Raw genomic sequence first — 56205 nt, 5'->3', positions numbered from 1 at the left:
GCCACCGCCTGGTCGAGAATGCCGCGCACCACCTGGCGCGGCCTGGACAGCACCAAATCGTCCAGGGCAGCCGCCAGAACGGGATTGTGCATCGCTGCCGTCGCCACCCCGACAATCACCTGGATCGTGCCGTATGCAGCATCGTCGATGTCCGGTACCGCGGCGACCAGCGCCTCTACGTCTCCCCGCAGGCTGCCGGTGTTCGGCGTTTCGACGGGCCCGAGCCGTCGCCGCCAGTGGGCGATCGCCTCGGCCACCACCACCGCTTTCGACGGCCAGCGCCGGTAGATCGCGGCCTTCCCGACCCCGGCGCGCGCCGCGATGTCGTCCATGCTCAGCCGGTCGTATCCCAGTTCGGCCACGCCGGCCAGGGCCGCATCGAGGATGGCCCCGTCCAGGGACCGGTCCAGGCGTCTGGGGCTGCGTGCGCGCGGACGATCGCTTCGAGCGCTGTGGTCGGCCATCGCCACGACCCCCATTCTGCCGATACGATACGGTTCCGTTAAAAGATACTCCAAGCTCTCACGGCACCGAACTCAGAAACTCCTCCGCCACGGCGACAACGCGTTCCCGGTCGCGGGGCACCAGACCGATGCGGGTGCGTCGGTCCAGGATGTCGTCGACATCGAGTGCGCCCTCATGGGTCACCGCGTATTCGAACTCCGCCCGGGTGACGTCGATGCCCTCCGCGACCGGGTCGGTGGGTCGCTCACAACGAGCGGTGCCGATGACGCTGGACGCCTCGGCCCCGTAACGGGCCACCAGCGAAGCCGGTAACCGCGCCCCCGTACCCTCAATCAACCCTGCGGGACCCGGGTTGGCGGGCGCCCCGATCAACGGCAGGTTGCGAGTCCGGCAATCCGCGGCGCGCAGTCCACGCAAGCGGATGGCGCGGTTGAGGACATCCTCCGCCATGTACCGGTATTCGGTCAGCTTGCCGCCGATCACGCTGAGCACACCGGAAGGCGACTCGACCACCGCGTGGTCCCGCGACACGTCGGCGGTGCGACCCTCGCCGGTGTCGATCAGCGGCCGCAGACCCGCATAGGCGCCGATGACATCGCTCATCCCCACCGTCGTGCCCAAGGCGGTGTTCACCGTGTCCAGCAGGAAGGTGATCTCCTGCGAAGACGGCTCTGGCACATCGGGAATGGGACCGGGCGCGTCTTCGTCGGTCAGCCCCAGATACACCCGGCCCAGCTGCTCGGGCATGGCGAAAACGAAGCGGTTCAGCTCCCCCGGGATCGGAATGGTCAGCGCCGCAGTCGGATTCCCCAACACTTCGGCGTCGAACACCAGATGCGTTCCGCGGCTGGGCCGCAACTTCAGCGACGAGTCGATCTCGCCGGCCCACACTCCGGCGGCGTTGATTACGGCACCGGCCGACACGTCGAACGATTCGCCGGTGCGCTGGTCGGTCAACCGTACCGAGGTGCCGGTGGCCTCCGATGCCGCCACGTAGGTGAGGATCCGCGCGCCGTGCTGTGCCGCGGTGCGCGCCACCGCGGTGACCAGGCGGGCGTCGTCGATCAACTGCCCGTCGTAGGCGAGCAATCCACCGGCAAGCCCGTCGCGGCGGACGGTCGGGGCCATCTGCACGACACGCCGCGCCGGGATCCAGCGCGAACGCGGCAATGTCGACGACGGCGTGCCCGCCATGGTGCGCAGCACGTCACCGGCAAGGAATCCGGTGCGCACCAGCGCCCGCTGGACGTGATTCATCGACGGCAGCAACGGAACCAGCTGCGGCAACGCATGCACCAGGTGAGGAGCGTTGCGCGTCATCAGGATTCCGCGTTCGATGGCGCTGCGCCGGGCGATCCCGATGTTGCCGGTGGCCAAGTAGCGCAGACCGCCATGGACCAGCTTGGAGCTCCAGCGGCTGGTGCCGAAGGCCAGGTCGTGCTTTTCCACCAGTGCCACCCGCAGACCCCGCGCCGCGGCGTCCAGCGCGATGCCGGCACCGGTGATGCCGCCGCCGATCACGACGACGTCCACCGGCGCACCGTCGGCAAGCGCCGCCAGGTCCGCGCTGCGGCGTCTGGCGTCAAGAGCGGCAGAGCGGGCCGGGGTGTCGGTGGTCACGACAGGTATCCGTTCAGTGCGTAGGTGAGTTCGGTGGCGAGCGCCTCGGCGTCCAGGGCGGGCGTGACGATGTCGGCCGATTGGATGGTCGACTGGGTGATCAGCAACACCATGGTGGCCAATTGCATGGGGTCGCCGGCGCGGACGCTGCCGTTGTCTTGGGCGACCTTCAGCCGGGCCGCCAGGCCTTCGATGAGGAACTGCTGGCTGGTGCCGAGGCGCTCGGTGATGTACACCCTGGCCAGCTGCGAGTGCATCACCTGCTTGATCAGTTCGTCGCCGCGCAACCGGTCGGCCACCGCGACAGTCTGTTTGACCAGCGCCTCCCGGTCCTCGCCGTCGATCGGCACCTCGCGCACCACCGCGAGCAGATGGCCGGTCAGCAGTGCCGACATGATCGACTGGGTGTCCGGCCAGCGGCGGTAAACGGTCGGGCGGCTCACGCCCGCGCGGCGGGCGATCTCGGCGAGCGTCACCCGGTCGACGCCGAAATGCAGAACACAACTGGCCGCTGCCGCGAGAATGCGGTCCCCGATATCCTCGGCCGCATTACTGATTGACAACATGTGTAATACTGTAACGCATGACGCAACTCGAGGGGCTGCTTCCACCGATGAAATGGAACGCGTGGGGAGATCCAGCCGCCGCCAAGCCGCTTTCCGACGGGATCAAGGCTCTGCTGAAACAGATTGTGGGACTTGACGATTCGAGCGCGCCCGGGCTAGAGCCCGACCAGGTGCAGCTGCGTCCATCCGCCTTGTCGCAAGCCGACCGAGACGAACTGGCCAAGATCGTCGGGGCCGAATACGTGCGCACCGCAGACCGCGACCGGTTGCTGCATGCCGGCGGCAAGTCCACGCCTGACCTGCTGCGGAGAACGAACCGCGGCGTCCAGGACGCGCCCGACGCGGTGCTGCTACCCGACGCCGAAGACACCGTGGCCGCGGTCCTGCGCTATTGCTCCGAGCACGGCATCGCCGTCGTCCCGTTCGGCGGCGGCACCAGCGTCACCGGCGGACTGGATCCTTCCCGAGGCCGGTTCAGCGCGGTGATCTCGCTGGATTTGCGTCGCTTCAACGAGCTGCATTCCCTCGACGAGGTGTCCGGCATCGCCGAATTGGGCGCCGGCGTCACCGGACCGGACGCCGAACGCCTGCTCGGCGAGCGCGGCTTCTCACTCGGGCATTTCCCGCAGAGCTTCGAGTACGCCACCATCGGCGGGTTTGCCGCCACGCGGTCGTCGGGCCAGGACTCCGCGGGTTACGGCCGCTTCAACGACATGATCCTCGGGCTTCGCATGATCACGCCGGTGGGCGTGCTCGACGTGGGGCGGGTAGCGGCCTCGGCGGCGGGTCCGGACCTGCGACAGTTGGCGATCGGCTCGGAAGGCGTGTTCGGGGTCATCACCAAGGTGCGGTTGCGGGTTCACCCGGTGCCGGAGACCACTCGCTATGAGGCGTGGTCCTTTCCCGACTTCGCGACGGGCACCGCGGCGCTGCGCGCCGTCACCCAGATCGGCGCCGGACCCACCGTCGTGCGGCTTTCCGACGAAGCCGAGACCGGAGTCAATCTCGCTACCACCGAGGCGATCGGCGAAAACCAGATCACCGGCGGCTGTTTGGGATTGACGTTGTTCGAGGGCACCAAGGAGCACGCCGAAAGCAGGCATGCCGAGACACGCGCGCTGCTGGAATCCCTCGGCGGCAAATCGCTGGGCGAGGGCCCGGCGCGGGCGTGGGAACGTGGCCGGTTCGCCGCGCCGTACCTGCGCGACTCGCTGCTGGCCGCGGGAGCGCTGTGCGAGACGCTGGAAACCGCTACCGATTGGTCCAACCTGCCGGCCCTGAAAGCCGCTGTCACCGAAGCGCTTACGTCATCGCTTGCCGAGTCGGGCACGCCGGCATTGGTGATGTGCCACATCTCGCACGTCTACCCCACCGGCGCCTCGCTCTACTTCACCGTGCTTGCCGGACAACGCGGCGATCCGCTCGAGCAGTGGATGGACGCCAAGAAAGCCGCCGGCGACGCCATCATGGCCACCGGCGGAACCATCACCCACCATCACGCGGTCGGCGCCGACCACCGTCCCTGGATGCGCGACGAGGTGGGCGATCTCGGCGTGCAGCTGTTGCGTGCGGTCAAGGAGACCCTGGATCCAGCCGGAATCCTCAACCCCGGCAAGCTGATTCCGTGAACCGGCGCGAGATCACCAAGGTCACCGCGCTGACCAATCCCCTGTCCGGACACGGCGCCGCGGTGGCGGCTTCGCAGCTCGCGATCGCCCGGCTCCACCACCGCGGCGTGGAGGTCATCGAGATCGTCGGTGAAAATGCCGACGACGCACGGTACCTGCTCGCGGCGGCCGTCGAAAAGGGAACGGACGCGGTGGTAGTCACCGGCGGTGACGGCGTCATCTCCAACGCGCTGCAAGTGCTGGCCGGTACGGATGTTCCGCTGGGCATCATCCCGGCGGGCACCGGGAATGACCATGCCCGTGAATTCGGCATCCCGACAAAGGATCCCGAGGCCGCCGCGGACGTCGTCGCAGACGGTTGGACGAAACCCGTTGACTTGGGCCGGGTTCGATATGGCGACGGCGTCCACAAATGGTTCGGCACCGTGGCGGCAACCGGCTTCGATTCGCTGGTCACGGATCGGGCCAATCGGATGACGTGGCCACACGGGCGACTGCGCTACTACGTCGCGATGTTCGCCGAACTGTCGCAGCTGCGACTGCTGCCCTTCCGGCTGGTGCTCGACGGAGCACAGGAGATCGAGGCGGAGCTGACGCTGACCGCCTTCGGCAATACCCGTAGCTACGGCGGCGGGATGCTGATCTGCCCGAACGCCGACCCTTCCGATGGCCTGCTCGACATCACCATGGTGGCGTCGGCCTCGCGGACGAGGCTGGTCCGCTTCTTTCCCACCGCGATCAAGGGAACCCACGTCGAGTTGGACGAGGTGACCACCGCGCGGGCCAAGACGGTGCAGGTCGAGTGCCCGGGGATCAACGTGTATGCCGACGGCGACTTTGTTTGCCCGCTACCCGCGGAGATCTCCGCGGTCCCGGCCGCGCTGCACGTTCTGCATCCCCATCGATGACCAATCGGGTGTTGGAAACCTCGCCGCCCAGAACTGGATGGTCCCACCGCGGTAGTGCGGAAGTGACCCCTGTGACTAGCCGACGTGCGTCAGCCGACGCCCCGGCTGAGCCAGGTCACCTCGCCGGCGTCGCCGCCGTCGCGATAGACCTCGAGCGCCTCGTCCCACGCCGTGCCCAGCACCGAGTCGAGTTCGGCGGCGAGTGTGTCGGCGCCCTGCGCCATCAGCGCCCGCAACCGCATCTCCCCGACCATGATGTCGCCGTTGGCGCTCATCGACCCGCTCCACAAGCCGAGCTGCGGGGTGTGGCTGAACCGCACCCCGTCGACACCCGGGCTGGGATCCTCGGTGACCTCGAACCGCAGCACCGACCAGGAGCGCAACGCGTCGGCCAGCCGGGCACCGGTGCCCACCGGCCCCACCCAGTTGGTGACCGCGCGCAGCTGTCCCGGCATGGCCGGCTGCGGAGTCCACACCAGGTTCGCCTTGGACTGCAGGGTCGACGACAACGCCCACTCCACGTGCGGGCAAACCGCCGCGGGCGAGGCATGCACATACACCACGCCAGTCGTCACGTCGGCAAATTGATTCGACGCACGCATCTGTTGCTCCTTCGGTTCCACGAGGGACGTCTTCCCCAACGACCTGGTGGCCCCGATAAGCAGGATGCTTCAGATGTGATTGTGTCTTGCGTGTCTATTGTGCCCTGTGATACCCATGTTGCGCTAGTGTTCAATCCTTATCGGATGTATTGCGATAGGACCGCGTCGGAAAGCTCCGGCCAGATGTCCAGCGCCCACTCGCCGAAATCGCGGTCGGTCAGCACCACCAGCGCCAGGTCCGCATCCGGATCTGCCCAGATGAAGCCCCCTGCCTGGCCGAAATGACCGTACGTGCGCGGCGAGTTCCGCCCACCGGTCCAGTGCGGTGACTTCGCATTCCGGATCTCGAAGCCCAGCCCCCAGTCGTTGGGCCGCTGGGCGCCGTAACCGGGCAGAACACCGTCCAGCCCGGGAAACTGCACGTTCACAGCCTCGGCGTGCATGGGCGCCGAGACCGTCGACGGCCGCAGCAGATCACCGGCAAAAGCCGCCAGGTCAGCCACCGTCGAGGTCGCCCCGAACCCGGCGCAAGACGCGCCGCCGTCCAGCCGGGTCGCAGCCATGGCCAGCGGCTCACACACCGCCTCGGCCAGGTAACGGCCGAACTCGATCCCGGACTCCTGCTGCACCGTCTCGGCCAGCACGGTAAAGCCGGTATTCGAATACACCCGCCGGGTACCGGGCTTGGCGAGCACCTGGTCGGACGTCATCGCCAGGCCCGAGGCGTGCGCCAGCAAATGGCGGACCGTCGAACCCGGCGGGCCGGCGGGAGTGTCCAGGTCGACGACCCCTTCCTCGACGGCGACCTGCACCGCCCGCGCTACCAGCGGTTTGGTGACCGACGCCAACGCGAAAACCCGTCCGGTGTCGCCGTGGGTGGCCAGCACGCCGGTGGGCGCTACCACCGCGGCGGCTGCGGCGGACACCGGCCATTCATCGAGCACGTCGAGAGCGGCCATCAACGGCGGGCGATGTAGTAGTTGTTGATCGGATCCGACTCGACCTCTTTCACCACCACGTCGTCGAACCCCGCGTCGGCAAGCATCGAGGTGGCCAGCTGGCGTCCCCACATGGCGCCCAGCCCGGCGCCGTCCATGGCCAGCGACACCGTCATGCAGTGCATCATCGAGGTGGCGTAGAGGTAGGTGCTCAGCGGGACGCCGACGTTTTCTTCGAGTCGGCTGGACGCCTTGACGTCCGCCATCAGCAGGACTCCGCCCGGGCGCAGGGCGCGATAGATGTTTTCCAGCACGCGGGCCGGCTGGGCCTGATCGTGGATGGCGTCGAACACCGTGATCACGTCATAAGCGGCGAGCTTGTCCAACTCGGCCAGATTGTGTCGTTCGAAGCTTGCGTTGGTCAGGCCCAGCTCGGCGGCCTCCGAGCGGCCGGTGGCAATGGCCTCTTCGGAGAAGTCGATGCCGGTGAATCGGCTGGCCGGGAACGCCCGGGCCATCAGGTTGATCGCATGCCCGCTGCCGCATCCGAAGTCGGCCACGTCGGCCCCGGCCCGCAGGCGCTCGACAAGGCCGTCGACCAACGGCAGCACCACGTCGATCAGCGCGGCATCGAACACCACACCGCTCATCTCCGCCATCAGCGTGTGAAAGCGTGGAAATTCGCTATAGGGCAGTCCGCCGCCGGTCCGCACGCAGCCGATGATCTTCTGTTCTACTTCGCTGAGCAGCGGGATGAAGCTGGCCACGACGGCGAGGTTGTTCGGTCCGGCCGCCCGGGTCAGCACACCCGCACGGTGCGCGGGCAGTGAGTAGGTCGCGGTCTGCGCGTCGTAGTCGACGACGTGGCCGGTGGTCATGCCGCCCAGCCACTCCCGGACGTAGCGCTCGTTGAGGCCAGCAGCGTCAGCGATTTGGGCGCTGGTGGCCGGAGGCAGCCCGGCCATGATGTCCAGCAGCCCGGTCTGGTGTCCGATGCTCAGCAGGATCGCCAGGCTGGCGCTGTCCAGAGCCGCGGTCATCCGCGCGGCGAACTCTTCAGCGGTCTCGCTCATGCCCACGGACGCTACACCCGCATCCCCTCGCGCCGAGTCTGCGTCCAGGGCGCCAGATTCGGCGGAATCGAGTGCCTCAGCGCAGAATCGGCGCCACCACCGCAGGCTCGACGACAAGATGCAAAGTAGGTTGGTGCCCATGAGTCAGACAGTGCGAGGCGTGATTTCACGTAGCAAGGGCAAACCCATCGAATTGGTCGACATTGTCGTCCCCGACCCGGGGCCGGGCGAGGCCGTGGTCGACGTCATCGCCTGCGGGGTCTGCCACACCGATCTGACCTACCGCGACGGCGGCATCAACGACGAATACCCGTTCCTGCTCGGACACGAGGCCGCCGGGACGGTCGAATCGGTCGGGCCCGGGGTGACCGCCGTCGAGCCGGGCGATTTCGTGGTCCTGAACTGGCGCGCGGTCTGCGGACAGTGCCGGGCCTGCAAACGCGGCCGGCCCAGCCTCTGCTTCGACACCTTCAACGCCGAGCAGAAGATGACGCTGACCGACGGCACCGAACTGACACCGGCGCTGGGCATCGGGGCGTTCGCCGACAAGACGCTGGTGCATTCGGGCCAATGCACCAAGGTCGACCCGCAGGCTGACCCGGCCGTCGCCGGATTATTGGGCTGCGGGGTGATGGCCGGCATCGGTGCGGCGATCAACACCGGCGGCGTCACCCGCGACGACACGGTCGCCGTCATCGGCTGCGGTGGGGTGGGCGACGCCGCGATCGCCGGTGCCGCGCTGGTCGGAGCCAAAATGATCATCGCCGTCGACACCGACAACACGAAACTGGACTGGGCGCGCAAGTTCGGAGCAACGCACACCGTCAACGCCCGCGAGCTCGACGTCACCAAGACGATCCAGGACCTCACCGGCGGCTTCGGCGCCGACGTGGTGATCGACGCCGTCGGCCGGCCCGAGACCTGGAAGCAGGCGTTCTACGCGCGTGATCTCGCCGGAACGGTGGTGCTGGTGGGAGTGCCCACGCCCGATATGCGGCTGGACATGCCGCTGGTGGATCTCTTCTCCCACGGCGGGTCGCTGAAGTCCTCGTGGTACGGCGACTGCTTGCCCGAACGCGACTTTCCCACGCTGATCGACCTCTACCTGCAGGGCCGGCTACCGCTGGACAAGTTCGTGTCCGAGCGCATCGGGCTCGGCGACGTCGAGGAGGCATTCCATAAGATGCACGACGGCAAGGTGCTGCGTTCGGTGGTGATCCTGTAATGGTCGCAATCGAGAAGGTCGTCACGCACGGCACGTTCGAACTCGACGGCGGCAGTTGGGAAGTCGACAACAACATTTGGCTGGTCGGCGACAACTCCAACGTCGTGGTCTTCGACGCCGCGCACACCGCGGAACCGATCATCGAGGCCGTCAACGGCCGCCATGTGGTCGCGGTGGTCTGCACACACGGCCACAACGATCACGTCACCGTCGCTCCCGAGCTGGGCGAGACCCTCGACGCACCGGTGCTGCTGCACCCCGCCGATGATGTGCTATGGCGAATGACGCACCCGGACAAGGACTTTCGCGCCATTTCCGATGGGGAGACGCTGGATGTGGCGGGCATGCGATTGCAGGCGATGCACACCCCGGGCCACTCCCCCGGATCGGTGTGCTGGTATGCCTTCGACCTGGGTGTGCTGTTCAGCGGGGATACGCTGTTCTCCGGCGGGCCGGGCGCGACGGGGCGCTCGTACTCCGACTTCCCGACGATTCTGCGGTCGATATCCGAGCGGCTCGGCAAGTTGCCGGGCGAAACCGTCGTGCATACCGGCCACGGCGACGACACCACCATTGGCGACGAGATCATCCACTACGAGGAGTGGGTCGCCCGCGGACACTAGGGCCCCGGCCCCCGCGAGCGTGCGCAAAATGCCAGCCGAACCGGCGTGTCGACGTACAAGCATGCACGCTCGCGGTCAAATCTGCGTGGCCATCACCGCCGACCTCGCCGTGCGCCTGCTGCGGCCCAGCCACATCACCGAAAGCGCCAGGTCGGCCAGGCCCACCACGAACAGCCCCACGAACACCCACACCAAATATCCGTACGAGCTCTGATGGCCGAAGGCCAGCCGCGGGCTGATGTATCCGTTGACCTGGCCGTCGGTCGTGACGTTGTAGGTGCCCTCGGCCGGAACATGGACCATCCACACCCGGACGTGCGCGTCGTTGTTGACAGTCGTTGTGCTACCGATGCTTTCGGTCACGACGGGCTGCGCGACACCCTCCGGCGGAGTGATCGTCACACCGAGCGGCGGCACCGGCTGACCGCCGCCGTTGGGTCCGCCGATCACCACGGTATGCAGACTGGCGGTGACGTCGCCGGCGGGCAAATGCACGCTGCCCGACCCCGGGATGGGCACCTCGCCGTAGGCGTCGTACTTGTCCAGAAAGAATGCGTTGAGGATCAACGTGGTGATGAACCCGCCCACCGACACCACCACCAGCACGATGGCGGCGGCTAGCGAAAACTTGGCGAGCCGTCTGCTGTTCATCCAGGAAGTGTGTCACGCGGCGGGCATCGACGCCGATAGCCAGGACGCGGGCGAGCGGAAGAGGAGCAGACTGGGACGAAAACGGGAAAGGAATGAACGCATGGCCGACGATCTCGTCGCAACAGTGCCCGATCTTTCCGGCAAGCTGGCAGTCGTCACCGGAGCGAACAGCGGTCTGGGGTTCGGGCTGGCCCGACGGCTTTCGGCGGCCGGAGCCGATGTGGTCATGGCGATCCGCAACCGCGCCAAGGGTGAGGAGGCGATCGAGAAAATTCGCGCGACGGTGCCCGACGCCAAGCTGACCATCAAGGCCCTCGACCTGTCGTCGCTGGCGTCGGTCGCCGCCTTGGGCGAACAGCTCAACTCCGAGGGTCGCCCGATCGACATCCTGATCAACAACGCCGGTGTCATGACGCCCCCGGACCGCGACACCACCGCCGACGGATTCGAATTGCAGTTCGGCAGCAACCATCTCGGCCACTTCGCGTTGACCGGTCACGTGCTGCCGCTGTTACGCGCGGCCGGCGGCGCACGAGTGGTCTCGCTGAGCAGTCTGGCCGCCCGGCAAAGTGGCAAGATCCACTTCGACGACCTGCAATTCGAGAAGTCGTATGCCCCGATGGCCGCCTACGGCCAGTCGAAGCTGGCGGTCTTGATGTTCGCCATCGAGCTGGACAAGCGCAGTCGCGCCGGTGGCTGGGGCATCGTCTCCAGCGCGGCACACCCCGGGCTGACCAAGACGAACCTGCAGATCAGCGGACCGTCGCACGGCCGGGAGAAGCCGGCGCTGATGGAGCGGCTGTACAAGACATCGTGGAAGTTCACGCCGTTCCTGTGGCAGGAGATTGACGAGGGAATCCTGCCCGCGTTGTATGCGGCCGCCACACCGCATGCCCAGGGCGGGGCGTTCTACGGGCCCCGCGGCGTCTACGAGCTTGCCGGTGGCGGTGTCAAACTCGCCAAGGTACCCAAACGCGCCCGCAACGACGACGACTGCCGACGCCTCTGGGAGATCTCTGAGGAGCTCACCGGAGTCAGCTACCCGAAGGCCGGCTGACCCCCGACAGGGACCAAATAAATTGCGGCGCAAAGCGATTCGTGGTTGCCGCGACACAACATGCTTTAGCGTGCCCGTCCAGCGACGAACGGTTGCGCCGAACGCCCGAGGCGTCGCCGGCAACCCCAGTTGAAGCTGCCGCGAATTTCGCTCGCGTCAATTGCGCTGGTCAATCACGAAATAATCGCTGTTTCGATACCGCGCTGCAGCGGGTAACCCTGACCGAAGGGTGGTGACCCACCACAACTCCGAAGGGGATACGCATGACAACCCAGGAAAACGTGCCGGCTGACTCTGACGACAAGCCAGAAGCTTCGAAAGACAAAGCTGAGGCTGACCAAGAGGCTAATCAAGAGGAGTCGCGGGACGGCGAGACTCCGTCCGACAAGCAAGAGTCTGACGAGCAGCCCTCGGATACTCCGACCGAGAAGCCGGAGCCGGACGAAGAGGACAAAGAAGAAGCCAAGAAGATGATGACGGCCTACGAAGACCGGCCCACTTTGGTGCTGCCCGGCACCGGCGGCGCAGTTTCCGGCACGGCGGTCAACGACTGGCTGGACGACGAGGGAAACCCCAGCGCAATGGGCGACGAGGACGCCCCGGCGGCCAAGGCCCAGAAGGAGGGTGGCGAATCTTCGGGCGAGGCCGAGTCAAGCGGTGTCAACCCGACCGGCATTGCGACGTCAGACAAGGGCGAGTCTTCGCACGAGGCCCGCTCCGCTGATGACCAGAAGTCATCCGAGGATGAGTCGTCCGACGAGGGGCTCTCCACCGAGGAGCAGATCGAAAAAGACAAAGAGTACAACAAGGCGGTCATCGAGCAGGCCAAGCGCGAAGAGGGCGCCAGCGAGGAAGAACTGGCCCAGTCCGAACAAGAGGAAAAATCCGTCACTCGATAGGTTCAGCGCTCCGTCATTTCCCGGGCATGCTGCGGATCGCGTGCCGCCCGCAGCGCAGCGCCGATGGCAGGCGTCAGGTGCGGACGCGGCGTCGTGATCACCGGGACCTGCAGCCGCGTCGATAGCGTCGTGGTCACCGCGGGTATCTGCGCGGTGCCGCCCACCGCCACCACCGCCGCCAGGCTCGAGATGCTAATCGCATTGTGCGCCAAGGTTTTTTCTATGATCGCCGCGAAGTTTTCCAGCGGACCGCAGATGACGTCGTCGAGTTCGCTGCGAGTGAGCCGGATGCTTTGTGACGACTCCCCGGACAACCCAGACAACACGGTCACCGTGCTCGACGAAAGCTGCTCCTTGGCGACTCGGCAAGCGGCCCGCAGCCGGTTCAACGAGCCGACCGCCGAATCAACGGCCCGGACGAACGGACCCTCGCTCGGCAGGTTGTCCAGGACCGCGGTCAACAACGCCTGGTCGACCAGGCGCCCAGAGAAGTCGTGATGCCGCACGGTCGTGGCTAACGGGTGATACTCAGCGCCGGCGTCGACGAGCGTGATGCTGGTGCCGCTACCCCCGAAGTCGCAGACCGCGACGACCCCGTCGTCGGGCATGCCCGGGCTGGCCCGCACAGCGAGCAACGTCGCCGCCGCGTCCGGGATCAGCGGCAGCGGCTGCGCGCGGTTCGACCATTCGGCCACCCGAGTCAGTGCCGACCTCAGCGCGTCCACGGCCTTGGGTGCCCAGTGCGCGGGATAGGTCACCGCGATTCTTTCCGGTAGGGGCCGCCCGGTCGCCGCGTACGCGAGCGCCCGCAGCCCGTCGGCAACCAGGGCCTCGCTGCGGTGCGCCGAGCCGTCGGTCGCCACGATGCCGGCCGCATCGCCCACGCGGTCCACGAAGTCGCTGATCACCAGCCCGGACTCGTCCAGCCTCGGGTTCTCCGACGGCACCCCGACCTCGGGCGGACGCTGACGATACAGCGTCACCACCGGCCTACGGGTGATGGCGTGGTCGGGGGTTACCGCAGCCAGGTTGGTGGCACCGATCGACAGGCCCAACGCCGGGGTGGCGAGTTCGGCCATGTCCAATGCCCTGGTCAGCGGATCGTTCCGGCGCCGGGGATCAGCGGCAGGTCCAGTGCCGTGACCCAGCCCGGCGAAAGGTCGTTGACCGCCGGAACCGCATTGAGCGCCCGCATCCCGGTGGCCAGACAGCCGGCCGCAGCCGCGTCACGGCCGGAGCCGTCGGTGAACCGGAACGCGGTCTCCTGGAAGATGCTCGGGGTCCCCTCGATGTCCACCCGGTAGACGTCGTTGTCGTGACCCGTCGGCCAGTCGGGGGCGGCGTCCAGGCCGATGCGGTTGACATGTTCCAGCTGTATGCGGGTCTCACCCTGGTAGACGCCGTTGATGGTGAATCGCACGGCGGCGACGTGGCCGGGCTTGATGACGCCCTTCGCGGTGTTGCGCTCGGTGGGTGTTACCCACTTGTCCCAGGTGGTGGTGATCTCGTCGAGCATGATCCCGGCGGCGTGGGCGATCATCGGGACGGTGGCGCCCCACGCGAAGATCAGCACGTCGCGGTTTTCCAGCATCGGACGGTATTCGGGTTCGCGGCCGATACCCATCTCGACTTCGTAGTCGCCCTCGTAGTTCGTGTAGTCCAACAACTCCGAGGCCCGCACTCGCCGTACTTCGGAACACAGGCCCATCAGGGTCATCGGGAACAAGTCGTTGGCGAAGCCCGGGTCGATGCCGGTGGTGAAGCACGACGACTCCCCCAGCTCGCAGGCCTGGGTGATGGGTTCGATCCACTGCGGCGGATTCAGGTGCATCGTCGGCCATACCCACGGCGTCATGGCGGTCGAGCACACGTCGATGCCAGCTCGCAGGAAGCGGGTGATCAGTGAGATGTTCTCCTTGGCCTTGATCGCCGTGGGGCCGTAGTGCACCAACGCGTCGGGCTTCAAGGCGATCAGGGCGTCGACGTCGTCGGTGGCCGTGACGCCCACCGGTTCGGCCAGCCCGCAGATGTCGCCGACGTCGCGGCCGACCTTGTCAGGGTTGCTGACGCCCACGCCGACCAATTCGAACATCGGGTGCTTGACGATCTCGGCGATCACCATCTTGCCCACGAAGCCGGTTCCCCAGATCACCACTCGCTTCTTGTCGCGTAGCGACATTCCCAGCCACCTTCCGCCGATATCCGCTTCACCATAAACATGTCGCGCGATTGCGGCGAACCGGCTGCCGGAAAAGCTCGCGTGCGGTCGCCTGTTTTGACAGCATGGGAAACCATGAAGCATTTTCGTGGCGCCTCGGCCCTGTTCGCTGTCGGCTTCGGATTCGCGACCACGTGCGGTGTGGCGCACGCGGGCGACTTTCCGGAAGTTCGTTACGAAGTCAGTGGCAGCTCCGGCGTCGCCGAGCTGATCAGCTACCAAACCGACACCGGTCAGCAGCGGGCGGTGAATGCGCGGCTGCCCTGGTCGGCGACGTTCACCTCTTTCGGGGGTCAGGTGTTTGTGCTCAGCGCGCAGGCACAAGGCACCGTCACCTGCCGAATCATTGTCGACAACAACGTGGTCCAGGAGGCGAAAGCCACGGGGACGCCTGCACATACCGTGTGCACACATTGAGTTCTGTCGCGAGCAGACGCAAAATGCCCAATTTCCGTGCCGAATTGGGGGATTTTGCGTCTGCTCGCCACCGTTCGCTAGGAGGTTCGACGTGACGAGCGGCATTGCGAATCGGGTAAACGGAACCGCGCCACCGGAGATCCCGCTTGCCGACATCGATCTCGGCTCGCTCGAATTCTGGCAACTCGACGACGACGTCCGCGACGGTGCGTTCGCGACGCTGCGCCGCGAGGCGCCGATTTCGTTCTGGCCCGCGATCGAGTTGGAGGGATTCCCGGCGGGTGAGGGGCATTGGGCGCTGACCAAGCTCGACGATGTCTTCTACGCCAGTCGTCATCCCGATGTTTTCAGCTCGAAGCCCGGCATCACGATCAACGACCAGAACCCAGAAGTGGCCGAGTATTTCGGCTCGATGATCGTGCTCGACGATCCGCGGCATCAGCGGCTGCGCTCGATCGTCAGCAGGGCGTTCACCCCAAAGGTGGTGGCCCGCATCGAGGCGTCGGTGCGCGAGCGGGCCCGCCGCTTGGTCACGTCGATCATCGCCAATCACCCTGACGGACAAGCCGATCTGGTCAGCGAGCTCGCCGGACCGCTGCCGCTGCAGATCATCTGCGACATGATGGGTATCCCCGAGGAAGACCATCAGCGGGTATTCCATTGGACCAACGAGATTTTGGGCGTCGGCGACCCGGATCTGACGGTCGATCCCGAGGAGTTCATCAAAATTTCGATGGACATCGGCGCGTATGCCACTGAGCTGGCCGAGGACCGACGGGTCCACCACCACGACGATCTGACGTCCAGCCTGGTGGAGGCCGAGGTCGACGGCGAGCGACTGACATCCGCGGAGATCGCGTCGTTCTTCATCCTGCTGGTGGTGGCGGGAAACGAGACGACGCGCAATGCGATCAGCCACGGCGTGCTGGCGCTGACCCGCTATCCCGAGCAGCGGGAGAAGTGGTGGTCGGACTTCGACGCGCTGGCACCCACCGCGGTCGAGGAGATCGTGCGGTGGGCGTCGCCGGTGATCTACATGCGGCGTACCCTGACGCAGGATGTCGAGTTGCGCGGCGTCAAAATGGCTGCCGGAGACAAGGTTTCGCTGTGGTACAACTCGGCGAACCGCGACGAGTCGAAGTTCGCCGACCCCTGGACGTTCGACGTGGCGCGCAGCCCGAACCCGCATGTCGGGTTCGGCGGCGGCGGTGCCCACTTCTGCCTGGGCGCGAACCTGGCTCGCCGCGAGATCCGGGTGATGTTCGACGAGCTGCACCGCCAGATCCCCGACATCCACGCGACCGCGGAGCCGGCGCGGCTGCTGTCGCAATTCATCCACGGCATCAAGAGCCTGCCGGTCGCCTGGTAGCGCAGAGGTTGCGCGAGGTAGCGCGTTGTAGCGCGAGCAGACGCAAAATCCCCCAAAACGGCGCGTTTTCGGGTGATTTTGCGTCTGCTCGGCATTGACTGGCCAGCGCTGGGCGGGTAGGCGTTATCAGCATGGCTGACGTCGACGTTTGCGTGGTAGGCGGGGGTTTTGCGGGACTGACGGCGGCCCTGCGCCTCAAGCAGGCCGGCCGTTCGGTGGTGTTGCTGGAAGCCCGCGACCGCGTCGGCGGGCGGACATTCACCGTGACCCGCCCCGACGGGTCCTGGATCGACAAGGGCGGCGCGTGGGTCGGCCCGACGCAGGACCGAATCTATGCGCTGATGGACGAATTCGGCGTCTCGACGTTCAAGCAGTACACCGGTGGCCAAGCCATGATGGTGGTCGGGGGCAAACAGTACCGGTATCGCGGCACGATCCCGTGGAGCATGAGCCCGTGGGCGTCGCTGAACCTCGGCGCCGGCTTCTACGGAATCAGCCGGCTGTGCAAGTCCATTCCGCTGGATGCGCCGTGGGAGGCCAAGAACGCCGCCAAGTGGGATCGCATGACGTTGGCCCAATGGCTGGACAAGAACGTCATGTCCAAGGCGGCCCACGACCTGTTGGATGCGGCGGTCGGGGGGTGCTACACGTCGGCGACCTCCGAGGTGTCGATGCTGTTCGTGCTGTACCAAATGGCGTCGGGCGGCGGGCCAGGCTTCGTGCTGGGCGGCAAGGGCGCATCGCAGGACGCGCGAATTGTCGGTGGAATGGGTGCCATCTACCAGCCGATGGCCGCCGAGCTGGGCGACGCGATCCGGCTCTCACAGCCGGTCCGGTCCATCACGCAGGACGCCGACGGGGTGACGGTGCGATCCGACGGCGACGGCATCCGGGCGCGGCACGTGATTGTCGCGGTGCCGGTGGCGATCGCCAGCCAAATCGTTTACGAGCCAATGCTTCCCACGGATCGCGCTTTCCTGCATCAGCGGATGCCCAGCGGTGCGATCGTCAAGATCTCGATCGTGTACGACGAGCCGTTCTGGCGGGACGACGGGTTGTGCGGCCAGTCGGTGGCGCCGGGCACGCCGGCTCCGGTCACGATCGACGCCTGCACCCACGCCGGAACGCCGGGCATCTTGTGCGTGATCAGCGAGGGACCGACCGCGCGTGCCTACGAGCGCCTCGACGAAACCGAGCGCCGCCAGTCGGTTCTCGACACGCTGGTTCACCGGTTCGGCCCGAAGGCCGGAAAGCCGGTGGACTACGTCGAGCAGAACTGGGGCCGCGAACCCTACTCCGGCGGTGGAATGCTCAGCCACGCTCCGCCCGGTGTGCTCACCGAGTTCGGCCATGCGCTGCGCGAACCGTGCGGCCGCATCCACTGGGCCGGAACCGAGAGCTCGGCGAAGATGTGCGGCTGGGTCGACGGCGCCATCCGCTCCGGCGAACGAGCGGCCAGTGAGGTGATGGAACCAGCACAGCCGAGCAGACGCAAAATCCCCCAATTTCGGTGAGAAACAGGGGCTTTTGCGTCTGCTCGGCGTCCTTCTGCGCGCTTAGCACCCGAGCTGATCGGCGAGGTCCAGGAAGTCCGAGGCGTTGACGTCGAACTCGTCGGAGTAGTCGACGTCCGCAACGCCGTCAGCACCGAATTCCAGCGGTCTTGTCACGAAGGCCGTTTGGAAGCCGAGGCGGGCCGCGGCGCGGATGTCGTACTTGTGACTCGCCACCATCATGATCTCGGCCGGTTTCAGTCCGAGGTAGGTTGCCGCCATCCGATATATGGCGGGATGCGGCTTGAACACGCCGGCCATTTCGGCGGCGAAAACGGCGTCCCACGGCAAGCCAGCGCGCTTGGAGATGTTGACCACCGCCGCAACATCGGCGTTCGACAGGGTTGCCAGCGTGTACCTCGACTTCAGCCGAGTCAGTCCGGGGACCACATCGGGCCACGGCTTCAGTCGCTGCCACGCGAACGTGAGCTCTTCTCGCTCGTCATCCGATAGGCCGGTGATGCCGTACTCTCGCAGCACGGCATCGAGCGCGTTGCGATAGATCGAGTGCACCGGAACCCATTTGTGGCCGGCGGTTTCTGAGGCCACGAAATACGCTGCACGCCAACGCCGGACCAGTCCGGCCCAATCGACGTCTGAATACCGCCCTGCGCTGATCCGCTCTGCTTCGGCGCACACCGTCGAATGAAAATCCGTGGCAGTACCTTGCACGTCAAACAACAAGGCCTTTAGTTCGTGCCCTGAAACCACTTGCGCCACTCTAGCGGTGACCGTCAGTTCCGGGCGCGGCTGACTGTGTCAATTTGCCCGCCTCGAAGCGACAACCGCCGCGCGCCCAGCCAACTGTCGCGTGACGAAGGCGACCAGTGTGAGCAGCGGTGTACGTTCACCGACGCTGGCTACACTCGGCGTGACCATCCCTGGACTGCGAGGTGCTTTCGTGGCCGACGACGACACTGAGACCGAGCCCGACTACCGGTTCACCCTGGCCAACGAGCGAACGTTCCTCGCGTGGCAACGCACCTCGCTGGGCTTGCTCGCGGCGGCCGTTGCGCTGGTGCAGCTCGTTCCGGAGCTGACCGTGCCCGGCGCGCGCCGCGTGCTCGGCATAGGACTTGCTGTGCTGGCCATTGTCACCAGCGGAACGGGATTGGTGCGCTGGCGACAGGCCGACCACGCCATGCGCCGCGGCGAGCCACTGCCGCGGCACCCCACCCCGGGCTTTCTCGCTGTGGGTCTTATCGTGCTCGGGCTCGTCGCAACGGGATTGGTGATCGCGAAGGCGGTCATGGGTTGAGTCGGCCGCGTGCGGGCACGCCGGGTCCCGGGTCGCAGGCTGAACGGACCAGGCTTGCCTGGACGCGCACGTCGTTCGCCTTTCTGGTCAACGGCGCATTGTTGGCGGTCAAGAACGTGCACAATTCCGAGGGGCTGCTCGCCCAGATCCCAACGGTTCTGGCAGCCCTCGTGGCGCTATCCGCCTACGTGATCGCGTTGCAGCGAGAGCGGACTCTGGCGAAACAGCCACTCCCACAACGAATCACGCCGCGCCGACAGGTGTACATCATCGGCGTGGGCGCGGTGGTTCTGATCGTGGTCACCGCGATCGCCCACTTGCTCTAGTCGCGCGAGCTACCACAGGTAGACGACCGCGTCTTGTCCGCCCGTGCATTTGATCCAGGGATTGGACCCGTCGCCCGCGCATTGCATGACGAAGTTCCGCGGGTTAACCGGGTCGCAACTGACACCCGCGAGGCCGTTACATGCGACGGCTCCCGCCGCCGATACGGTTCGCATCGCCAGGCTGGCATTGCCGTATGTGCTCCAGTACGCGGTGAGCACGGAGTTCGCGAAGACGCAGGATGTTCGCGCTGAGCCGCGGCCGGCGCGCGTCCCAAATCCGGTCCGGTCCGGCAGCTGAACCACGTCGCACGTCTTGTGGTCTGGGCTCGCGTCCGGTCCGGTCACAAACGGCGGAGGTATGTTGCCGCTCGGAAGCGACCCGGTCGATGTCGTCGGAGCTGCAGTTTCACTCGAGGTCGCCGTGGCGTATTTGCTCGAGCTTGTCGCCTCCGCGGTCGGGGTCGGCGAGGAATTCAGCTTTGCCAGCAGACCGATGATGACGCCAACCGCTCCGAGCACCAGCACCACCGCGACCGCGATGACCGTCGGAACCACCCACCGCGATCCGCTGCGACTGTCGCTGTAGGCCGGCGCAACCTCGGTCGGCGAGGAGTCTGGTGGCGGGAAGTATTGCGGTGCAGGGGTTCTGGGCTGCGGCGACGGCCTCGGCTGGGGCGACGGCCTGGCCGCCCACTGGGTCGGCGCGGTCTGCGGCATGATCGGTTGAGTGCCGGCGCTCCGCAATGCCCGAGTCGCCGCACGCGCCAACGCGCCCGCGCTACCGTAGCGGTCGTCGGGTTCTTTCGCCATGCCGCGGGCAATGACCTCGTCGAAGCCCGGCGGGACGCCCGGGTGGGTGACGCTCGGTCGAGGCGGCGGCGCGGTCAGGTGCGCCGCGATGACGGCCTGCTGGCTACTGGTTGCGAACGGCATTGCACCCGTGAGGCATTCGTACAACACGCACGCCAGTGAATAGATGTCGACGGCCGGTGTCAGCGGCTGGTCGGCGAATCGCTCAGGTGCCATGTAGGCCCAGGATCCGATCCGGGCGCCGGCCTGCGTCAGACGGGTATCGCCGATCACTTCGGCGATCCCGAAATCCACCAGATACGCGAAATCGGCTGGCGTGACAAGGATGTTCTGCGGCTTGACGTCGCGATGGATCAGCCCGTCGGCGTGCGCCGCGTCCAGCGCCGCGGCGATTTGACTCACAATCGCAACGGCTCGCTCGGGATCGAGGGGTTGCTCTTGGAGGATGGTCTGCAAGTCGGTGCCGCGGACCAGGCGCATGTCGATGAACAGGCAGCCGTCGATCTCGCCGACGCCGTGAATCGGGATCACGTGCGGTTCTTGGAGTTTGGCGGCGGCGTGCGACTCACGCTCGAATCGCAAGCGGTATCTGCGGTCGTCTGCGTACTGGCTTTTGATGATCTTCAGCGCGACGGTTCTGCCGATCTCGTTGTCGTATGCCTCGTAGACTTCGCCCATTCCGCCTTTGCCGACGACGCCGACGATCTTGTACTTGCCGAATGTCGTACCGACTCGCGAATTGGCCACGGTCACCTCCTCCCGCACGGGCAATATGAGGTATGCGGTGCAGTGGTATTCATGTCACTCACTGCACTTCCCGGCGGGCAGTGACCCAAGGTGTTTGGTCAGCCAGTTAGCGACCTCACCGAGAGCCTTGGTGCCGTCGTCGAATTGCCCCGATGCCGGCTCTGCGGCGATCGCGACCGCGATCTTTCCGGTCGGGGTGGTGAGGATACCGATCTGGCGGACAAGGTATTTCCCGGATGGCGACGGGCCCCATCCGCCTTTGAATTGGGTGCCCGGAATGTTCCCGATCCCCCAACTCTGGTTGGCGACGACCTGCCCCATCAAGGCGAATATCGGGTCGTTCTTGCTGTCGCAGGCGGCGCTGGCGAGGAACCGGACTTGATTGCTCAGCGACCAATCGGTCTGACCGAAAGCGGTATACGGCGGCCGCACCCTTTTCCACTCGACCGTGGTCGGATCACCGGTTTCCCGCAAAACCTGTTCGACTTTTTGGCCGGCGACTTGCGGCTCGCCGAGTTGCGCCCAGACGCTTTCGGCTGCCGCGTTGTCAGATTCGGTGATGGCCGCTCGCATCGCGTCGGTGACTTGCTGAGGGTCCTGCTGCCGGTACGCCGCGATGACCAATGGCACCTTGATCGTCGACCAGGCTTTACCCTCTTTCCACTCCCCCAACGTCGTGATGTTTTGACCGCCCCCGACGGCGCCGACGACGACGCCCAGTTTGGCGTTCACTTTGGCTTGCAAGGAGGCGAAGTCTGCGGCTAACGGATCGTTGGACGCCGGCGGTGGTGGGGCCGCCGCGGGAGCTGACGGTTGGGACGCCACCGGCGCGGGCGGTTTGGTCGGCGTTTGGTTCGACGGCTTCGCGGCGGGTCGTGGCGTGTGGTGGTAAGTGAACAGCGCGGTGAACGTGACGATCGCGGCCATCACGATCAGCGTCGCCAAGATCGCAACTACACGTTTTCCGCGCCAGCTGGGCCGGGTTTGTGGGGCTCGGCTGTGACGTCCACCGGGCTTTCCGGTGACCGTCATGGCCGGGGCCTGCCGCAGCGAATTGCTGACATCGTGAGTTGACGATGCGTTACGCCAGCAATTGTTGTCAATGGACTTCCGCTAGCCGGTTCCGGCTTTGGCAGTCAGGTAGGCCGTTACCCCTTTGACGACGGCCGCGGCGTACTGCGCCCGCCCGTCCGGGCTTTCAATCTTGGCGGCGTCTTCCGCGTTGCGCATGTTGCCCAGTTCCACCAACACCGCCGGGTACTCGGCCAGATTCAGGCCGGCCAGATCCGCGCGTCCATATAGTCCGTCGGCGCCGATGTAGTTGGCCGGCTGCATGCCCGAAGCGGCCAACGCGTCGCGCATCGTTCGCGCCAACTGGACCGCGGGACCGGATTGGGCGTCGTTGAGCGGCGGGCTGGAGTAATTCACGTGGAATCCGTGCCCGGATGGTGGTCCGCCGTCGGCGTGGATGCTGACGATCGCGTCCGGGCGCATCGCGTTGCCCAGCGCGGAGCGCTGATCGACACACGGTCCCACCGAGCTGTCGTTGTCCCGCGACAGCTGCGTCCGTACGCCCAGCTCGTTGAGCGCTCCGGCTATTCGGCCGACGACGTCCCAGGTGAAGGCATGCTCTGGATAGCCGCTGGCGGTTGTCGTCCCCGACGTGTTGCACTGCTTCGTCCCGCCTCGGCCGTTGGGAACCTGGCGGTTTATAGACGCGTCGACCACGCCGTTGTGCCCCGGGTCGAGGAACACCGCCATCCCGGCGATACCGGCCGACGCACGCGGGGGCTCAATCGACATGGCGCCCAGTATGACCGGTGCGATACCGGCGAACCTGAGGGCGTCGCGTCGGGTAACCGGTCGCATGCGGGCGTGCGGATGGCTCACCGCGCGATGGTAACAATCGGTGCGCCGACGCGCCCCTCACACGGCCCGCTATGGCCCGCGACTGGATTGGGTGATCGGCAGCTGGGCCGCGTCCAGCGCCGGATAGAGAAAGTGCATGAGTTTTGCGCCTTCGATGCCGTAGATCCCGCGGTCGTCACCTTGCAATACCCAGTTGTGCTGCTGGTCGGCCCGGGCGGCAAGCGCATTCGCATACTGCGCGTATTCAGCCGCGCGTCGGCGATGCCAGCGCGCGATAGCCCGCCCGAGCAAGAAGAGGCCGACGAGGACTACTGCCCCGAGAATCCACCAGATGAACTTGATGATGACGCCGACGAGCAACAGCAACCCCAGCACCGAGCCGAACCCGCCGTTCGCGTTTGCCTTGGAAGCACTCATGCCCGCAAGCTACCCAAGCCCACTGACAAGTGGATGGCTCGCGGTTCGGGTGTCGACAGAGGTGCCGCCCCTCGCCGAACCTTAACCCGCAGTCCCGCAGCCGTTTATGACTCGCTTTGCATACTAAAAAGTATGTTAGGGTAACCGGCATGTCCGTGGTCGACAGCCGCTCCACGTATGGAATCACCGACGAATTCGTGGCACGGCTAGAAGAGCGCGCCGAGGAGGCCGAACGTCTGCGCCGGCTGCCCGCCGCCACCATCGACGAGTTCAGGCAAACGGATATGTTCCGGCTGCTGCTCCCGGCCCGGTTTGGCGGCATCCAAGCGTCGTTTCCCGAACTGCTGCAACCGATTCGGCGAATGGCGCACGGATGCCCATCGAGCGCGTGGACGCTGGGCTTTTACGCCCTGCACAACTGGATGCTGTCGCTGTTCGACCCGCAGCTCCAGGAGGAGGTGTTCGTCTCCGGACCGGTGTTGGCGCCCGCTCCCCTGGCCCCGACCGGGCGCGGCACTCCGGCCGACGGCGGTGTGCGCCTGACCGGTCGGTGGTCGTGGGCCACCGGTGCAATGGACGCCGACTGGGTGATCGTCGGCGCGCTCATCGAACGGACGGACCGGATTGATCCGTCGCTCGTGGTGGTGCCCGCCGACCAGGTCGAGGTCGACGACGTCTGGCACACCGCCGGCATGCGCGGCACCGGTTCCCACGATGTCGTGGTAACCGATGTGTTCGTGCCGGAGCACCGCATCGTCGCCGTCGCCGACATCTATGGCGGCACGTCGCCCGGCGCGCGCGAGCACAACGTGCCCACCTACCGATGGCCGACGGTTCCCGCGCTCGCCCTGGTGGCGTCGATGCCGGTGCTCGGAGCAGCCGAACGCGTGGCCGAACTCTTCGCCGAACAGCTGGCCGGCCGCGAGCTGGCGTACAGCGGTGTGGCGCAAAAGGATCAGCCGGCCGCCCAGATCAGGCTGGCGAACGCCCAAGTGCGGCTGCGCGCGCTACGCGCACTCATCGCCGAAACAGCCGACGGCATAGAACAACTCGTTACCGACGGCACCCGCGTCACCCGGGCGGTGCGCGCGGACGCACGACTGGCCGCAGCCCATACCGTACGCGAATCCCGATTGGTCATCGCCGATCTGCTCGAGGCCTCCGGCGCCAGTGCCCAGTTCCTGTCAAATCCCATGCAGCGCTTCAAGCGAGACGTGGACATCGCCGCCGGCCATGTGGTGTTCGACTACGACATGAGTTGCGAGCTGGCCGGCGCGCTGGCGATCCGTGCGAAGATCTCGCCGATCGCGATGATCTAGCCGGCGCGGGCCCGCAACGCGCGATAGGCAGCGCGCCCGACAATGTCGGCGAGAGCATCCGGCGACCACGCGTCCGGTTGTTCGAGCATCATTCGCGCCGCAGTTTCGCACATCCCGACGAATATCTCGGTGAGCACCGGAGCGACCCGGTCGATGTCGTCGACCTGCCAACGTTCGAACAGCGGCCACATCACCGTGGCGACCTGCTGGCTGATGCGTCGGCGGCCCCGCGAGATCGCCTCGGCCAGAATCGGTTCGGGGTCGTTGGCGAAGATGATGCGCCACGACGCGGGACGCCGTTTGACGTCGTCGAGCAGTGACCGGAACCCGTCGACAAACATCTGCTCCACCGACGTCGTCTTCAACGGCGGCAGGATCGACAACAGCGCGTTGAGCGCCACGTCAGTCTCCCGGTCGAGCAGGGCGCGCAGTACGTCACCCCGACCGCTATAGCAGTCGTAGACGACGGGCCGGCTCACCCCCATGCGCGCCGAGATGGCACCCATGGTGACCGCGGAAATCCCTTCGGCCGCAGCCAGTTCCAGCGCTGCATCCAGCACCTGGGGTCGGCGACGCTCCGGACCGAGATGTTCGGCCCGTGGGCGGTCCTGGGGCGTGCTGCGCGGAGTCACACCACAGAACCGAGGATCGGCTGGGACTCGATGATGCCCTCTTCGCTGGGCATGAGTCCCTCGTTGAACACCCGAGCCTTTTGGCGGTCACGAAACTGCTTGTGCGCCAACGCGGGAGCGTCGAAACCGAGCCGGGTCTGCGCCTCACGCGGGGTGGTGGTCACCGGATTCTGCGCCGGAACCTCGCATAGCACGGGCGCGGCGACCGCAACGGTGGTGGGAGACAACAGCTGCAGCAGCATCAACTGAAATCGCGTGCTCATGCTGATCGTCTTGAAGGCAACCCGCAACACCGGAACCACTGCCGCGTCGAGCACGGGATTGACTGGCAGACCGGATATCTGGCGCATCCACTTCGGCATCGTGGCCAGCGTCCCGCGGCGCAGGAATGCGGCAATCAGCAGGGCAGCGGGTCGCATCAGTGGCGGCATCGGCGGCAGCATGACCTCCGCGCGCAGCAGATGGTTCATCGCCTTCTTGGCGATGTCGGAACCCAGCAACTGCGGCCGCATCTCGTCGAAGTACTGCCGGATGCCTTCACGTGTCGTCGGCACATCGGCCGGATCGCAGGTTTGCAGCTCCGCGGCCAGCGCGCACTCGGCCCAGTACTGCTGCTCCTGCTCGGGCGAGAGCTTGCCGGGCCCGTACTTCTCGTAGGCGACCAGGAGGGAATGCCACGCCGTCAGGTGGATCCACAGCTGCGACGCCGGGTCGTTGGCGTCGTAGCGGATACCGGTCACCTCGTCGGTGCCGACGGCTTTCGAGTGGATTTTCACCAGCACATCGGCGGCCTTGACGGTGGACGCGCTGTCGCCGAAGGCCACCATCGAGAAGTAGCGCAGCGTGCGGTCGTAGCGGGTGCGGGGGCGCTTGTAGATTTCGTGGGTCTTGTCGACCGCGGCGACCAGCGCGGGGTCGAGTTCTTCGATCACCACCGAGCGCTGGAAGCCGACGGTCAACGAGGTCGGGTAGCTCCACACCTTCCAGGTCATCGAGTCGGGGCCGAAGAAGCCGTAGTCTTCGGCCGGCTCGACCTGCGGTAATGACATCAATTCGCGGATCCCGGCCATTGCACGCCCCTTTTTCCGACACGGTGTAGGAATTTCCGACAACGTGTAGGATAACAGACTGTCAAGCGACTTGTCTCGGTCGCCGCACGTGGGTGCTGTGGACAAAAAGGGATCGGCTTTTCGTACATATCCCCCACGTTCGACGCGGCCACATGGCGTTAGCTCGGGTCGTCCTCGTTCTCGGCGTCGGCCACGGTCAGGGGCAGCGCCAGTTCTTCCAGGGGACGTTGCTCGGCCGCGACGCCGAGCCAGATCTCCACCAGGCCGCCGATCGCCATCACGCCAGCACCGATCAGGAACGACCACACCACCGGGCCGAGCTGATGCGAGTTTTGACCGGCCTGGATCAGCTCGCCGAACAACAACGGGCCGGTGATCCCGCCGATCGCCGTCCCCACGGCGTAGAAAAACGCAATCGCCAGCGCCCGGGTTTCCATGGGGAAGATTTCGCTGACGGTCAAGTAGGCTGCGCTGGCGCCCGTCGAGGCCAAGAAGAACGTCGCGACGAGTACGGCCATGAATAGCCAGACGCCGCCGATCTGGGTGCCGAACACCACGGCAAGGACGACGGTGAGTACCGCCGAACCCAGATAGGACAACGAGATCATCGTTTTGCGGCCCACGGTGTCCATCAGCCGGCCGAGTACCAGCGGGCCGAGGAAATTGCTCAGCGCCCACACGATGAAGAACACCGGCACCATTCCGGATTTCACGGGGTAGAAGCCAGTCAACAAGGTGCCCAGATTGAAGGTCACACCGTTGTAAAGGAACGCCTGCCCGATGAACAGCGCCAGCCCCAGCACCGCGCGCCGCGGGTAAAGCTTGAACGCCACCCGGGCAATCTCGACGAACGAAATCGTTTCGCGCTGCCTGACTTTCAGCGGCTTTGCGTCCGGTTCGGGCAGCGGCTCTCCGGTCTGTTGCTCGACTTCGGCTTCGATGTCGCCGACCACTTGTTCGGCTTCGTCGTTGCGCCCGTGAATGAACAACCATCGCGGGCTTTCCGGAACGTTACGCCGAACCACCAGGACGAAGATTCCGAAGATCGCGCCGATGCCGAAGGCGAGCCGCCATCCGATGTCTGCCGGGAAGTTGGACGTGTCCAGCAGGACAAGTGCGCCGGCCGCTCCCAGGGCCGATCCCAGCCAGTAGGTGCCGTTGATGATCAGGTCCACGCGACCACGCACCCGCGCTGGGATCAGCTCGTCGATGGCCGAGTTGATGGCGGCGTATTCGCCCCCGATGCCGGCGCCGGTGAAGAACCGTGTGACGAAGAAATACCAAGGGGCGAAAGCGAATGCGGTGGCCACGGTGGCGGTCAGGTACAGCACGAGGGTCAGCACGAAGAGATTGCGTCGTCCGAAGCGGTCGGTGAGGTGGCCGAAGAACAACGCTCCCAAGCACGCTCCGGTGATGTAGATCGCCGCCGCCATGCCGATGTCCGCGGCGTCGAGCGCTATGCCACTGCCCTTTTCGATGAGGCGCGCCGACACGTTGCCCACCATGGTGACCTCGAGCCCGTCGAGGATCCATACCCCGCCTAGGCCGACGACGACGCGCCAGTGGAACCGCGACCACGGCAGCCGGTCCAGCCGGGCGGGAATCTGCGTCCTGATGGTTCCGGTCTGCACGCTTTCGCTCATGGCTACTTCCCTACCCGTTGCGGCGATGGATTGCACCTACGCTCGCCGGTCAGTCCAACAAATGTCGGTGCCTGTTGGCAGTATCTGGGCATGACCATGGGTTTGCGCTTCAGGTGACCGACGGGGACGGTCTACCGTTTCGCGGTAGGTAAGACCAAGGGATGACGATGCTGGACGAACAAGCGCTAGCCGCATTGGCGCTGACCAGTCGCCTGGTGGAATCCACTGCCAAGCCTTTATCTGCCCGAGAGTTCTGGGCATTGCGCCGACGTGTCGAGCCATCCTCACTGCTAGGCATGTCAGCTGGCGAGATTGGGGCGGAATTGGCTGTCGGTAATGACGACAGCGAGCGTATCGCCTCACTCATCGATCGCGGCGCCGGCCTGGCGATCGCACTCGAGAGGCTGAGCCACTCGGGAACGTGGACCCTCACCTGCTTCGACGAGGGCTATCCGGAGCGTCTGCGGCGTCGGCTGGGCGACAACGCACCGGTCGTTCTGCACGGCGCCGGCGATACGAACCTTTTGGCAACCGACGGCGTCGGGGTGGTCGGCTCGCGCAACGTCGCACGCGAAGGCTCAGAGATTGCCGCCGAGATCGCATGCACCGCAGCTAGATTGGGCTTTCCCGTGGTGTCGGGCGCCGCGCGCGGAGTCGATCAATCCGCAATGAACAGTGCGCTAGAGATCGGTGGACACGCCGTTGGGGTGCTCGCGGATTCCCTCGAGCGAATCGTCGGACGTCCCCAAATCCGTCGAGGTGTCGTCGAGGGGCAGATCTGCCTCACAACTCCATACGCGCCTAATCCACCGTTCTCGGTGGGAAATGCGATGGGACGCAACAAGATAATTTATGGCCTGTGCCGCTGCACGATAGTGGTTGCCACCGACCTCGATACCGGTGGAACGTGGGCCGGCGCCACCGAAGCGCTGAAAAATCACTTCGGCCGCGTCGCTGCGTGGAACGGAGCCGGGGCCGGCGCGGGCAACGGTCCGCTTATCAAGCACGGAGCCGAGGAACTGACCGATGTCAAAGACCTCGAGCGGCTTCTGAGCGAGGATGAAGATCCGCTGCCCGTTGAACGGGGCGCCCACGGGCAGCAACTCACGCTTGGTTTTTGAGACGAACGCTCAGATCCGCGGATTGGCTTCGAGGGCGAACTGCGGCCGCGGATTCACTGAAGTGTGGGGCAACGCCATCGCACTGCAGGAACATCAGCTGCGACAGCGCTAGTCGGCCCGGCTCTTGCGGTCAGGCGAATGGTCGAGTTCTCGGCGGGAGACTTCTGGGTTACCGTGGCGGGCATTACTTTTCCGAACTCACCGGGTGCGCTGGCGTGGTGCCGCGACAAGGGTTCGATCGGGATCACTGCATCGCCAAGATCATCAGCACGACGCATCCGGTTGAGGGAAGTACGGCATATAACTGAGTCGCTGTCGTACTCGATCGATAGGACCGCGCGGGCGAGCCGATTTCCTTTCAGGGCAATCCTTCTCAGGTCCCGGTCAGCGATGCCCGATCGCTTCTTCCAGTGCGTCGATCGCCTCTTGAAGTTCGGTGACCATCCCCTTATGGCATCCGCGGTTCTTGTAGACGTCGAGCAGGGCACGGTAGTACCACACGTGTAGCCGTGGGTCTTTTTCGTTGAAGCGGTTCCACAACTCATCGCCGACGTCCCGGAAATCGCGGAGGATTGCGCGCGCGTTGTGCAACTTGTCGGCCAGCGAGACCAACAGGGCGTCATCGGATGCCTCGGGTAGATGGTCGATGTACTTTTGCTTCCGATCGCGCCACCGCGGCTTCGGCGTCTCCACGGTGTCGCTGCATTCTCGAACGATGTCTGCCACATCGCCGCCGAACTTGTCGCGGATCTCGGCCAACGTTTCTTCACCGCCTTGGTCCTCGGCGGCATCGTGGAGTAACGCCGCGATCGCCTGCTTCTCGGTTCCGCCGGCATCGATGACTAATCCGGCCACCGATAGAAGATGTCCCAGGTAAGGGATCTCGTTGTTGCCTTTGCGTGTCTGCGTCCCGTGCTTCTCCATCGCATAGTCGACGGCGTCGAGGAAGTCACGTGTGAGGCGCGGCGATGTGGCCGGAGTGTTCATCTTTGCCCTTCCGTTTGATCGGCTTCCGCGTTGCCAGCTTCTACTAAATCGAACATGACGCCGGAAGCAGCCGCGCAACCATCGCGCAAAGATGCTCGACCTCCGCGACGGACGGCTGCATCTCGTAGGCGTGCAGATGGCAGGCGTTGCTGAGCCGATTCCACGCCACCGTGGCGGCGTATGCGGCCTCAGGATCGTCGAGCGCGCTGAGCACCAACAACTTGCTGCGCATGGTCGCCCCCGGTGCCGGCGCCTTCAGTGCGGCGCACCGCAGCTCGATGATCTCTTCGAGGGCTTGACGGGCAACAAAAGCCGCCATGCGTGACGACAACCCCTCCGTGCGACGGGTCGTTAGGATCTGCTGCGCTTGACCGAGAAGCTGGACTGCGCTCATCGCATCGCTAATACTTCCTCGACAGTGCGTTCTAGTTCGCGGGCCTGCTCCAGCGATACGTCGGCGGCGTTGTGCACGGCGTTACAGACCCGCGTGGTTCGTCGTCGCTCGGGCTTGCGGTCAAGCCAGCCGGTCAGGTCCGCGGCGGGGTCGCCGAGCACCGCCAGCGCGAGGCGTGGCATTGTTTTCTTCGCGGCCGACCACGCAGCCTCTGACTCTGCACGCGGCCGTCCCGCGAGCGCCTGGCGGGTGTAATACGCTTGTCGCGCAGCAGATTCCAACGCTATCCGGAACAAACCAGGCAGTACTCGGCCCTTGATGTCTTCGGGCAGGCGCTCGTCTTTGATGAGGGCAAAGACGTCACTGACCTGACGTAGTGCCGGGTTGACATTGTCGCGCACCGTGACCTTGGACTCGCTCTCGCGGACGACTTCGACCAGCCTGGCGTCGACGCCGGTTTCGCGGATGACGGAGGCCAGTCGGTCGTCGTGAGAGAACACGATCACCTGATGGGTCTGCGCGATCTCGGTGAGCACCTGCACGAATCCGTCGATCTTGGCCGGATCCATGGCTTGGATCGGATCGTCAAGCACAACGAAGCGAAACGGGCTATCGGCGGCGGTAGCCCGCGGCAGGAACAGCGCAAGCGCCAGTGCGTGCAACTCCCCCTGACTCATCACCGACAGCGCTTTTGCGGGCTGGCCGTCCACCGACCCCTCCAGGATCGCGCGCCGCCGAGTCGCGGTGCCCTGCAAAGTGATCTCGCCGAGGTCGACGTTGCTTTCCTGACGTAGCTCCGCCCAGATCGTGCGTGCCTGTGCCGCAACGGGTTTGAGGCGAAGATTGCGGAAGGCGCCGCCGTGGTCGGTCATCCACTTCTTGGCCGCGGTCATGGTCTTGACGGTGTCGTCGAGTGCGCGGGCCTGCTCTTCTAGTCGCACCCAGGCGCCCAGCTGCGCGGCCAATCGTGCCCATCCACTTTCCCGCCGGTCGAGGGCCTCGCCGGCCTCAATTCGCAGCTCCTCGGCTGCTTCGGCGACCGCCACAAGCGCGGATTCCAGATGGGCGGCCAATTCGACGTCACCGTCCGGTCTATCGTGCGCGGCGATCACGGCGGCCTTGTAGCTCTCGAGCGCTGGCAAGTCAACGCCAGTAACTTCCTCCGCGGCGCGCAGTCGTCGCAACAAGTTGGCGGCGGCGTCCCGGGCCTGGGCGAGTTCTCTTGTCGCAGTCCGATGCTCAGCCAGTGCCGTCTCGCTGTCAGAGACGGCTTCGCGGGCGCGCGTGGCCCAGTCACCGTCGAGCACGCCCTGGCCGCACACCGGGCAATCGGTGTCCCCGGCGTGGTCGTGGAAGGCCAGCGCGGCGTGCAGCAAGTCCACGCGTTGGCGGGTGATGTCCACAACGCTGGTGGTGGCTGTAGCCATCGCTTGAGCTGCCGAGCGCAGCCTCGTTGCAACCGATTCGATTTCGTCGAGCGTTGGGGTGCTGAGTTGGGCCAGCGCCCGCAGTCTGGGGGCAACTTGCAGGGCCGCGTCATCGGCTCCGGTGGCAAGTGCCAGCACGTCGGCAAGTACGGCCTTACGTTTGCCCAGCAATGCGGACGCGCGTGCAGCTCGTTCATCGGTGGAATCCGCTAGTGCCACCTGCAGCCGTCGGCGTTCGCCGTCGGCCTGCTCGCGGACCTGTTTGGTGGACTTGAGGTGGGCGCCAAGCCATTTCTCGGCGTCGTTAAGTAACTCGAGCCCGAGGAGCTTCGCCAGCGCGTCATACAGCGCGGAGGGGCCGCCGTCGAAAAGGCGACCAAGTTCGTCGTACGAGAGCATCGGGCGCCACAGTTCGAGGGGACGAGCCCAGCCGAGTCCATCTATGCCATTTACGCGCTTTTCAGTACCAGTTTGCGTCCAGGTGGAGCGCTCCGGCAGCGATGCACTTGGTTCCCAGTCCACGCCGATCTTGAATGGGCCGACGCCTTCGGCGGTGAAGTTGATCCGGATGGCGCACGGATCGTGGTGATGCAAGTTCTGCCACGAATCGGCCCATAGCGGTTCCTTCTTCAGCCAGCGGTAGCTGGTACCCGTCAGTGCCAACTCGAGTGCTTCGGCGAAGCTTGATTTCCCGGAGCCGTTGCGCCCGCTGACCACCATGAGCCCCGGAGCCGGGTACAGGTCAAGGCGGGCCTGTCGACCGACGCCACGGAATCCCGCTACGGAGATTGATGTCAGAAAGGTTGCCGGCGTGTCGCTTTGGTCGTTCCCTTGGTGGTGTCCGAGCACCTCGGCGAGGGCATCCAGAACGGTGTTCTTGACGGTGTCGTCGACGTTAGGATCTTCCTCGAGCATCTCGAGAATCACGTCGTGTACGGACCCTTCGGCTGTGTCCGGCGCCAGCTTCGCTGATTCGTCCATGTCTTGATTGAACTACGTGGGCGCGACAACGGGGTGGGGTTCGTTGCGTCGACCGCGGCGCAACAGCTCTTAGGAGACGGCCGCAGCTGGCAGCACTACCACCGAGCCGTCGGCGCTGACGACGATTTCTATCGCCGATCAACGTCGGTGAGACCCGCGAGGGCGAAATCCTGCGGGCGGTCGAGATCGCGATCGCGATTCATCGGAACCGCTGAAGCGGCAAAGTGGTGATTGATGAGCGCACTATGGGCGCATACGTCGACCACCTGACCGCGTCGACCTTCGTCGAGCAACGGGTCCGGGCATTGTGCGGTCCGACGAAGTAACCGCGATGAGGGCTCCGCACCGCTCAGGGGTCGAAGGGTCTTCGTCTGTCCGGACAATTCGTTCAACACAGTCGGCGATGGCCGCTGGGTCGTCGTGCTCCCAGGCGTGTACAACTTTCCACCCCGCGTCTACCAGCCGACGTCTGAACTCCTCGTCGCGCTCGCGATTACGAGCGATCTTCGGGCCCCAGTAATCGGTGTGTGACTTCGATGCAATGTGGTGGTGGGGACAACCGTGCCAAAAGCACCCGTCTACGAACACCGCGACCTTCGCCTTCGTGAATACGACGTCGACGGTGTTGCGCAGGCTAGAAAGCGGGCGGTAATTCACCCTGTACCGCAGGCCGCGCCGGTGCAGTAGAGACCGCAGCTCGAGTTCCGGTCCCGTGTCGCGGCTGCGGTTTCCAAGCATGCTTGCCCGAGTTGCCGGGCTCGATGCCCAGGACATGGAGATTTTTCCGGCCTCTGCGTGGTGTCGTTTTGGACGAGCTTTGACCGCATCGGTAGCCTTCCTGGCCATGGCCGGCACGATATACGAATGGTTCGGCTTCCGAGCAGAAGATAAATCTGCTGTGGCAGCGAAAGCTGCTGTCGATAAATACTGCCCGTTCCTCGACAGCGATTGCACTAAAGCCGGGAAGTCAGGAGTCTGCTCGATCCTTCCTCAGGCGTCCCAGGAACACGTTCCGGTATGCCCAAAGCGGCTGTACGGCGATGGGCACAGCTTCCTCCGATGGATCGCGCAGGATGCGTTCGCCGATCTCGATGTGGAGCGAGAGTCCGATGGCCTGCCCACGCTATTGTCCGCGACTCAGGCTAGAAGGGCAGCTGCAGCGGCGGGAAAAAGCCAGGTTGGGGTTTTCGGAGCAAGACCTTGGGGCGGGGAGATCAGTTTGCCGCCAGCCGTCCCGGGCGCTGGAGCTTACAAAGTCGACTTCACGTTGCTAGTCGTAGACGCTGGCGGCGAGCTGGTGAGACTAGCGCCGGTGGAGGTCCAGGCGATCGACACGACGAGCGACACAAGGGCGAGCATGGCAGGCCTCAAGGAAGGGCGACAGATCGTGCAGTCTAGCGTGGGCCTCAACTGGGAGAACGTAAACAAACGGATTTTGCCTCAACTCATCGTCAAGGGTCTGATGCTTCAAGCGGAGAGATTGTGCACCAGCGGTCTGTATTTCGTGACACCTGAGCCCGTCTATCGACGAGTGATGGTCCGACTGGGTGGCCAGAATCGTCTGCGCCGCCTTCCGAAGCAGCCAGGAAGCCTGACGTTTGTTCGCTACGACTACGACTTCTCGCAGCCCATCGTTGAGGGAGTTCCAGTTCCCCTCAAACGCCTCGACCCGCTAACGGTGTCGACGAGTGATCTGTCGCTGGCCTTCATCACACCCGAGAATCTTCCCGCGGCTGGGGCTTACGAGGCCGCAATCCGATCCAGGCTATAACCTGCATCCTCGCAGGTTATAGCGATTTTAGAAACCGCCGGCGTGTCTGGCGCCCTCCAGGCGACACGGTTCGCCTAGCGTTAGCGCATCGACGGCGCCCGGTACTGAATGCGAACGCATGTTCGAGATTTGTCGGTACGGCTCGATAGCTTCGAGTCAACACCGACAGAAAGGATGGGCATGAGCAACAGCCTCACAGTCGTCTCGCTGTTCAGCGGCGGGGGCGGCTTAGACCTAGGGTTCGAGCGTGCCGGCTGCGAAGTCGACGTATGCGTGGATAATGACCCCGAGTCTTGCAAAACTCTCCGACACAACCGCTCTCAGTGGGATGTCTTCGAGGGTGACATTCGGAAGTTTCAGCCAAAGTCTAAGGCTACCTTGGTGATTGGAGGCCCGCCCTGCCAGGGTTTCAGCAATGCGGGCAAGGGCAACCCCGACGATCCTCGCAATTTCCTTTGGCGCGAATACTTTCGGATCGTCGAGGCGGTAGAGCCGACGGCACTAGTGCTGGAGAACGTTTCGGGTCTGAAGAGCAGAAAAAATCGTGATCACTTGGCCGGCATCCAGAAGGCGCTGCACTCGCTCGGTTACCAGTTCGCGGTTGGGGTCTTGAATGCAGCAGATTACGGAGTCCCGCAAATACGACAACGGCTCATCGTGATCGGGCTGCTAGACGGGACTCCCTCGCTGCCTCCACGTACGGTCCGCGAGCATGTGACCGTGTGGGATGCCATCTCCGACCTCGAGGCGCGGGGCGATGATGAGTCGATCAACCACGTGCCCAATCGACATGCGCCTCATGTCGTCGAGCGCTGGGACAAACTCGCGCCAGGGGAATCCGATCCGAATTACGGACGCGCCAGACTGGATGGGACAAAGCCCTCGACAACGATTCGGGCGGGCGGAGGCTACGGGCCTCGCGGTAACCACCTCGCAGGCTTCCATCCCCCGATTCATCCCACCCTCCCCCGGCAGTTGACGGTCCGGGAGGCCGCCCGGCTTCAATCGTTTCCAGATGATTGGATTTTCAAGGGCAGCAAGACGGCACAAGGGAGACAGGTCGGTAACGCCGTGCCGGTGCTGCTGGCGGAGGCGATAGCCAAGCATGTTGTCAAGTTGCTCCGCGGCGATGTAGTTGATCTCGACGCGATCGAGGCCCCCGAACAGCTCGCGCTTTCCCTGGCCAGGTAACACGGTCGACGTCGTGCACCAGCTCATGGCGTGAACACCCGCTGTCGCCACCGCTGCGCTTTGCAGCAATACCGGTGGCTATCCCATGCGGTCCATAGCGCGCGATTACCGCAGCGTCATCGGCCACCGACCACAGCCCGTGCGTCCGCATTCAGTCAGTCAGACAGCCTCAGGCGCCGGTGGATGGATTGCGGCTGCTTCCGACAAGGCCTAGGCACCGCGGTACTCCATTCACGCCGCAACGGGCACGAGGCGCTTGACGTCGGACCTTGCTGATGTGGTTGGGGTCAATTTGAGTCGACCCAGCGCATCGAGCAAGGTGCGCTTCTGCCCACGGGTCTCACAGGACAACTTGGTGAGCGTTGCCGGTCCGGCCTGCCCAGCCCGTCGCCACGGTACATGTCTTGAAGGTCGGCGGCCGCGGCCGCGACCTCGAGTGCCCCAACCGGCTCCGACCATTCCAGGATGTAGCCGGCGTCCTCGCTGGCGCGTTGGAGCTCCTGCCGCGCAGGCCTGATCGACACTCCGCTGTAATCGGACACGACTTCCTCCTGCATTGAACAACGAGCATGCAACCGCACTAAGGCCGCGGCGGCAACACCGCCAGCCATCCATCCGACAGCAATTCCAGCAACTGCCCATCCGGGTCCCGAATCATCGCCATCGCCTCCGTCACCGTCTCGTCGACCACCGCTCCCCCGAACTTCTCGACCTTCCCCAACACACCGCCGAGATCGGACACCGAGAACGAAATGTGCGTCAGCCCAATCTGATCCATGACGCGTTCCGACCCGGCATGGACCTGACGCTTCGAGTAGTCCATAAGCTCGAGCACAAGGCCGTCGCGCACCAGGTAGGTCGCGTGTACCCCGAGCGGCTCGGGAAGCTGCACCAGCTTGGCGGTAGGCCCGTCGGGCGGATCGAGCTCCCACCAGAACTGAAACCCAAGCAGGCCCTCATAGAACCGCCGCGACCGCTCCCGATCGGAGACGCACAGTCCGACATGGTTGAAGGTCGTCCGGTGACTGCCCATCGCGCCCTTTCTCGACAGAACCCACGAGCGTAATAATGCAAAGATAGTTCAAATAGCGAAGCTCTCGTCGCGGTGGAGGACCTTCGGATGACAACCCGTCCCGATGTCAGCCCAGACGCGATAGTCAACTTCGACCACCACTCCGACGAATACAACCTCAACGAACTCGCCATCAACACCGACCTCCGCCAGAAATGCCCCGTCGCATGGAACGAGAACTACGGCGGCTTCTGGTTCCTCACCAGCTACGACGCCGTGAGCCAAGCCGCTAGAGACGGCGACACGTTCGCCCACAAATACGAACCCAGTGCCGACGACGGAATTGACTACCAGGGCGAGATGGGAGTTCCCCGCCCCGAAGGCCAACCGGCCCTGGGCATCGGCGAGATCGACGGCCCCTACCACCTGGCCCTCAGACACGCCCTGGCTCCGTTCTTCTCCCCCGGCGCCGTCCAAAAGCTAAAGCCATTCATGGAACAACTGGCCCACGAATTCCTCGACCAGAAAATCGAAACCGGACAAATGGACCTCGTCCTCGACTACGCCAGCCCGGTCCCGGCCATCGTGACCATGAAGTTGATGGGTCTGCCCTACGACGACTGGCAGCTCTACGCCAACCTCTTCCACTCCGTGATGGCCGTCCCCCAAGACAGCCCCGAATACATCGAAGCCATCGCGCAAGTCCCGAAAATGATGCATGGCGTACTCGACTTCGCGGCCAGCAGGAAAGCCAACCCGAAAGACGACCTGGCCAGCTTCCTGCTCCAATGGGAATTCGATGGTCACCGCCTTACCGACGAACAACTGCTGAACATCGTTTGGAATCTCATCGGCGGCGGCGTCGACACCACGACATCCCAGACCGCACTGACCTTGCTGCACCTTGGAACCCACCCGGGCCTTAGACAACAACTCATCGAAAAACCCGAGCTGTACCGCACCGCCACCGACGAATTCCTGCGCTACTTCTCGGTCAATCAAACGCTGAGCCGCACGGTCACCAAAGACGTCGAAATCAACGGCCAACGCCTCAGACGCAACGACAAAGTCGTCATCAGCTGGCTGGCCGCCAACCACGACGAGAACGAGTTCGAAAAACCCGACGAGATCATTCTCGACCGAAATCCCAACCGCCACCTCGCCTTTGGGCTCGGGCCGCATCGCTGCATCGGATCTCACCTCGCGCGCTCAATGTCCGAAACCATGGTCAAGGCGGTGCTCGACCGCATCCCCGACTACCAAGTCGACGTCCAAAACGTCCACCAATACCTGGGCAACCCGAGCATGACCGGCCTGGGCACGCTACCGATAACCTTCGCAGCCAAGTGCGGCTAGACGACTGCGCTCAATCGCCGCCTGGTCCGCCCTTGTGTTTTTTGCCCGGCCCCGGGTGGGCCGGTGGGTTCGGTTGCAGCACAATGCTGCTCGGTGTCGTGGTGACGGTGGTAGTCGTCGACGCCAATGGTGTCGTGGTGTCGGCCGGCGTCGGCGGCGGCGCGGAAAACGGCCGGTCAACCACGAGCAAAATCACCGCCAGCAGGAATGCGGCGATTGCCGCGGCGGCCAACAGTGCGCGTCGGCGACGGGTTCCGCCTGGGAGCTCTCTCGTGGGCACATAGGTCATCACCGCGGGCGGCGGCGCCTCCATGACCCGGGTGGCGGGACGGACCGGAGTCGGGACGGGGCTGGCGCTGACGAGCGCGGCGCGCATCGCGTTGGCGTCGTCGAACCGGTGTGCCGGCTCGCGCGCCATGGCCCGCTCGATCGCGCTAACCAGGGCTTCCGGCACGTCGGGGCGCACCGAAGCCAGCGGCGGCGGCGAATCGTGCAGGATCGCGTGTGCCAGCGGCACCAGCTCCTTCTGCGGGAACGGCCGCCTCCCGGCGAGCGCCTCGTAACCCACCACCGCGACGGCATAGAGGTCGTCGGCCACCGTCGCCGGCTTGGAACTCAGCCGCTCGGGACTCAGATAGGCCATGGTGCCGACAATTTCACCGGTTCTCGTGTACGCGGTTTCAGAGGTTTTGGCGATGCCGAAGTCGGCTAGTTTGGGTTCGCCCGTCGCGGTGAACAAGATGTTGCCCGGCTTGATGTCGCGGTGCAGGATGCCGAGGTTGTGTGCCTCGGCCAGGGCGTCCAGGACACCGTCGAGGACGGCTTGGACGAACGCGACCGGTAGCGGCCCACGCGCGATGTGATCGGCCAGCGACACTCCCGGTAGTCGCTCCATGACAATGAACGGCGTCCCGTGATGCTCGCCGACGTCGTGGACCACCACGACGTGGGGACCGACGAGCTGCGCGGCCGCCCGCGCCTCCGCTTCAAACCGCCGTCGGGCGTCGGGGCGGGCGTCTGCCTCGGGATAGAGCAGCTTGACCGCGACGGACCGGCTCAGTTTCAGGTCCCACCCGTCGCGCACCTCGGCCATCCCGCCGCGCCCGAGCAGGCCGCGCAGTTCGTAGCGCCCCGCGCCAATGACCCCGCCCGGCGGGATCAGCACTCCGTTAACGTCCCGGCCGCGGTCGTTTCGAGTCCGTTGGAGCTCCGTGTCGGTCCCGCCTATCGGAAATCTGCTGGCGCAATACGACCGGGGTAGCCAGACAACGCAAAACGGAAACGTAGCCCTCTTTTAATCGCGCGCGTCGACCACCGCCAGCACCGGCCAGGGATCGCGCACACCTTTCAAAACGTGGCTACCGCGGTCGTCGAAGGCGACCCGCGACCCGAGGACCAGCGGCGGGACCACGCCCGACACCAGCACCTCCCCTGGACCCGCGAGCGCCATGATCCGCGCGGCGATGTGCACCGCGATCCCGTGCACGTCGCGATCCACCACCTCGACCTCGCCGGTGTGCAGGCCGGCCCGGATGTCGAGGCCGAGATCGTGCACGGCGTCGCGAATTGCGCACGCGCAGTTGATCGCTCGCGCCGGACCGTCGAAGGTCGCCAGCGCACCGTCGCCGGTGAACTTGACGACCTCGCCCCGCGCGCTGCCCACATGTCGGGCCACGACCTCGTTGTGCGCGTCGAGGGCGGCCGTCCAGGCGTCGTCGCCGAGCGCCTCGGCGCGTTCGGTCGATCCGACGATGTCGGTGAACAACACCGTCGACAGCACGCGGTTGGTCGTCGCGGCGGCCCGCGCGCCGGTGACGAACGATTCGATCTCGTCGAGCACTCGGTCGGAGTCGCCGGCAAACCACACGTGGTCGTCGCCGTCGAATTCGACCAACCGCGCATGTGCGATGCGTTCGGCGAGATATCGGGCGTGGCCGGCGGCGACATGGCGGTCACCGCGTCGGCGCAGCAGCAGCGTCGGCGCCTGGATGCTGTCGAGCGCGGGCCGGACGTCGGTGCGCAGGAAGAGTTCGAAGACGGCTTTGAAGTAGCCCGGGCCGCCGGCCAGCCGCTCGCCGCGGGCCCACCATCGCCGCTTCCCGTCATCACCGGCCCAACTCGGGGCCAAGTTATCGGCGACGGCACCGGTCCCGACGGTGTCGCCGAAGGCAGCGATATACCGGCTGACGGTCGGCTCGGGCATCCCGTGCGGATAGTCAGGCGTCCGAACGAAGCATGGGTATGGGCTCCAGAGCACCAGCGAGCGCACCCGCTGCGGATGGGTTGCCGCCAACAGCATGACGGGAAGCGCCGACTCCGCCATCGCGAAGACCGAAACACATTTGCTCCCAACGGCATCGAGCACCGCGACCAGCCCGTCCGTCCACGCCTGCATCGCCGGACGATCGTGGATCGGTACCGCATCGGAGCTGCCCATTCCGAGGAGGTCGGTCAGGATCAGACGGCTGAACGACGACAGCCGACGCAGGTGGCGCGCGACGGTGGGCTCGTCCCAGAGCAAGTCGATCGGGAACGTCGAGGTCGGCACGAACAGCAGATCTGGCCCGTGCTCGGCGACGACCTGATACGCCAGATGAGTATCGCCGTCTCGCGCATAGACGGTTTGGGGGATGGCCGCCATGGAAGAAGCATCCCACGCGGCCGACCCGTCACCCGTCGATCAACGCGGCCCGCATCTCGTCGGCTTGGGTGAACCGCCGCTCAGGCTCGCGCGCGATCGCCCGTTCGATGACGGCGGCAAGGTTCGGTGGCACATCTGGGCGCAGCAGGGTCAGCGCGCCCGGCTCCTGGGCTGACGGCCGACGTCCGGTCAGTGCCTCATAGCCCACCAGGCCGACGGCATACAGATCGTCGGCCTCCGTCGCTGTCTTGGACGCCATCCCCTCGGCCGTGAAATACGCGGCGTCCAACATCTTTTCGAACCGGAAATCGGCGAGCTTGGCTTCCCCGCGCGCCGTGAACAAGATGTTGGCCGGCTTGATGTCGCGGTGTAGGACCCCGACGCGGTGCGCTTCGGCAAGAGCATCCAACACGTCCTCCAGGACGACCTCGACGAATTCCGGGGCCAACGGCCCGCGAGCCAAGCAGTCGGCCAGTGACACTCCCGGTAGGCGCTCCATCACGATGAACGGCAACCCGTCGTGCTGGCCGAGGTCGTGGACAACTACGACATGCCGACCGGTTGGCTTCGGGGCCGCATGCGTCTCCAATAGCAGGGGATCGTCGACGCCGGAATACAGCAGCTTGACCGCGACGGGACGGCTCAGTTTCACGTCCCAGCCGTCCCGCACTTCTGACATCGCATTGCGCCCCAGCACACCGCGCAGTTCGTAGCGACCATCGCCGACGACGCCGATGGCATGGCCGCAGTAATCGCGCTTCTGCTGGGTTTCCACTTAGGGGCGAATAACCGGGCAACCTGGGGGCCAAACGTTAGACGCGTGGTGAATTATCACGTCGCCGTCGCGTATTGCAGCACCCGCTCCGAGGAATCGACATGACCGTTGCTGATGATCCGCAGCCGCTTGGGACCCACCTCGTAGCGGGTGCCGTCGGCGGGGTTGGTCACGTCGAACCCGCTCGACGTCCGAACCGCGTTGGGAAGTTCGATGTTGGCGCCGTCACGGATCCGCTCGCCGCGATAGTAGAAGCTGTTCGGCCCGCTTTGACACACCACGGCAAGGGATTTGGCGGTCCGCACCACCGCCGCCGGGGGGTTGCCCGCGTCGCAGCGGGCGGAATGCCCGATGAAGCCCAGCCCGTCCGCACCCTGCACCGGCCGCGACAGCGACGGCATCGTCGTCGTGGTCGTAGTGGGCGCCGTCGACTTCGCCGGAGGTGCGGCCGTCGCGGTCTGCGGCGGCGGGCTGTTGCGACCACTGCCGAGAGCCAAGACCACGGCCATCCCCGCCGCGACGATCAACATTGCCGCCGCCACCGCGCCGACGACGACGGGTACACGGCCCAGACGTCGAGCCGGCATCGCCACCGCAGGCGGCGGCGGGTAGGGGCTGCTGCCCGTGTCGTCCGGACTGGGGTAGCTCGCGGCGAAGGGCCGCGTGCTCGTCGGAGCCGGAGCCGGCGGGACCACCACTCGCTCCCCCGACGCGGCCGCCGTCGCCGCGCTGGCGAGGTCTCCTGCGGACGAGTATCTTGCGGCGGGCTGTTTGGCCATTCCGATGGCGATGACGTCGTCGAATGCCTTGGCGATTCCGCGGCGCATGATGCTCGGCCGCGGCGGCGGCAAGTGCGGGTGCGCGTCCTCGAAGGGCGGCCCTCCGGTAAGGCATTCGTAGAGCAGGCAGGCCAGCGCGTAGACGTCGCTCTGCGGCCCGACATCACCGCCGGCAAACAGTTCGGGCGCCATGTACGACGCGCGAGCTTGACCAATCCCGAAGTCGCCGAGAAACGCGAACCCGTCGCCAGTGAGCAGCACGTTTTCCGGTTTGACGCCGCGATGCACGAGACGCTCAGCATGGGCAGCATCCAGCGCCGCCGCCACCTGCGCGGTTACCGAGGCCGCCTGCCTGGGATCGAGCGCACCACGCTCACGCAACAAGTCCCGAAGGTTGCCGCCGTCGACCAGGTGCATAGCGACGAAGAACACGCCGTCGATCTGGCCGAAGTCGTGCACCGGGAGGACGTGTGGCTCCTGCAATTGCGGCGCCACTGCGCACTCCCGCCAGAAACGTTCCTGGAACGACGGGTCCGCCGGAGGGCGCAGCAGCTTGACCGCGACGGCGCGGTCCTTGCTCGTGTCGTAGGCGCGGTACACCTCGCCCATTCCGCCCGCACCGATCAGGGATTGCAGTTCGTAGGGCCCGAACCGGGTACCGAGGCGTGCGCCGCGGTGCGGCCTGAACATGTAACAGTCCTTTCCAGCTCGCTGAGCATGCAAGCAGATGTTCGCACTAGGTTTCCCGAACCGGCCGTACACATAACACCGACGGCTTCGACAGCTAGCGCAAGCTGTCGATTCTGCTGCGCAACATCTGCGCCAAGAGCTCTGTTCGCCGCTCGTCAAAACCGATTTCCCCACATTTGGCTGGCCAGTCCCGTGCCGCATCGACAATGGCGTCGATCATCCTCGCGATGGCGCGTGGCCGCAGGCCGAGGCGTTCGCCCGCATCGACGAAATTCGCGCGCGTCAACCGATTGGCACGACCAAAAAGGTTTAGCGCCATAGGGTCTCGCCATCGGGCATAGGGCTGGGTACACAGCAGATCGTAGGCAGGAGTGGGTTGCCAGACCCCACCGGGGTTGTAAATCGATAAGTTCTTGCCGTGTAGGTCACCGTTGCCGATAAGCCAGGAAAAAACCGTAGTCTTGAGCAATTCCAGGACTGCGGCAGGCTTAGATCCACCGCCGCGTGCACAAGCATCGGCGAGTGCGGTGATGGCGGTCTCGGCCTTGATGCGGTACTTCGATGCCGGGTAGATGCCGGCCACCTGGCAGGCGTCCTCCTGAGCTAGCCGTGTCTCCCCCGCCCTGTCGAATCGGCTTACCAGCAAGGCGCTTCGCCCACCTGCGTCGTGCAGCAGTGAGGTTTTTGCGACCCGCAGCCCGCAGGCGGCGGCCATCGTCATGAAGAAGTGCTCGTTTTCCACAATGAGCGGATATTGAACCGGGTTGAGCTTGAGGATTGCCGGGCCCGATCGGGTTTGCGTGGGCGCCGAGATCATCGCCGCACTGACTTTCGGTTGCACCCCCGACAACCCCACAGGGTCCGCGTCGACCGAACCGGTTAACTTCGCGAACACCGCACGATAGTCAGTGTCACGCTCAGGATCGAACATCGGCGATGGTCGGTCGGGCTCGATTCCCGCTGGAACTACCCGGACATTGCCGACGGTGTCAGCGCCGATCGCAAGCAACAGCGTGAGGTGATCGTCTGCAGAAGTCTTCGTCGACATTGTCACCACACCCAACCGGACCCCTTCGGGAAGGAGCCCGGCGAAAAACGGCGGAACGGCCCCACCCGTTGTGACAACCGGATATTCATGTGATCGAAGCAGCGACCATGACACGGATCGTTCGCGAATATGATCCTCGATCGGTTGGGCCTCCGGGATGTAGTCGAAGCTGATCTTGTCTCCGGTTTCGCGAGTCAGACGAGCGACGAGATCTTCATCGACGTATACGTCGGCCTCGGCGATGTGCCGCAAATCGAGGCGGCTTGGCTTACTCATTCAGCCGTCGTGCTCAGGTCGATGTGTATGCCTAGGACTCCGGCGATTTCGACGACCGAGCCAAACTTGACCGAACCGCTTCCCCGTTCCAGCGACTGGACGCTCGATCGCGAGACTCCGGCCAGGTCGGCCACAGTCTGTTGGGTAAGCCGAAGGGCGATACGACGCTCGGCAAATGCTCGGCCTATGCGTGCAATATCAGGCATAGTGTCATCCAGGCGGGGTTGTGTCCGCCTCGGGCCAGCCACGGTACTCCTTGTGCTTGATACTGCAGACATAATCCGCCTGAAAGAAGCATAGCGCGCCTGTCAATGCCCTATGCTTTATTTTTCATGCTTAAGCGTGGGAACTTGCCCCCTGGCGACGTCAGCGCCCCAGTCGACGCCGCCAATCACGGGCTGACATGAACCGGCCCGCCGCCTCCATGAACTTGCCCTTCCTGCGGCTGTACGGGTACCACATGGGTTCTTTCTTCGTCGTAACACGTTCGGCGACAATGCTTTTGGCGCGGCAATACTTCCGGATGCCGTCAGCGCCGCCGGATCGGGAGCCGATGCCCGAGTCGTTCCAGCCGCCGAACGGCACACCGAACTGGAAGACGCCGATTATCACGTTGTTGATGGTCACTGTTCCGGTATTCAGCTGACGGGCCAACGCCATCCCCTTGGCTTTGTCGCGCGTCCAGACACTGCCCGCCAGCCCCAGCTTGGAGTCGTTGGCCTTTTCGATCGCCTCGGCGGCGTCGCGCACCTTCATCACCGGCAACGTCGGGCCGAACGTCTCCTCCCGCATGCAGTCCATACCGTGGTCGACGTCGATCAGCACCGTCGGCTCATAGAAGAAGCCGTTGTCACGCGCCTTCCCGCCGGTGAGCACCTTCGCGCCCTTGCTCACCGCGTCCTCGACATGCCGCGCCACGATGGCCCGTTGCTGCTCGGTCGCCATCGATCCGACGTCGCAGGAATAGTCGTGGTTGGTGTCCATGCCGAGGCGCAGCTGCTTGGTCTTGGCCACCAGCTTCTGCACGAACTCGTCATAGACCGGCTCTTCGACATACACGCGCTCCACCGATATGCAGGCCTGGCCGGTGAGGCTGAACGCACCCCATACCGCGCCGTCGACGGCCCGGTCGATGTCAGCGTCGGCGCAGACGATCATCGCGTCCTTGCCCCCGAGCTCCAGGCTGTACGGGATCAAGCGCTGCGCGGCAGCGGTGGCGATACGCCGCCCGGTGTTGACCGATCCGGTGAACATGATGTAGTCCACGACGTCGACCAACGCGGCGCCGGTTTCCCCGAAACCGTTGACCACCTCCAGCACGTCCGGAGCGCCGATCTCCTTCCAACCGTCGACGGCCGCCTGCCACGCCAGCGGCGCGAGCTCCGACGGCTTGGACAGCGCCGCACACCCCGCCATCAGTGCAGCGGGGATATCCAGGAGCGGCGCTGCCAACGGCCCATTCCACGGGGTGATGAACCCGACGAGCTGGTAGGGCTCATAGACGATCGTCAGCTTCTTGGCGGCGTTGGCTGCCCCCCACGGACGCACCGACTCGTCTGCCAAGAATTTCGCGGCGTTGTCGATCCAATAGTTGACGACCTGCGTCCCCAATGTCAGCTCGGCGGCCGTGTCACCCCAGGACTTGCCGCCTTCGAGCTGCACCAGGGTGGACAGGTCGTCGGCGTGGTCCAGCAGCCAGTCGCGCCATTTGCCCAACCACCTTGCGCGCCCATCGACGCCCAACCGCTGCCACCCCGGTTGCGCCTCCCTTAGCCGAGCCGCTGCTTGCTCGACGTCAGCGGCGGTCGCGACGGGCACGCTGCCGACGCGCTGTCCGGTGGCCGGGCATTTCACCACGACTTCGGCGGGGGCGTCCGTTCCGACCGACGCTTCTCGAGCTTGCGTGTCCGTACTCATCGCCGTCACCTCCGGCCGGATTATTTGCTGGGACAAACGATACGGCGCTGCGTTGCTGACAACCAGGCTTGTTGAGGTGCAATTACCGGCCGGTGCCGATGACCTCGATCTGGCAACCGACTCCCGAGGCACGTGAGAGGCGCGCATCAGCCGTGACGAGAACGATATTCAATGCTTCGCCAAGGGCGATGTATGCGGCGTCGTACGGCGTGATCACGTGGCGCAGTTCCCATATGCGATGCAGCAATGGCTGATGCGATGAACGACGCAGTGGCAGCTCTGTCAGATCCGCAAGTGCATCGGCGGCTCGCCTAGCGGTCATCAGTTTTGCGGCTACTTGGCGTCGCCACACCGAGACCACCTCGAGGTCGACGAGTTCGGGTGCAACGAGCGCTTCGTCGGTCAACCGTTCCCGGGCGCGCCGGCCGTCCGGCCCATCGTCGCCGAGCGCTACCGCCAATACGCTCGCGTCAACGACGATCACGTTGTGCCCGAATATTTTCGACAGCGGCCGCAAACGAAACCCGGCCGCCGCGGCGTGCGGCGGTGCGGTCGAAAACCTCGTCCAGGGTCGGTTGATCCGCCTCAGCGATCAGACGGCTCCGAAGGTATTCCTGTAGGGATTGATGCGCGCGTGCTGCCCGCTCCCGCAAGACTCGGTGGGTGTGCTCGGGGACGTCCTTGATCTGCACGCTAGGCATGGCGCCATTTTGGCGCCAACGGCGCCACAACGCAAGTCAGATCCCGATGGTTAAGCTCGTCAAACACGTCAAGGAGGTAATCGGTGACGCCACGTTCCCGTGTGTTGATCACGGCCGCAGAACTGTCCGGCCTTATCCAGTCGGGCGCCCCGATCACCGTGCTGGACGTGCGCTGGCGCCTCGACGAACCCGACGGGCACCCGGCCTACCTGAAAGGGCACATCCCCGGCGCGGTGTACGTCTCACTCGAAGACGAGCTCAGCGACCACACAGTGACCGGGCGGGGCCGTCATCCGCTGCCGTCGGGAGCCAATCTGCAGGCAGCCGCACGGCGCTGGGGGGTGCGGCAGGACGTGCCCGTCGTGGTGTACGACGACTGGAATCGTGCCGGTTCGGCGCGGGCGTGGTGGGTGCTGACCGCTGCGGGCCTCCTGAACGTACGCATCCTCGACGGCGGCCTCTCCGCCTGGCGCGCCGCGGGAGGCAGCCTGGAAGCCGGTCCGGTCAGCCCGCAACCCGGCAATGTGACTGTGCCGCATAGTGATTTGTACGCCGGAGCCCTGCCTACCATCAACGCGCAGCAATGTATCACTGATGACCTGGCGCTGCTCGACGCCCGCGCACCCGAACGCTTCCGAGGGGACAGCGAACCCGTCGACCCAGTCGCCGGCCACATCCCCGGCGCACGCAACCTGCCCAGCAGTTCTGTATTGGCAAGTGACGGAACGTTTCTCGACGACGATGCGCTCAAGCAATTGTTCTCCGGTCTGGGCGACCGGGTCGGCGCCTATTGCGGTTCGGGCGTCACGGCAACCATCACGATCGCCGCCCTCGCGGCGGTCGGCCACGACGCGGCATTGTTTCCCGGGTCATGGTCCGAGTGGAGTTCGGACCCAACGCGGCCCGTCGCCCGCGGACCCGCCAGCCCGCGAGTGTGAATCTACCGACGCCTCATCGGCGACTCTCGCGGACGTCACGCACAGCGGGTCCGGAACGGCCACGCGATCTGACGTAGATACCCGACCGGCTCGGTGTCGTCGACGCCGTACTGCGCAGGCCAGCGATTCGCCGGCAAGTACAACGTCCCGAATAACGCGTCCAGGACCGGGAACTCGCCGGCGTAGTTGCTGTTGTACGCCTGCGGCTCCCGGGCGTGATGCCAATGGTGGTATTGCGGCGTGGCGATCACCCAGCGCAGCCAACCGAAATCAAACCGCACGTTGGCGTGAATAAAGATGGCCTGCAACGTGATAACGACGACGAACGCGCCCAACGTGACGCGGCCGAAACCCAACGCATACAACGGCAAGACCGCCACCGACCGAATGAATGTCTCGTCGAGCGGATGAAGATGATTGGCGGCCAACCAATCCATCTCCCGGATGCTGTGATGCACGCGGTGAAAGCGCCACAGCACCGGAACCTCGTGAGCCATGCGGTGTCCGGCGTAGCCGCCGATCATCGCGATCGACAGGCCCGCCACGATCTGCACCCACGTCGGACTCGCCGCGACGCTATCGCGCAGCGGTGCAGGCACGAATACCCTTAGCGCGCCGCCGATTACGACCACCGACACCAGCAGACCGATCCGCAACGCGGCGCCGTTGACCAGATAGTGCACCACATCGGTGCGCCACCCATGCCGCAGTACTCGACGCGGATGCAGCGCGAACATCCGCTCCAGCGGAACGAAGATGACGGCCAGCACCACCAGCCCGAAGACGATGCGGCTACGCACACTCAGCGCCAACAGCACCACCAACACCGTCAGCACCGCCAGGACGACGCCGCCCACGCCCACCCGCGTCGCCCGCTGGGGCACGACGACCTCCGGCGCAGCAGCGCTCGGCGCAGCCGGCACTCGATCGTGAAGACCGAGACGGCCCCAGCCGGCCAAAATCGCGCCCGCCAGCACGACCCCGATCAATCCACCGGCCAAATTCTGCGTGGCCACCGCAATCGACGACATCAATATCCCCGCTTGCACGGCCAACCCGGAGACGTTCAGCGACCGTCGTGGCCGCAGCAGGCGCCAACACTGCCACCCGACCACCACGACCGCCACAATCACCAACAGCGACGACAGCCGGGCGCCGTGACCCGGATGCGCCCGGGCAAATCGCGCGGTGACCGCCGCTGCCTTCAGGAGCACGATCAGCTCGACGAAGTGCAGGGCCGTCATCGCAGTCACCAGGGCGCGCGGCGCAGACGGGCGTGCTACGGCTACCGGCGACGGGTGCACGGTGCTCAGCATCCTCCGCGCGGCTGAGAGCACGCTGAGACAAGCGCAATAAGCTGAGCAGGCAAACGGGCAGGCGCGAGAAGACGAGGCCTTCAATGAGCGACATCACGGCACGGTTCGCCGACATCGTCGGCACCCACAACTTGCTGACCGCCGACGCAATCTCCGACGACTACGCGCACGACGAGGAGTTGAGCAAGCCGCCACGGAAGCCGGCCTACGTCGCCAAACCGGCCACCGCCGACGAGGTGGCGCAGCTGCTGAAAACCGCTACGGAACACCGTATTCCAGTGACGGCCCGCGGATCCGGCAGCGGCCTGTCCGGTGCGGCGCGCCCGCGATCGGACGGATTGGTGATTTCCTTCGAGCGGATGAACGCCGTCCTGGAGGTCGATACCACCAACCAGGTCGCCGTCGTCCAGCCCGGGGTCACGCTGACCGATTTGGACACCGCGACCGCCGACACCGGGCTGCGATACATGGTTCACCCGGGCGAGTTGTCGTCCAGCGTCGGCGGCAACGTCGGCACCAACGCCGGCGGCATGCGCGCGGTCAAATACGGGGTGGCTCGCCACAACGTGCTCGGGTTGCAGGCGGTGCTGCCGACCGGCGAAATCATCCGGACCGGCGGCCGGATCGCCAAAGTATCTACCGGCTACGACCTGACCCAACTGATCGTCGGCTCGGAAGGAACCCTGGCCCTGGCCACCGAGGTGATCGTCAAATTGCATCCGCGGCTGGATCACAGCGCCAGCGTGCTCGCGCCGTTCGCCGACTTCGACCAGGTCATGGAAGCGGTGCCCCAGGTATTGGCCAGCGGCTTGGTGCCCTACATCCTCGAGTACATCGACAACATGACGATGGCGGCGCTGGTCTACTCGCAAAATCTGGAACTGGGTATTCCGGACCAGATCCGGGAGAGCTGTCAGGCGTATCTTGTTGTGGCACTTGAAAACCGCACCGCGCAGCGACTGGACGAGGACGTCGAACGGGCCGGTGAGCTGCTCGCCGAGCTCGGCGCGCTGGACGCCTATGTGCTCGAGGGCGGCTCGGCGCGCAAGCTGATCGAGGCGCGCGAGAAGGCGTTCTGGACGGCCAAGGCGGCCGGCGCCGACGACATCATCGACACCGTCGTACCGCGTGCTTCCATGCCGAAATTCCTTGCCACCGCACGGGGTTTGGCTGCGGCGGCGGGCGGCGCGGTGATCGGCTGCGGCCACGCCGGCGACGGCAATGTGCATCTGGGCATCTTCTGCAAGGACGCGGACGCACGAAAGCAGCTGATGACCGATATCTTCGCGCTGGCAATGGAATTGGGTGGCGCGATCTCCGGCGAACACGGCCTGGGCTGCGCCAAAACCTCCTACTTCCTCGAGTTGGAGGACCCGGTGAAAATCGAGCTGATGCGCCGCATCAAGCAAAGCTTCGACCCAGCCGGCATTCTCAACCCCGACGTGCTCTTCGCGGCGGGTTAGGACGACGCTCGTTCATTGTCACCACGCCAGTGACCCATGTGGCAATTGAGATGACGCGGGCACTAATTTGATCGACGGCGTGCCGAAAAATGCGCACTAAAGGCTCGGCTCCGCCGCTACGGGACGGAATACCGGCACTCTGGTCACTGATGTCACTTGCGTGCCAGAAAAGTGGCCATGTTGCGGCCTGGAATTCGATATCGCGGGCGGTATCACTTTGCAAAACGACTTGCCAAGCATCGTAGGGACTAGCGTGGCTGATGTGTCTGGAGCGCTTCTGGCCGGTGCACGCAACGACTACAATCTGCGAACCCGGCTACCGAATATGTGTCCGGCCTTCACAGTCGACCGCCAATAGCTCAGCGCAGCAGGGCTGCCACACTGCGCGCAACCATGTCCTCTGGGTCTTGGTGAATTTCGACGGCCCGCAACTCGCCACCGATAACAAGCGAGGCGACACCGTGCACCAACGACCACAGCGGACCGGCGATATCGCGCGGATTGTTCCCCGTGACGACGCCAGCCTGCTGGCACTTGGTTATCGCGTCCAGCAGGTCGTCGAACGCCTGCTTAGCCGGAACGGCCAGGATTGGGTGGTCCGCCTTGATGACCTCGGCGCCGAACATGACCACGTAGTGGTCCGGGTGGCTGACCGCCCAGCGCACATAGACACGGCCGAGTTCGATCACCCGGGCCTTCGGCTCGGAGGTGGTCTCGGCGGCGGCGCTCAGCTCGGCGTGTAGCTCGAGGAATCCCTGTTGCGCGACGGTAGCCAGCAACTCTGCCTTGTCGGCGAAGTGCCGGTATGGCGCGGCGGCGCTGACGCCGGCCCGCCGCGCCGCCTCGGTCAGCGTGAAGCCCTTCGGCCCCTTCTCGGCCACCAATGCAAGCGCCGCGCCGGTCAGTGCGCGCTTGAGGTCGCCGTGGTGGTAGCTATCGCGCCGCGGCTGCGCGCGTGCCATTCCCTTTCGCACCATGTTGACGACATTAACATTACGGGCTATGTTAAGGCTATTCACATCGGGTGAGAGCACTAAGAGGAGCAGAAATGAGCAATCGACTCAGCGACGCATCGGTGACCGCCCGCGCCGGCGACAGCGATAGGCAGCGGACCGCGACCCGCCTGGGGCAGGCCCTTGCCCAGGGCTATCTTCGGATGGACGAATACGAGGAACGGTTGCAAGCGGCCTTTCAGACACAGACCACCCGCGAGCTTCAGCAACTCGTCGCCGATCTGCCGCTCGACCGCATTCGTCGCGCCGATCCGCGCCGTCGCGCAGCGCGGCTGGCCGCGGCTCGCCGCGGCGTCCGGGTGCACCTCGCCGCCTACTTTGCGATGGTCGTCATCGTGCTCATCGTCTGGACCGTCGTCGCTCTCACAGCCGGCGCCTGGTACTTCTGGCCGATCTGGCCGATCCTGGGCGGGGCAATCGGCGTCGTCAGCCACGCCAGGTCGGTGCCGGGCGCTCGAACCCGGGCGCATGGGGTTTGATCAGCAAGTTCACGGGAACAGTGATTTGATGGGCGCAACGCGCAAGGAGCCCGCAGGCTCATCTGAGCCCGCTCCGGGAAGGTTGTTGATTCACCAAAAATGTTATCGAAGAGAAATAATAACTCGGTAAACAGATTCAGGCACAAACAAAAACTAATGGCATTTGATGGGAATCTGAATCACAAATATATTCAACAATGCCCCGAATGCGATGACATCCACGAAACCCAGCGCAAGAACGACGAATATTGCCTTCAATGTAAAGCCAACCAGATGACGGCCTAGGCAGTCCTGGCGTCTCCAACCCGTCGCGCAGGGCGCAATTAATTTGGCACTTGCCGCGCGGGAAATTCGGGTGTTGGCTTGCCTTGTGGCAAATCAGCCACAAGTCAGGAAGGAGGCCCGCGATGACCATCGTCTCGTTCGTAACGCTTCACCCAAACCCGGGCGTCCAGTGGGACGAGGTGCAGAAGCAACTCAAGAAGGCATGCGACCTCGCCCGCAAACACGGCGCCGAAAACGTCACTGTGATGGCAACCATGATCGGTGGCCCGGCGACCAACACCATCGGCGTGCTGTCCACCGCGGAGGATTGGGCGCGGTACGGGCAGATCCAGCAGGCGCTGATGGGCGACCCTGAGATGCAGGCCGTTCTGCTCGAGGCCGGTCAGATCGCCACCTGGGAGACGTACGTCAGCCAAACGATTCCGGACGTGTAATAAGCACCCAAAATCGAAAATGCCTGGGCGTTAACACGATTCGGATCGATTATCGTCGCACCGTCACCCGTGCAGTGAAGGTGCACACCGGCGCCGGATCGCTTCCGACGATCCCGGTGTAGTCGGTCACGATGGTGGTAGTGCCGGCCTTCAACGCATCGAATATCCACACTTCGGTTCCCGGTGCCCCCATCAAGTCGGACTTCGGGCGCAGATACTCGTGACCGGTCTGCCGCACGATGGTGGCGTCGGCGATCTTCGCGTCGGGGTTCCACCGGTACGGCGTCGTGTGATTCGAGCCCAGGGTCACCTTGAGCGTGTCGCCGACCGCCACCGCGACGTCACGTCCGATGACGCTGTGCTGAAGGACGTCGTCGATGGAAACCTCGACGGTCGTAGTTGCCGAGTGCCTCCCGCGGCTCGTCGAGCAGCCCAACACCGCCGCGGCGACAAGCACGGCGAGCATCAGCAGCACCTGGGTCTTCATGGGAGGTCAGCACCCGCCGAAAACGATAAATCGACTCGAGTGGCCGGTCAACGCAGCGTTTCCGGGCGCGGGTCGGCAACCGGTCCGGTAGCTTCCTACTCGTGTTTGGCATCATCCGGCCCTGCCGTCATCGGCTCGGTGGCGAGCTGGCCGCCGCGTGGCGAGCCCAATTGTGTGGACTGTGCCTGGCCCTGCGTGACGATTACGGCCAGATCGCGCGGATCGCCACCAACTACGACGGGCTGGTGGTCTCGCAGTTGGTCGAAGCCCAGTCGGTCGCGGGACCAACGAGGCGGACCGCCGGGCCGTGCCCGTTGCGCGGAATGCGGCGCGCGGACGTGGCAACCGGTGACTGCGTGCGATTGGCGGCCGTGGTATCGCTGGCGCTCGCCGCGGCGAAGGTGCGTGATCACGTCGACGACCGCGACGGCATGGTCGGCGTGGTCGGAGTGCGGCCGGCGGCCCGCCGCGTCGCCGAGCGGTGGGTGCGCCAAGGTGCCGACGCGGGCGAGACTTTGGGATTCGACACCGGCGTGCTGGTCGCCGCGATGGACCGGCAGGCCGAGCTGGAGGCGGCAGCCGTGCCGGGCGGCTCGTTGTTGGCCGTCACCGAGCCCACCGAGACGGCCGTCGCCGCGGCGTTCGCACATACTGCCGTGCTGGCCGGCCGCCCCGCCAACGAGGCGCCGCTACGGGAGATCGGCCAGCTCTTCGGGCGGGTAGCACACCTGCTGGATGCGGTCGAGGATTACCGCGACGACGTCGCGCATGGTAAGTGGAACCCGTTGGCCGCCACCGAAACTCCCATCTCCGAGGTCCGCACACTATGCGACGACGCCGCGCTGGGCATCGAATTGGCGCTGGCCGACGTCGAATTCACCGACGGCCGGCTGGCGCACAAGTTGCTCACCCGTGAGGTTCGGCGAGCGATCTCCCGCACCTTCAGCGGGGCCGGGTATACCCTCGCGCGCGAGGGAACGCCGCGCGGCGAGCAGCAGGGCATTAATTTCGGCAACCAGCCCGGCGGCGCCGGCTATCCCTACGGGCAGGACGGCAGCGAGGAAGGCGAAGCGCCCGGCAAGGTGGCCAAGAAGGGTGGACGCGGCGACGACGGCAGCTGCATCTGGTGCTGCGAGTGCGGCGAGTGCTGCGATTGTTGCGACTGCTGCGACTGCGCGTAGACCACTGACTCTTGCCGGTCGCCCGCACCGGTGATGACAGGATTGGCGCGTGTTTGCGCTAGTCGTCATCGTCGCGCTTGTTGCCACCGTCATCGTCGGCACGATATGGGGTCGGCGCTACCGCGTGGGTCCGCCGGTGCTGCTCATCCTGCTGGGCGGCTTGTTGGGCTTGATCCCGGAGTTCGGCAATGTCCATATCAACGGCGAGATCGTGCTCCTGCTGTTCCTGCCGGCGATCCTCTACTGGGAAAGCATGAACACCAGCCTGCGCGAGATACGCGCCAATCAACGCGTGATCATTTTCCTTAGCGTCGGTCTCGTGATCGCCACCGCGTTTGCGGTGTCGTGGACCGCGCGATCGCTCGGCATGGAATCGCATGCGGCGGCGGTCCTGGGTGCGGTGCTCTCCCCCACCGACGCCGCAGCCGTGGCCGGCCTGGCCAAAAAGCTGCCCCGCCGCGCGCTTACCGTGCTGCGCGCCGAAAGCCTCATCAACGACGGCACCGCGCTGGTGCTGTTCGCGGTGACCGTCGAGGTCGCGATGGGCGGTAGCGCGATCGGCCCGCTCGACCTGGTCGGCCGCTTCATCGGCTCCTACCTTGGCGGCATCGCAGCCGGATTGTTGGTGGGCGCGTCGGTGACGATGCTGCGCCGCAGGATGGACGCACCGCTCGAAGAGGGGGCGCTGAGCCTGTGGACGCCGTTCGCGGCCTTCCTGCTCGCACAAGCGGTGCACTGCAGCGGTGTGGTCGCCGTCCTGGTCGCCGGACTGATGCTCACCTACTTCGGGCCGAAGGTCATCCGGGCTCGTTCGCGCCTGGAGTCGTTCGCATTCTGGGACATCACCACATTCATGCTCAACGGCTCGTTGTGGGTATTCATCGGAGTCCAGATTCCGGGCGCGGTGCGCCACATCAACGACGTTCACGGCGGCCTGCGACACGCGCTCTACATCGCTTTGGCGGTCACCGGTGTGGTCATTGTGTCCCGGTTCCTTTGGGTGGAAGCCACCACGGCGCTGTTTCGCACCTTCGATCGTCGCGATGTGCAACGCGCGCGTCGGGTTGACTGGCGTCAGCGCACCGTTACCTCCTGGGCGGGATTTCGAGGTGCGGTGTCGCTCGCCGCGGCCCTCGCCGTCCCGTTGACGACGAACAGCGGCGCGCCCTTCCCCGACCGCAGCCTGCTTATCTTCGTCGTCACCGTGGTGATCCTGGTAACGGTGCTAGTCCAGGGCAGCACCCTGCCCCTCGTCGTCCGTTGGGCCCGTATGCCCGAAGACGACGCCCACGTCCAGGAACTGCAGATGGCGCGCGAGCGCATCGCCGAAGTCGGACTGGAAGCGCTGCCGAATGCCGCTCGCGAACTGGAGGTGAGCCCAGAACTGTTGAAGCGCCTGGAAAAGGAGTACGAACAACGTGCCGCGGTGGTCAGAGCTAACGGCGGCGACGACTCGGCGCCCAACGATCTGGCCCTGAAGAAGGAGAAGGTTCGCCGGCTGCGTCTTCAGGTGCTCGATCATCAGCGTCAGGCCGTCACGGCCCTGCGCAACCAAAACCTCATCGACGACATCGTGCTGCGCGAGTTGCAGGCCGAGATGGATCTCGAGGAAGTGCAGCTGCTGAGCGATGGCGGTCCC

55 protein-coding genes and 2 pseudogenes (1 of these 57 only partly in view) are annotated in these 56205 nt (G+C 65.2%); 23 read left to right on the top strand and 34 right to left on the bottom strand.

Annotated elements, in window-relative coordinates:
* The 3 genes in view from AC5Y2L_RS21405 to AC5Y2L_RS21395 are tightly spaced (at most 58 nt apart) and all read right to left on the bottom strand, a layout consistent with a single transcriptional unit that may run on beyond the window.
* A protein-coding gene (locus tag AC5Y2L_RS21405; RefSeq protein WP_499932403.1) for a TetR/AcrR family transcriptional regulator crosses the window boundary here: on the bottom strand, positions 1–464 show its 5' portion. Its footprint begins 163 nt before the window's first position; only the first 464 of its 627 coding nucleotides appear in the window; the start codon lies at positions 462–464; its stop codon lies off the left edge, out of view.
* A gap of 58 nt (positions 465–522) precedes the next feature.
* Positions 523–2085 carry a glycerol-3-phosphate dehydrogenase/oxidase gene (locus tag AC5Y2L_RS21400; RefSeq protein WP_499931871.1) on the bottom strand — a complete coding sequence of 521 codons (1563 nt, stop codon included), beginning with the start codon at positions 2083–2085 and terminating at the stop codon, positions 523–525.
* Positions 2082–2651, bottom strand: coding sequence for a TetR/AcrR family transcriptional regulator (locus AC5Y2L_RS21395; RefSeq protein WP_499931873.1), 570 nt, complete (start codon positions 2649–2651; stop codon positions 2082–2084). Before AC5Y2L_RS21395 ends, AC5Y2L_RS21400 begins: the two co-directional genes overlap by 4 nt.
* 47 nt (positions 2652–2698) lie before the next feature.
* On the opposite strand from AC5Y2L_RS21395, the gene AC5Y2L_RS21390 reads away from it, so the two are divergent.
* Positions 2699–4279 (top strand): FAD-binding oxidoreductase, encoded by a 1581-nt coding sequence (locus tag AC5Y2L_RS21390; RefSeq protein WP_499932405.1) that lies wholly within the window; start codon positions 2699–2701, stop codon positions 4277–4279.
* Entirely contained in the window at positions 4276–5187 is a 912-nt protein-coding gene (locus tag AC5Y2L_RS21385; protein WP_499931875.1) for a diacylglycerol kinase, read from the top strand. The genes AC5Y2L_RS21390 and AC5Y2L_RS21385 overlap by 4 nt, the downstream gene beginning before the upstream one ends.
* Before the next feature lie 89 nt (positions 5188–5276).
* On the opposite strand, the gene AC5Y2L_RS21380 is transcribed toward AC5Y2L_RS21385, so the two are convergent.
* The 3 genes from AC5Y2L_RS21380 to AC5Y2L_RS21370 form a co-directional block, all read right to left on the bottom strand.
* The gene (locus AC5Y2L_RS21380) at positions 5277–5789 is read right to left on the bottom strand and encodes a DUF3145 domain-containing protein (RefSeq protein WP_499931877.1); all 513 of its coding nucleotides are present in this window, start codon (positions 5787–5789) and stop codon (positions 5277–5279) included.
* A 137-nt stretch (positions 5790–5926) separates the two neighbouring features.
* Positions 5927–6748, bottom strand: a complete 822-nt coding sequence (locus tag AC5Y2L_RS21375; RefSeq protein WP_499931879.1) for a serine hydrolase domain-containing protein — start codon at positions 6746–6748, stop codon at positions 5927–5929.
* Positions 6748–7800 carry a class I SAM-dependent methyltransferase gene (locus AC5Y2L_RS21370; protein WP_499931881.1) on the bottom strand — a complete coding sequence of 351 codons (1053 nt, stop codon included), beginning with the start codon at positions 7798–7800 and terminating at the stop codon, positions 6748–6750. The genes AC5Y2L_RS21375 and AC5Y2L_RS21370 overlap by 1 nt, the downstream gene beginning before the upstream one ends.
* Positions 7801–7939: 139 nt before the next feature.
* Here AC5Y2L_RS21370 and AC5Y2L_RS21365 point away from each other — a divergent pair, with 139 nt between their 5' ends.
* Together AC5Y2L_RS21365 and AC5Y2L_RS21360 are read left to right on the top strand one after the other, a co-directional pair.
* A complete protein-coding gene (locus tag AC5Y2L_RS21365) occupies positions 7940–9025 on the top strand; it encodes an S-(hydroxymethyl)mycothiol dehydrogenase (RefSeq protein WP_499931883.1) in 1086 nt (361 codons plus the stop codon).
* Positions 9025–9648: an MBL fold metallo-hydrolase gene (locus AC5Y2L_RS21360; protein WP_499931885.1), complete on the top strand. Its 624-nt coding sequence runs from the start codon at positions 9025–9027 to the stop codon at positions 9646–9648. The genes AC5Y2L_RS21365 and AC5Y2L_RS21360 overlap by 1 nt, the downstream gene beginning before the upstream one ends.
* A gap of 75 nt (positions 9649–9723) precedes the next feature.
* Here the strand turns inward: AC5Y2L_RS21360 and AC5Y2L_RS21355 are convergent, their stop codons facing one another.
* Complete coding sequence (locus AC5Y2L_RS21355) at positions 9724–10299, bottom strand: SHOCT domain-containing protein (RefSeq protein ID WP_499931887.1); 576 nt, start codon at positions 10297–10299, stop codon at positions 9724–9726.
* A gap of 100 nt (positions 10300–10399) precedes the next feature.
* Between AC5Y2L_RS21355 and AC5Y2L_RS21350 the strand changes: the two genes are divergently transcribed.
* Together AC5Y2L_RS21350 and AC5Y2L_RS21345 are read left to right on the top strand one after the other, a co-directional pair.
* Positions 10400–11356 carry an SDR family oxidoreductase gene (locus AC5Y2L_RS21350; protein WP_499931889.1) on the top strand — a complete coding sequence of 319 codons (957 nt, stop codon included), beginning with the start codon at positions 10400–10402 and terminating at the stop codon, positions 11354–11356.
* 263 nt (positions 11357–11619) lie between these two features.
* Positions 11620–12255: a hypothetical protein gene (locus AC5Y2L_RS21345; protein ID WP_499932439.1), complete on the top strand. Its 636-nt coding sequence runs from the start codon at positions 11620–11622 to the stop codon at positions 12253–12255.
* A gap of 32 nt (positions 12256–12287) precedes the next feature.
* On the opposite strand, the pseudogene AC5Y2L_RS21340 reads toward AC5Y2L_RS21345, so the two are convergent.
* Both AC5Y2L_RS21340 and AC5Y2L_RS21335 read right to left on the bottom strand, forming a co-directional pair.
* Positions 12288–13334 (bottom strand): annotated as a pseudogene (locus tag AC5Y2L_RS21340) (Hsp70 family protein); the annotation flags it as partial.
* Positions 13335–13348: 14 nt separating this feature from the next.
* Positions 13349–14434: an NAD(P)H-dependent amine dehydrogenase family protein gene (locus AC5Y2L_RS21335; RefSeq protein ID WP_499931892.1), complete on the bottom strand. Its 1086-nt coding sequence runs from the start codon at positions 14432–14434 to the stop codon at positions 13349–13351.
* 114 nt (positions 14435–14548) lie between these two features.
* On the opposite strand from AC5Y2L_RS21335, the gene AC5Y2L_RS21330 reads away from it, so the two are divergent.
* From AC5Y2L_RS21330 to AC5Y2L_RS21320, 3 genes are all read left to right on the top strand, one after another.
* A complete protein-coding gene (locus AC5Y2L_RS21330) occupies positions 14549–14890 on the top strand; it encodes an MmpS family transport accessory protein (RefSeq protein ID WP_499931893.1) in 342 nt (113 codons plus the stop codon).
* Between the two features lie 91 nt (positions 14891–14981).
* Positions 14982–16259 carry a cytochrome P450 gene (locus AC5Y2L_RS21325; protein ID WP_499931907.1) on the top strand — a complete coding sequence of 426 codons (1278 nt, stop codon included), beginning with the start codon at positions 14982–14984 and terminating at the stop codon, positions 16257–16259.
* Positions 16260–16390: 131 nt separating this feature from the next.
* Positions 16391–17773 (top strand): flavin monoamine oxidase family protein, encoded by a 1383-nt coding sequence (locus AC5Y2L_RS21320; protein ID WP_499931916.1) that lies wholly within the window; start codon positions 16391–16393, stop codon positions 17771–17773.
* 42 nt (positions 17774–17815) lie between these two features.
* Here the strand turns inward: AC5Y2L_RS21320 and AC5Y2L_RS21315 are convergent, their stop codons facing one another.
* Positions 17816–18550: a haloacid dehalogenase type II gene (locus AC5Y2L_RS21315; protein ID WP_499932407.1), complete on the bottom strand. Its 735-nt coding sequence runs from the start codon at positions 18548–18550 to the stop codon at positions 17816–17818.
* A gap of 163 nt (positions 18551–18713) precedes the next feature.
* Here AC5Y2L_RS21315 and AC5Y2L_RS21310 point away from each other — a divergent pair, with 163 nt between their 5' ends.
* Both AC5Y2L_RS21310 and AC5Y2L_RS21305 read left to right on the top strand, forming a co-directional pair.
* Complete coding sequence (locus AC5Y2L_RS21310; RefSeq protein WP_499931918.1) at positions 18714–19070, top strand: YidH family protein; 357 nt, start codon at positions 18714–18716, stop codon at positions 19068–19070.
* Entirely contained in the window at positions 19067–19396 is a 330-nt protein-coding gene (locus AC5Y2L_RS21305) for a DUF202 domain-containing protein (RefSeq protein WP_499931920.1), read from the top strand. Before AC5Y2L_RS21310 ends, AC5Y2L_RS21305 begins: the two co-directional genes overlap by 4 nt.
* Before the next feature lie 9 nt (positions 19397–19405).
* Here AC5Y2L_RS21305 and AC5Y2L_RS21300 read toward each other — a convergent pair whose 3' ends face one another.
* From AC5Y2L_RS21300 to AC5Y2L_RS21285, 4 genes are all read right to left on the bottom strand, one after another.
* The gene (locus tag AC5Y2L_RS21300; RefSeq protein WP_499932409.1) at positions 19406–20884 is read right to left on the bottom strand and encodes a serine/threonine-protein kinase; all 1479 of its coding nucleotides are present in this window, start codon (positions 20882–20884) and stop codon (positions 19406–19408) included.
* Between the two features lie 123 nt (positions 20885–21007).
* Positions 21008–21898 carry a serine hydrolase gene (locus AC5Y2L_RS21295; protein ID WP_499931922.1) on the bottom strand — a complete coding sequence of 297 codons (891 nt, stop codon included), beginning with the start codon at positions 21896–21898 and terminating at the stop codon, positions 21008–21010.
* Positions 21899–22066: 168 nt separating this feature from the next.
* A complete protein-coding gene (locus AC5Y2L_RS21290) occupies positions 22067–22822 on the bottom strand; it encodes an Rv3717 family N-acetylmuramoyl-L-alanine amidase (protein WP_499932411.1) in 756 nt (251 codons plus the stop codon).
* 69 nt (positions 22823–22891) lie between these two features.
* Positions 22892–23239 carry a hypothetical protein gene (locus tag AC5Y2L_RS21285; protein WP_499931925.1) on the bottom strand — a complete coding sequence of 116 codons (348 nt, stop codon included), beginning with the start codon at positions 23237–23239 and terminating at the stop codon, positions 22892–22894.
* A gap of 149 nt (positions 23240–23388) precedes the next feature.
* Here AC5Y2L_RS21285 and AC5Y2L_RS21280 point away from each other — a divergent pair, with 149 nt between their 5' ends.
* On the top strand, positions 23389–24558 hold the full coding sequence (locus AC5Y2L_RS21280) for an acyl-CoA dehydrogenase family protein (RefSeq protein ID WP_499931927.1): 1170 nt from the start codon (positions 23389–23391) through the stop codon (positions 24556–24558).
* Here AC5Y2L_RS21280 and AC5Y2L_RS21275 read toward each other — a convergent pair.
* From AC5Y2L_RS21275 to AC5Y2L_RS21265, 3 genes are all read right to left on the bottom strand, one after another.
* Positions 24555–25190 (bottom strand): TetR/AcrR family transcriptional regulator, encoded by a 636-nt coding sequence (locus AC5Y2L_RS21275; RefSeq protein ID WP_499931930.1) that lies wholly within the window; start codon positions 25188–25190, stop codon positions 24555–24557. The two genes, AC5Y2L_RS21280 and AC5Y2L_RS21275, sit on opposite strands and share 4 nt — an antisense overlap.
* Entirely contained in the window at positions 25187–26260 is a 1074-nt protein-coding gene (locus AC5Y2L_RS21270) for an oxygenase MpaB family protein (RefSeq protein WP_499931932.1), read from the bottom strand. Before AC5Y2L_RS21270 ends, AC5Y2L_RS21275 begins: the two co-directional genes overlap by 4 nt.
* A 158-nt stretch (positions 26261–26418) precedes the next feature.
* Positions 26419–27903, bottom strand: a complete 1485-nt coding sequence (locus AC5Y2L_RS21265; RefSeq protein WP_499931935.1) for an MFS transporter — start codon at positions 27901–27903, stop codon at positions 26419–26421.
* A 161-nt stretch (positions 27904–28064) separates the two neighbouring features.
* On the opposite strand from AC5Y2L_RS21265, the gene AC5Y2L_RS21260 reads away from it, so the two are divergent.
* On the top strand, positions 28065–29024 hold the full coding sequence (locus tag AC5Y2L_RS21260) for a DNA-processing protein DprA (RefSeq protein WP_499931937.1): 960 nt from the start codon (positions 28065–28067) through the stop codon (positions 29022–29024).
* Positions 29025–29085: 61 nt separating this feature from the next.
* Positions 29086–29332, top strand: a pseudogene (locus AC5Y2L_RS21255) (serine/threonine-protein kinase); the annotation flags it as partial.
* Positions 29333–29408: 76 nt separating this feature from the next.
* On the opposite strand, the gene AC5Y2L_RS21250 reads toward AC5Y2L_RS21255, so the two are convergent.
* The 4 genes from AC5Y2L_RS21250 to AC5Y2L_RS21235 form a co-directional block, all read right to left on the bottom strand.
* Entirely contained in the window at positions 29409–30011 is a 603-nt protein-coding gene (locus tag AC5Y2L_RS21250; protein ID WP_499931940.1) for an HD domain-containing protein, read from the bottom strand.
* A gap of 43 nt (positions 30012–30054) precedes the next feature.
* On the bottom strand, positions 30055–30405 hold the full coding sequence (locus AC5Y2L_RS21245) for a hypothetical protein (RefSeq protein ID WP_499931943.1): 351 nt from the start codon (positions 30403–30405) through the stop codon (positions 30055–30057).
* On the bottom strand, positions 30402–32813 hold the full coding sequence (locus AC5Y2L_RS21240; RefSeq protein WP_499931946.1) for an AAA family ATPase: 2412 nt from the start codon (positions 32811–32813) through the stop codon (positions 30402–30404). Before AC5Y2L_RS21240 ends, AC5Y2L_RS21245 begins: the two co-directional genes overlap by 4 nt.
* A 243-nt stretch (positions 32814–33056) precedes the next feature.
* A complete protein-coding gene (locus AC5Y2L_RS21235; RefSeq protein WP_499944589.1) occupies positions 33057–33551 on the bottom strand; it encodes a very short patch repair endonuclease in 495 nt (164 codons plus the stop codon).
* On the opposite strand from AC5Y2L_RS21235, the gene AC5Y2L_RS21230 reads away from it, so the two are divergent.
* Both AC5Y2L_RS21230 and AC5Y2L_RS21225 read left to right on the top strand, forming a co-directional pair.
* Positions 33550–34584, top strand: a complete 1035-nt coding sequence (locus tag AC5Y2L_RS21230; protein ID WP_499932441.1) for a hypothetical protein — start codon at positions 33550–33552, stop codon at positions 34582–34584. The genes AC5Y2L_RS21235 and AC5Y2L_RS21230 overlap by 2 nt on opposite strands.
* 180 nt (positions 34585–34764) lie before the next feature.
* The gene (locus tag AC5Y2L_RS21225) at positions 34765–35775 is read left to right on the top strand and encodes a DNA cytosine methyltransferase (protein ID WP_499931949.1); all 1011 of its coding nucleotides are present in this window, start codon (positions 34765–34767) and stop codon (positions 35773–35775) included.
* A gap of 580 nt (positions 35776–36355) precedes the next feature.
* On the opposite strand, the gene AC5Y2L_RS21220 is transcribed toward AC5Y2L_RS21225, so the two are convergent.
* Positions 36356–36808, bottom strand: a complete 453-nt coding sequence (locus tag AC5Y2L_RS21220; RefSeq protein ID WP_499931952.1) for a VOC family protein — start codon at positions 36806–36808, stop codon at positions 36356–36358.
* Positions 36809–36895: 87 nt separating this feature from the next.
* On the opposite strand from AC5Y2L_RS21220, the gene AC5Y2L_RS21215 reads away from it, so the two are divergent.
* Complete coding sequence (locus AC5Y2L_RS21215; protein WP_499931954.1) at positions 36896–38143, top strand: cytochrome P450; 1248 nt, start codon at positions 36896–36898, stop codon at positions 38141–38143.
* A gap of 10 nt (positions 38144–38153) precedes the next feature.
* Here the strand turns inward: AC5Y2L_RS21215 and AC5Y2L_RS21210 are convergent, their stop codons facing one another.
* The 9 genes from AC5Y2L_RS21210 to AC5Y2L_RS21170 form a co-directional block, all read right to left on the bottom strand.
* Entirely contained in the window at positions 38154–39308 is a 1155-nt protein-coding gene (locus tag AC5Y2L_RS21210) for a serine/threonine-protein kinase (protein ID WP_499931956.1), read from the bottom strand.
* 129 nt (positions 39309–39437) lie between these two features.
* The gene (locus AC5Y2L_RS21205; RefSeq protein WP_499931958.1) at positions 39438–40784 is read right to left on the bottom strand and encodes an adenylate/guanylate cyclase domain-containing protein; all 1347 of its coding nucleotides are present in this window, start codon (positions 40782–40784) and stop codon (positions 39438–39440) included.
* A gap of 28 nt (positions 40785–40812) precedes the next feature.
* The gene (locus AC5Y2L_RS21200) at positions 40813–41559 is read right to left on the bottom strand and encodes a serine/threonine-protein kinase (protein ID WP_499931960.1); all 747 of its coding nucleotides are present in this window, start codon (positions 41557–41559) and stop codon (positions 40813–40815) included.
* A 56-nt stretch (positions 41560–41615) separates the two neighbouring features.
* Positions 41616–43028, bottom strand: a complete 1413-nt coding sequence (locus tag AC5Y2L_RS21195) for a serine/threonine-protein kinase (RefSeq protein WP_499931962.1) — start codon at positions 43026–43028, stop codon at positions 41616–41618.
* A gap of 94 nt (positions 43029–43122) precedes the next feature.
* Positions 43123–44352 carry a type II toxin-antitoxin system HipA family toxin gene (locus tag AC5Y2L_RS21190; RefSeq protein ID WP_499931964.1) on the bottom strand — a complete coding sequence of 410 codons (1230 nt, stop codon included), beginning with the start codon at positions 44350–44352 and terminating at the stop codon, positions 43123–43125.
* Positions 44349–44558 (bottom strand): helix-turn-helix domain-containing protein, encoded by a 210-nt coding sequence (locus AC5Y2L_RS21185; RefSeq protein ID WP_499944488.1) that lies wholly within the window; start codon positions 44556–44558, stop codon positions 44349–44351. The genes AC5Y2L_RS21190 and AC5Y2L_RS21185 overlap by 4 nt, the downstream gene beginning before the upstream one ends.
* Positions 44559–44718: 160 nt before the next feature.
* Entirely contained in the window at positions 44719–46269 is a 1551-nt protein-coding gene (locus AC5Y2L_RS21180) for an aldehyde dehydrogenase family protein (RefSeq protein ID WP_499931969.1), read from the bottom strand.
* Positions 46270–46351: 82 nt separating this feature from the next.
* Entirely contained in the window at positions 46352–46786 is a 435-nt protein-coding gene (locus tag AC5Y2L_RS21175; protein WP_499931971.1) for a type II toxin-antitoxin system VapC family toxin, read from the bottom strand.
* Positions 46740–46970 carry a FitA-like ribbon-helix-helix domain-containing protein gene (locus tag AC5Y2L_RS21170; protein ID WP_499931974.1) on the bottom strand — a complete coding sequence of 77 codons (231 nt, stop codon included), beginning with the start codon at positions 46968–46970 and terminating at the stop codon, positions 46740–46742. The genes AC5Y2L_RS21175 and AC5Y2L_RS21170 overlap by 47 nt, the downstream gene beginning before the upstream one ends.
* 83 nt (positions 46971–47053) lie before the next feature.
* Here AC5Y2L_RS21170 and AC5Y2L_RS21165 point away from each other — a divergent pair, with 83 nt between their 5' ends.
* Positions 47054–47908: a sulfurtransferase gene (locus tag AC5Y2L_RS21165; protein ID WP_499931976.1), complete on the top strand. Its 855-nt coding sequence runs from the start codon at positions 47054–47056 to the stop codon at positions 47906–47908.
* A gap of 35 nt (positions 47909–47943) precedes the next feature.
* On the opposite strand, the gene AC5Y2L_RS21160 is transcribed toward AC5Y2L_RS21165, so the two are convergent.
* Positions 47944–49152, bottom strand: coding sequence for a sterol desaturase family protein (locus AC5Y2L_RS21160; protein ID WP_499931978.1), 1209 nt, complete (start codon positions 49150–49152; stop codon positions 47944–47946).
* A 155-nt stretch (positions 49153–49307) separates the two neighbouring features.
* Between AC5Y2L_RS21160 and AC5Y2L_RS21155 the strand changes: the two genes are divergently transcribed.
* Entirely contained in the window at positions 49308–50687 is a 1380-nt protein-coding gene (locus tag AC5Y2L_RS21155) for an FAD-binding oxidoreductase (protein ID WP_499931980.1), read from the top strand.
* 359 nt (positions 50688–51046) lie between these two features.
* Here the strand turns inward: AC5Y2L_RS21155 and AC5Y2L_RS21150 are convergent, their stop codons facing one another.
* Positions 51047–51664 (bottom strand): TetR/AcrR family transcriptional regulator, encoded by a 618-nt coding sequence (locus tag AC5Y2L_RS21150; RefSeq protein ID WP_499931982.1) that lies wholly within the window; start codon positions 51662–51664, stop codon positions 51047–51049.
* Positions 51665–51735: 71 nt separating this feature from the next.
* On the opposite strand from AC5Y2L_RS21150, the gene AC5Y2L_RS21145 reads away from it, so the two are divergent.
* A complete protein-coding gene (locus tag AC5Y2L_RS21145) occupies positions 51736–52179 on the top strand; it encodes a DUF1707 domain-containing protein (protein WP_499931984.1) in 444 nt (147 codons plus the stop codon).
* Positions 52180–52586: 407 nt separating this feature from the next.
* Positions 52587–52898 (top strand): hypothetical protein, encoded by a 312-nt coding sequence (locus tag AC5Y2L_RS21140; protein WP_499931986.1) that lies wholly within the window; start codon positions 52587–52589, stop codon positions 52896–52898.
* A gap of 49 nt (positions 52899–52947) precedes the next feature.
* Here the strand turns inward: AC5Y2L_RS21140 and AC5Y2L_RS21135 are convergent, their stop codons facing one another.
* The gene (locus AC5Y2L_RS21135; RefSeq protein WP_499931988.1) at positions 52948–53385 is read right to left on the bottom strand and encodes a protease inhibitor I42 family protein; all 438 of its coding nucleotides are present in this window, start codon (positions 53383–53385) and stop codon (positions 52948–52950) included.
* A gap of 101 nt (positions 53386–53486) precedes the next feature.
* Between AC5Y2L_RS21135 and AC5Y2L_RS21130 the strand changes: the two genes are divergently transcribed.
* Complete coding sequence (locus AC5Y2L_RS21130; RefSeq protein ID WP_499931989.1) at positions 53487–54566, top strand: DUF5685 family protein; 1080 nt, start codon at positions 53487–53489, stop codon at positions 54564–54566.
* A gap of 49 nt (positions 54567–54615) precedes the next feature.
* Positions 54616–56205 (top strand): Na+/H+ antiporter (locus tag AC5Y2L_RS21125; protein WP_499931990.1); only part of this gene is annotated, 1590 nt, incomplete at its 3' end.

The organism is Mycobacterium sp. NGS66 (assembly GCF_059812225.1).
Note: the sequence above shows the minus strand (reverse complement) of the source record. Positions and strands in the feature narration are given on the sequence as shown.

Bases quoted from the DNA above. Each gene is read 5' to 3' on its own strand.
- AC5Y2L_RS21140 (WP_499931986.1), top strand. From the start codon at position 52,587: ATGACCATCGTCTCGTTCGTAACGCTTCACCCAAACCCGGGCGTCCAG.
- AC5Y2L_RS21345 (WP_499932439.1), top strand. From the start codon at position 11,620: ATGACAACCCAGGAAAACGTGCCGGCTGACTCTGACGACAAGCCAGAA.
- AC5Y2L_RS21370 (WP_499931881.1), bottom strand. From the start codon at position 7,800: ATGAGCGAGACCGCTGAAGAGTTCGCCGCGCGGATGACCGCGGCTCTG.
- AC5Y2L_RS21155 (WP_499931980.1), top strand. From the start codon at position 49,308: ATGAGCGACATCACGGCACGGTTCGCCGACATCGTCGGCACCCACAAC.
- AC5Y2L_RS21160 (WP_499931978.1), bottom strand. From the start codon at position 49,152: ATGACGGCCCTGCACTTCGTCGAGCTGATCGTGCTCCTGAAGGCAGCG.
- AC5Y2L_RS21280 (WP_499931927.1), top strand. From the start codon at position 23,389: ATGTCCGTGGTCGACAGCCGCTCCACGTATGGAATCACCGACGAATTC.
- AC5Y2L_RS21215 (WP_499931954.1), top strand. From the start codon at position 36,896: ATGACAACCCGTCCCGATGTCAGCCCAGACGCGATAGTCAACTTCGAC.
- AC5Y2L_RS21335 (WP_499931892.1), bottom strand. From the start codon at position 14,434: ATGTCGCTACGCGACAAGAAGCGAGTGGTGATCTGGGGAACCGGCTTC.
- AC5Y2L_RS21265 (WP_499931935.1), bottom strand. From the start codon at position 27,903: ATGAGCGAAAGCGTGCAGACCGGAACCATCAGGACGCAGATTCCCGCC.
- AC5Y2L_RS21260 (WP_499931937.1), top strand. From the start codon at position 28,065: ATGACGATGCTGGACGAACAAGCGCTAGCCGCATTGGCGCTGACCAGT.
- AC5Y2L_RS21245 (WP_499931943.1), bottom strand. From the start codon at position 30,405: ATGAGCGCAGTCCAGCTTCTCGGTCAAGCGCAGCAGATCCTAACGACC.
- AC5Y2L_RS21190 (WP_499931964.1), bottom strand. From the start codon at position 44,352: ATGAGTAAGCCAAGCCGCCTCGATTTGCGGCACATCGCCGAGGCCGAC.
- AC5Y2L_RS21250 (WP_499931940.1), bottom strand. From the start codon at position 30,011: ATGAACACTCCGGCCACATCGCCGCGCCTCACACGTGACTTCCTCGAC.
- AC5Y2L_RS21205 (WP_499931958.1), bottom strand. From the start codon at position 40,784: ATGGCGGCCATCCCCCAAACCGTCTATGCGCGAGACGGCGATACTCAT.
- AC5Y2L_RS21360 (WP_499931885.1), top strand. From the start codon at position 9,025: ATGGTCGCAATCGAGAAGGTCGTCACGCACGGCACGTTCGAACTCGAC.
- AC5Y2L_RS21290 (WP_499932411.1), bottom strand. From the start codon at position 22,822: ATGCGACCGGTTACCCGACGCGACGCCCTCAGGTTCGCCGGTATCGCA.
- AC5Y2L_RS21285 (WP_499931925.1), bottom strand. From the start codon at position 23,239: ATGAGTGCTTCCAAGGCAAACGCGAACGGCGGGTTCGGCTCGGTGCTG.
- AC5Y2L_RS21235 (WP_499944589.1), bottom strand. From the start codon at position 33,551: ATGCTTGGAAACCGCAGCCGCGACACGGGACCGGAACTCGAGCTGCGG.
- AC5Y2L_RS21230 (WP_499932441.1), top strand. From the start codon at position 33,550: ATGCTTGCCCGAGTTGCCGGGCTCGATGCCCAGGACATGGAGATTTTT.
- AC5Y2L_RS21365 (WP_499931883.1), top strand. From the start codon at position 7,940: ATGAGTCAGACAGTGCGAGGCGTGATTTCACGTAGCAAGGGCAAACCC.
- AC5Y2L_RS21185 (WP_499944488.1), bottom strand. From the start codon at position 44,558: ATGCCTGATATTGCACGCATAGGCCGAGCATTTGCCGAGCGTCGTATC.
- AC5Y2L_RS21330 (WP_499931893.1), top strand. From the start codon at position 14,549: ATGAAGCATTTTCGTGGCGCCTCGGCCCTGTTCGCTGTCGGCTTCGGA.
- AC5Y2L_RS21375 (WP_499931879.1), bottom strand. From the start codon at position 6,748: ATGGCCGCTCTCGACGTGCTCGATGAATGGCCGGTGTCCGCCGCAGCC.
- AC5Y2L_RS21220 (WP_499931952.1), bottom strand. From the start codon at position 36,808: ATGGGCAGTCACCGGACGACCTTCAACCATGTCGGACTGTGCGTCTCC.
- AC5Y2L_RS21145 (WP_499931984.1), top strand. From the start codon at position 51,736: ATGAGCAATCGACTCAGCGACGCATCGGTGACCGCCCGCGCCGGCGAC.
- AC5Y2L_RS21355 (WP_499931887.1), bottom strand. From the start codon at position 10,299: ATGAACAGCAGACGGCTCGCCAAGTTTTCGCTAGCCGCCGCCATCGTG.
- AC5Y2L_RS21170 (WP_499931974.1), bottom strand. From the start codon at position 46,970: ATGCCTAGCGTGCAGATCAAGGACGTCCCCGAGCACACCCACCGAGTC.
- AC5Y2L_RS21240 (WP_499931946.1), bottom strand. From the start codon at position 32,813: ATGGACGAATCAGCGAAGCTGGCGCCGGACACAGCCGAAGGGTCCGTA.
- AC5Y2L_RS21180 (WP_499931969.1), bottom strand. From the start codon at position 46,269: ATGAGTACGGACACGCAAGCTCGAGAAGCGTCGGTCGGAACGGACGCC.
- AC5Y2L_RS21395 (WP_499931873.1), bottom strand. From the start codon at position 2,651: ATGTTGTCAATCAGTAATGCGGCCGAGGATATCGGGGACCGCATTCTC.
- AC5Y2L_RS21270 (WP_499931932.1), bottom strand. From the start codon at position 26,260: ATGGCCGGGATCCGCGAATTGATGTCATTACCGCAGGTCGAGCCGGCC.
- AC5Y2L_RS21320 (WP_499931916.1), top strand. From the start codon at position 16,391: ATGGCTGACGTCGACGTTTGCGTGGTAGGCGGGGGTTTTGCGGGACTG.
- AC5Y2L_RS21300 (WP_499932409.1), bottom strand. From the start codon at position 20,884: ATGGGCGAAGTCTACGAGGCATACGACAACGAGATCGGCAGAACCGTC.
- AC5Y2L_RS21195 (WP_499931962.1), bottom strand. From the start codon at position 43,028: ATGTTCAGGCCGCACCGCGGCGCACGCCTCGGTACCCGGTTCGGGCCC.
- AC5Y2L_RS21150 (WP_499931982.1), bottom strand. From the start codon at position 51,664: ATGGTGCGAAAGGGAATGGCACGCGCGCAGCCGCGGCGCGATAGCTAC.
- AC5Y2L_RS21380 (WP_499931877.1), bottom strand. From the start codon at position 5,789: ATGCGTGCGTCGAATCAATTTGCCGACGTGACGACTGGCGTGGTGTAT.
- AC5Y2L_RS21350 (WP_499931889.1), top strand. From the start codon at position 10,400: ATGGCCGACGATCTCGTCGCAACAGTGCCCGATCTTTCCGGCAAGCTG.
- AC5Y2L_RS21225 (WP_499931949.1), top strand. From the start codon at position 34,765: ATGAGCAACAGCCTCACAGTCGTCTCGCTGTTCAGCGGCGGGGGCGGC.
- AC5Y2L_RS21390 (WP_499932405.1), top strand. From the start codon at position 2,699: ATGAAATGGAACGCGTGGGGAGATCCAGCCGCCGCCAAGCCGCTTTCC.
- AC5Y2L_RS21135 (WP_499931988.1), bottom strand. From the start codon at position 53,385: ATGAAGACCCAGGTGCTGCTGATGCTCGCCGTGCTTGTCGCCGCGGCG.